Here is a 45,119-nt window from a genome sequence, read left to right on the forward strand (position 1 = left end):
GTCTTTTGCCAGGACTTGATACTGATAGGTTCCGTTCGGCATCGGTTGACCGTTCTGGTTGCGTCCGTCCCACTGCACTTCCTGCTTGCCCGCACTCTGTGTGCCCAAGTCCAAGATGCGAATGGCCTTCCCTTGTGCGTCCTGAATGGTCACCCGCACGGTGGTCGCTTCACGCTCCAACGCGTAGGTGAGTTTTGCCGGTCCGTTGTTCAAGTCGATGAGCGAGCCTTCGACCTGCACGTTGCGCCCAATCATCGGCAACAGGGTGTACTGCATCGCATCCGTTTGTTGGGCGATACTCTTTTCCAACAGTTGGACTTGCTTGGTGCTCTGGTCCAACTGACTGAATTGGGCCAACTCCGCAACAAACGCAGTATTGTCCATCGGCTTCAGTGGGTCCTGATTCTTCAGCTGCGTGACCAGAAGCTTGAGGAAGTCGTTCTGGCCCATTTGCTGGTTCCCGCTCAAGGCGCCGGCGATCCCGCCGCTCGTTGGAGCCGTGACACCGGGGGTCGTTTGTGATGTTGCTGGGCTAATGGTTGCCATAATCCGATTTCCTTATCGCTATGCCACAAGATTCAACATGCCGCGGCGCGGGGTGGTGTCGCGCGCCGCCTCTTCGCGCCCCGGTCCTGAGTTCCGCCCTTCTCCCTGTGGCGTATCGCCACGAGACTGTCCTTGGGATGTCGGCTCTTGGAAGGACCGTCCGGCGCTCTGGCGATCAATGTCGACCTGGAATCGCCCTAGATCCAATCCTGACGCGTTCAACGCTGACTGCAGTCGGTCTTGCCCATTCATCAGATACTGTCCTAACTCGTTCCGCTCTGATACGAAATGCGTGTGCACGGTATCCTGATTGACCGCGACGCGGATATTCACCCGACCCAGATCGGCTTGAGAAAGCTCTAGCATCATCGATTTGGTCTGGTTCGTTGAAGGCCCTGGCATCCAATCGGTCGGCTGAAGAGGAGGAGTTGCTGCAGTAGGCTGGGTGTCGGCAGAAAGCTTGGCCGAAGGCGCGGAAGAAAACGCCCGGTGATCCATCCCGTTGGTCATCAGCGAGGAGTGTGATGGCGTCGCCGGCGCAGAGAGCTCCGGCATGGCGGACTGTGCCATGGCCTGATCTGCCGCGTGGCGTTCGCGATGGTCGCGGCCGGACCATTCCATCCCGCGTTCATCATCCTGCTGTGTGGGCTCCTGCCAACCGGTCGAGGGAACCGCCAGCCGACGCGGCGCGACGTCTTCTTGAGGTTCAGGGGCCTGTTCTGCCGGAATCGGGCGCTCCGTAGCAACCGGCCGGTTGTCTTCCGGCCCCTGGATCTGTCGGGCTGCGAGCGCGGTGCCGGCATTGAGATCCTCCCCCACTTGAGTGCGCAGATCATTTGGCAGGGCCATCGACTCACTCATTCCCTCACTTTGCGATGACGCATGGGGCTGTTCCTCAGGGGCTGGCTGGAATGCCGGTTTCTCCTGCTGAAGATTGCGAAGCTCGTCGGGAGTCGGCTGAACCGCACTCCTCAACGTGGCATCGTGGTCCGTCGAAGCACTCTGCAGCATGGTCGTATCGTCAGCAGCGGGAAGGCCTGTCCCTGCTTGAATGGTTGTCGTGGGGTCTGCGGGCTTCCCCGTCATCTCCTTCTTCTCGATCTGTGGAAATGTGGAGGAGTCCGCCGCCGTGACCGGCAACGATGTCCCGTCCTCCATGACAGAAGGCATCACGGACTCCACGGCGCTGTTCGTCTGTTCACCCGATAAGGTCTGCATCAGGGCCGGACCCTCGGTTGTGGCAATGGGCTGAGCGATCAGCGCGAGTAAGACGCTTTGGGTCGTCACATCGGGCAGCGGCGATGCGGTGACGGCGTCGGAGTCGTGCCGGGAAGGTTCGGACGACCTGTCGCCCGCCTGTTCATCCCTGGCTGCGCCGGAGGCCGTCGATGCCGTTGTTGTGGGCGCAGACTCGTCCGAAGACATGGGGACATCGGTCTCGTCACTCTCTGTTTGGCTGCGCCCCATCTCGTGACGCGGCTCCTTAGCCGTACGAACCTCACGCAATTCAGACGAGAACGATTTGCCGGATCCGGCTGATTCTCGTTTACCTCCTCCTTGTCCTGGGCGAGGAGCGCTCTGGGTGCCGGAGGCGCCGGATGTACCGGGAGTGGTGACAGAGGCGATCTGAGGTAGTTGAAGATCCATCATGGCTTCAGGTTTCCCTATGATTCTCAGATGACACGCACCGGCATAGTTCAAGCCTCGTGCCAGTTCACCTCACCACAAACTCTGCGCCAATTGATGGAAATGAACGAGGCGTGCTCAGCAGGTTTTAAGAAGGGGGAAAGAACTTCCTATCCCGTAGGCAAGATGCATCCACCTGCACGGCGGACAGGCTTAGGGGGCTTGAACGAGCAACTGTTCGGTGAGCTTTGCGGCCCGTTCCACACGGACCTGAGAAAGAATCGCTCCGGCGGTTTTTGGCTTGACGATGCGGAGAATTTCGATCGCCTTGTGTTCCGGCATCTTTTCGAGTCTGGCTGCGGCTTCTTCGGACGGCATGGATTCGTACATCTTGGCGAGCTGCGCCTGGCTTTGCGTCTTCTGATCCTGGGCATGCTTGGAGTACAGAGCTTTTCGATCGGCGATAAACTGGTCCTGCTGGGCTTTCTGTTCTGTCGTTTGCTTCTGATGCAGTCGCCGAGACTCCTCAAGCTTCTTCTGCATCGCTTCATTCCTGGTGAGAATCCCCTCGAGTTCTGTCTTGAGAGCGAGGAGACGCTCTTCTTCTTGCCTGACGGCCACTTCGCGGCGATCGAGATCCTTCTTACGCTGATCTAACATCTCGATGATTTCTCTGGGCGTCTCGATTGCCGGTCCTTGCGTGGCAGGTGCGGCGGTTGTGTCAGCAGCCGTTTCAGCTCCCCCGGTAGGTGCAGGCGAGACAGACGTCGCTGCCGCAACAGCAGGTTTGGCCGACTTAGGCTGCGGCTCTGATGAGGCCTGGCCCAGCTGCACCATCACCCACAACAGAAAGACCGATCCTGTGACGCCTCCAGCTAGCGTCCAGAGATGGGAGCGCCGCGCTGATCGTGTAAGGACTGGTTGAGACTTCACGGCATGCCGCAATGTGATGCGATCGGAGACTGCACTCGCGTGTCTATTCTTCATGACAACGCATCTCCCTGGCCGGCGAATCGATGATGGGCGGACTCATCCGTCGCCAGTTGCTCGCGGCGGCGTATTTCCGTTTGCGCCGCCTCCCGGTACCGCGCGATCAGGCGATCCAATGTGCGGCGATCCTGGCTCGCGGCCACCAGCTTGGTGCGGGCCTCGTCCCATTGCAGTTGCCGATGCGCCATGGTTCGACGGGCCTGCTCCGTTGCGGCTGCTTGCGCTTCAAAGTGGGATTGCCACTGCAGCAATTGCTCAATGGTCAATCCTCGGCGGGTCTCCTCACGGTACCGTTCCTCCTGCTGCCGCTGGTCGTCCGCCAAGCGTGCAATCGATTGTTCCGCCTGGAGGAGTTGCTGGGTGACCTCAGCGAGCTCCATTTTGAGCTGCTCCTCGACTTGGACACGATAGTGCTGCAACGATTGGACGCTCATGTCTGTTGTGCCAAGGTCAGAAGGTCCTGTCTCGACGAAGCGAAATCAGCCGGTTGTTCAACCGCCTGACGGAGAAACCCGTTGATGGCGTCTTGTCCGCGTACGGCCCGATCCAGTGCCGCATTCATCCCCTGCTTATAGGCGCCGAGAAGAATAAGATCTTCAGATTGCCGATACCTCGCCATCAACTCGATCGTTTGGCGCGCCGCGGCCTCATGCTCACGCGTCACAATATCGCGCATGACGCGGCTGGTGCTTTGGAGCAGGTCGATGGCCGGGAAGTGGTTTTGCGCCGCGAGGGCGCGCGACAGCACGATATGTCCATCCAAGATAGAGCGCACCGTATCCGCAATCGGGTCGGATAGATCATCGCCGTCCACGAGGACCGTATACAGCCCTGTAATCGTGCCGACTCCGGGTCCCGTCCCCACCCGTTCTAATAGCTTGGGCAGCATGGCGAATACCGACGGCGTATAGCCTTTCGTCGTCGGGGGTTCGCCGATCGCCAACCCCACTTCTCGTTGGCTGTAGGCCAACCGAGTCAGTGAGTCCATCATCAGAAGGACCTGACGCCCTTGGTCGCGAAAGTATTCCGCAATGCAGGTGGCCACCAGGGAGGCTCGCAACCGAACCATCGGCGGTTGGTCCGATGTGGCCACAATGACGACCGATCGCTTCAGCGCCTCCGCTCCCAGATCGCGTTCAAGAAACTCGTTCACCTCACGCCCGCGTTCGCCGATCAGGGCGATGACATTGACATCCGCTTGCGTATAGCGGCTGATCATGCCGAGCAAGACGCTCTTCCCGACGCCTGATCCGGCGAAAATCCCGACTTTCTGTCCGCGGCCGCAGGTCAAGAAGCCATTGATCGCCCGCACACCCAGATCCAAGGGGGTCGTGATCCGGTTCCGAGACAGCGGATTCGGCGGACTCGTCCGGAGTGGGTAATGCGTCTGTGCGATAAGAGGGCCTTTGCCGTCTAACGGCTCCCCCAATCCATTCAAGACCCGTCCGAGCAGGGCCGGCCCCACCGCGAGTCCGGCCGCTTGACCGGTCATCGCGATGCGGCTCGAAGGTCCGATCCCTTGCATTTCCCCAAGCGGCATCAGCAAGACACGATCCCCTCGGAAGCCCACCACCTCCGCCGGAATCACTCCTTTGCCGTCTTCTCTCGTAATGTGACAGATATCACCAACGGTCGAGCGGGCGCCGGTTCCTTCAATGACCAGACCGACGGCCTGAGCCACGCGGCCCGTAATATCCAATGGTTCAACCTGATCAAGCAGATCACTGAGCGACATGTGATCCTCGTGCGCGAAGCGCTTCGCCCAGTCGAGTCAGTTGCGTATCGAGCGACGCGTCCACCACGCGGTTGGCCGTCTGCACGATACACCCCCCCCTGGACAGTGTGATATCCGGCTCAATATGAAGCGAGAGCGTGAGATCGCCGACCTGGCTCAATTCGCCCCGCAGCGCTTCGAGCGTTGCGGCGTCGGCGGGATGCACCGTGATCGTCACTCGGCCGGACTCTTTCAACGCCGCCAGCGCCGTCTTGGCCTGCGCCACCACTTGGTCTTTGACCTGGTCGGCGCGGTCGTGAAGGACTTTTGTCGCGATTTGAAAGGCCAGGCTCACCACTTCTTCTTCCACCGTTTGATGCAAGGCCAGCCAGGCTTGATCGAACTTTCTCACGGCATTCGCGAGTACCGTCCGTTCATGGCGCCGGCGCTCCTCGTCCCGGGCGCAGGCGCGGCGTTCGCCTTCGGCAATGCCGCGTTCAAATTCAGTCAGTCCGTCTTGGCCCCGTGTCACACCGTCTTCGCCGAATGATTGCAACACCATACTTTGCACGCGCAACCCGCCGGCTCGCACGACGGCGTGTTTCAAGACCGTGTTTTCCGCGCGCAATGCATGCAGTTCGAGCAACCGTCGAGCGGTCATCAGCACGACATCATTCTGAATCGGCTTCATGAAGAATTCGGCGGCGCCGGCTTTCATCGCCCGTACGGCCAGCTCGACGCTCGGCGCCCCGGTCATCACGACGCTGATGACTCGCTGGTCACAGGCCTGGATCTGCTCCAATAGCTGAATCCCATCCAGATCGGGTAATGTCACATCGACCATCACGAGAGCCGGCGGGGCTTGTTTCACCATTGCCAGCGCTTCTCCGGCGGTCCCGGCGACACGAATGGCCACTCCTTCCGATCGAAAGAGCTCGACAAAGAGATTCCGTATGATCTCATCGTCATCGACGACGAGAATGGAACCATGTAGTTTCGGAGATCCCATCGCCGACGGCGCCGACGCTCTCGCGGGAAGTGAGACGCTCGTAGCCATTTACAGCATCTCCTCGCCGGCTCCGGCGACCACGATGCGGCCTTCTTCTTCCAGCTTGCGGCAGACTTTGAGGATGTTCTGCTGAGATTTCTCCACATCCGTAATCTTGACCGGCCCCTTGGACTCCATGTCGTCCTTGAGCATCTCAGCCGCCCGGCTCGACATGTTCTTGAAGAATTTCTCTTTAATATTCGGGTTGGCGCCACGAAGTGCCATCGGCAGATCTTCTTTACTGATTTCCTTCATCAATTCCTGCATGCCGCGATCATCGAGCTTGATCAGATCGTCGAAGACGAACATCAGGGCTCGGATGGCATCGGCCAGCGGCTGACTCTTCTCCGCAATTTTGGCCATGATGTTGCCTTCGGTATTCTTGTCGAGCCGGGTCATGATGTCGGCCATCATCTCCGTCCCACCCAGCGATTGAGCCCGCATCCCGGTGTTCGACAACAGCGCTTCCTGCATCGTGTTGCTGAGTTCCTCCAAGACGTCGGGTTGGACCTCATCCATGGTCGCCAGCCGCAAGGCGACATCGCCTCGCAGGAACTCCGGCAGTTGGACGAGCAACTGACTGGCTTGCTCACTCTCCAGATGCGCCAGAATGACGGCGATGGTTTGGGGATGCTCGATTTTGATCATGCTGGCTAACGATTTGGCTTCGACCCACTTCAACGCTTCCAGGCCGGGATAGGATTTCCGCGTCATCGATTCGATGATGGCTTTGGCTTTGTCCGGTCCCAGCGCCTTGATTAAGACACTGCGGATATATTCGTTCCCCTTGAATTGCACCTCTCCCGTCGCACTCGCACTTTCGAATTCAGAAATCACCACAGCTTCGTCTTCTTTTGAGATGTTCGCGGTCCCATTCATGTAATGTCCGAGCTTCTTGATCTCTTTGGGATCGAGTTGCTTCATGACCTGGGCAGCCGCTTCTTCTCCGATGGCTCGAAGCAGAATGGCCGCCTTCTGTTCGCCGGACATCTGTTTGGGTTCACCGGCCATGGCTAGGCATTGCCTTTCAACCACTGTTTCACGACCACCGCAGTGCCATCAGGATTCTTCCTGGCCATATCGACGATTTGAGCGCGACTGGCACTCGATTCCAGCGAGGCTTCCACGGCGCTGACGGGAGCGGGCAAGGCCGGCGAAGCGGCTTCCGCCGTCGTCGCATCCACCGCCGAGCCCCCCAGCATCGCAATGAGGGGCCGAACGACAAAGAAGAGAATGAGCAGGAATAACAAAGCTCCGACGCCATATCGCATATACGGCATCCAGGGTTGGGTGGTCTCTGCGACCGCCTCGACCGTCGCCGTCGCCGGTTCTTCAGGACCAAACCCGAATTGGACATTCACGACCTGAACCTGGTCCTGGCGTTCGGTCGAATAGCCCATCGCCTTTTTGACGATGTCTTCGATGCGCTTGAGGTCTTCTTCAGTTCTGGGAATATACTTCTTGACGACCTCCCCGGTCGGCTTGTCGGCCGTCTCCCCTTCCCCGGCTTTAGGCGTTTCGTAGGTGCCATCCACCAGGACCGCCACCGAAAGTTTCTTGATGGCCCCGATCGGCTCGACGATGCGGGAGACGGTACGGCTGATTTCGTAATTGACCGTTTCATTCTTCGTTTGCGTCGCATTGGAGCTCGTCTGCGTCGGCTCCGCTTCCGTCCCCGGAGGCACGTTGGATTGCACGCCCGGCACGCCGCCGGACAAGCCATTGACGCCGTTGGCCTTCTCTTGGCCGCGCTGTTCGCTCCGGACGACCTGCCCGTTGGGATCGTACCGCTCTTCCGTCGTTTCAACTTTCCGGAAATCGATCAGGCTGGAAACCCGGACCTCTGCCTTATTCACTCCGACGATTCGTTCGAGCATCGACTGAATCCGGCCTTCGATATCCTTTTCAATCGTGCGCTGATATTCGAGCTGTGTATTGGTCAGGCCGGCCGTTTCGTCCTGGGCCGTTGATGAGAGGAGATGGCCGTGGCCGTCGACGACGGTGATATCACGAGCCTGCAATCCTTCCACGCTGCTGGCCACCAGATGCACGACGCCCTGCACTTGCCCCTTGCTCAACGTTTGAGCATTTCTGAGTGAGACAACCACGGAGGCTCTGGGTCGCTCTTGCTCCGCGGCAAACAGCCGCCGTTCTGGAATCGCCAAATGGACGCGAGCGCGTTCCACTTCAGGCATCTGCGCAATCGTGCGCGCTAACTCTCCCTGGAGTGCGCGCCGGTAATTCAGCTTTTGAACGAATTCAGACATCCCGATGTTCGTGCGATCGAAAATCTCGTAGCCGACGCCGCCGCCTTTGGGGATCCCCTGGCTCGCCAACGTCAACCGCAGGTCATGGACTTGCGCGGTAGGAACAAGAATCGTGGCCCCTCCGCCCGTCGTGTCGTAGGGCGTCTTCGATTCCTTCAACTTATCGATTATCGACGAGGCATCTTCGCTGTTGAGATTCGTGAAGAGCACCTGCATATCCGGCTGTTGCGTCCACAGCGCGAGCGCAATCAAACCGGCGACTGAGCCCGCCAGCGCAACCAGGATGATCATGCGTTGATTGATCGAGAATTTCGAAAACATACAGCTGGTTTACCTCATCCGCCTCAACAGGCTTAGGTCACACTTGCATCCGCTGAATTTCTTCATAGGCCGTCACGAGCTTGTTGCGAATCTGCATCATCAGTTGGAACGAGACGTCGGCCTGCTGCAACGCGACCATCGTGCCATGGACATCCTGTGTTTGGCCGGTGACCAGGGCGTCGACGGCCTGATTGGCTTGCATCTGCACGTCATTCGCCTTGCCGATGGCGTTCTTGAGCGTATCCATGAACCCGCCTGGTCCGGAAGCTTCCGGAGCTCCGACCGGGGCGATTCTGTCCGTGATTGATGGAATAACCGGCGAGATGCCTTGAATAGGTGTCATGGTCTACCTCCCGATCTCCAGCGCCTTCGTCTTCATCGTCCGCATCGCATTAATCGCTTGCACGTTCGCTTCGTAGGCCCGCGAGGCGCCGATCATATTGACCATCTCCTCCATCACATTGACGTTGGGAAGACGGACAAACCCTTTCGGATCCGCATCAGGATGATGCGGATCATAGATCAACTGGCCCGGCTTCTGATCCTCGACGACGCGCGCCACCGCCACGCCTTCCAAGGCATGAGCCGTCGTGCCCATGGCGACCTGTCGAAACGCTTTTTGGAACGCACTGGGCACCGGAGCGGAGTGAAACACCACATCCCGGCGCTTGTAGGGTCCACCGCCGGGTGTCCGCGTGGACTGGGCGTTGGCCAGATTGCTCGCAATGACGTTGAGCCGACGCCGTTGAGCGTCCAACCCGGATACCGAAACCGCCATCGAATCAGACATATCCATCGTTGCGTCTCCTTTCTCAGTTAGCGGGCGTCGCGAATCGCGCTGAGCAGCTGGCGGAACCGTTGAGCGGCAATGGTTGCCGCCGTATTGTATTGCCCCGCGTTATCAGAGGACTTCGCCATCTCTAATTCCAGATTGACGGAATTCGCATCCATAGGAAGATCGCCGGCCGGCACTTCCGTCAGCTTCCCCGTGACGGTCTGATATCCCTGCCCGCGCAATCCGATATGGTGTCCTTGTGTCACCGCCATCGTGAGGGGGAATCGACCCTTGTGGGCCGCTTGCAGTTGTTGGGCGAACTGCAGATCGGAGGCGCGATACCCCGGCGTTTCCTCGTTGGCCAGGTTGGATGCAATTACCCGCTGCCTGGCGCTACGCAAATCGAGACTCCGATGTAGCAACTGCATGGTCTTATCGAGCAGTTCCATGGCCGCCTCCTCCTGTGTGAATACCCATCTCACGTTCCATAGCAACGTCGATGCCTAAGAATGCCCCGTCTATCGCCCGATCATTTCGCCGGCCTCGGCAAGGATTGCCGGGGCACAAGATGCCGATGGGAAGATCTGGCACCGGTCAGTGCTCCAACATCGTCAGCGGCTGTTCCGTCTCACGATATTCCCGAAGTTTATTCCTCAAGGTGCGGATGCTGATTCCCAGCTCTTTCGCCGCATGGGTCCGATTATCTTTTACCCGCGATAATGTCTTGAAAATGAGCTCCCGCTCCATTTCCCAGAGCGATCCGTTCACCGGAGTAGGCGCGCCGGCTGGAGCCGGGCTCGTGGATGCCACCTGATCCTGACGGGCCTCGGGAAGGTGCATCGGGAGAATGGTTCCCTGTCCGGCGAGCAAGACGGCGCGTTCCATCACATTTTCGAGTTCCCGTACGTTCCCTTTCCACGGCAGAGTTTGGAGATGCGCCACGGCTGCCTCGGACAAAGCCGGTTGAGCGACGCCATTTCTGACGGCGGAGGCGCCAGTAAAATGACGCGCCAGCAAGGCAATGTCGGCCGGCCGTTCTCTCAGCGGCGGGACGGTGATGGGAAATACGTTGAGCCGGTAATACAAGTCTTCTCGGAAGCGCCCTTGTTCCACTTCGCGATACAGGGTGCGATTCGTGGTTGCGATGACCCGAATGTTGACGGCGACGGGGTCCCGTCCGCCGATACGGTCGACTTCCCGTTCCTGCAAGACCCGCAGGAGCTTGGCCTGCAAGCCTAAGTTCATTTCGCTGATTTCATCCAAGAGAATGGTGCCGGTGTGCGCCATTTCAAACTTGCCGATCTTCTTCATCATGGCACCGGTAAACGCGCCTCGCTCATGCCCGAAGAGCTCGCTTTCCAGCAAACCATCCGGCAGGGCGGCGCAATTCACGGCAATGAACGGCCGGTGGGCGCGGGGGCTGCGTGTATGGATGAACCGGGCCAGCAATTCCTTTCCGGTGCCGCTCTCTCCATTGATCAAGACGGTCGCTTGACTGGCGGCCACGCCCTCTACGGTGCTGAGCAACCGGATCATGCCGGGGTCTTGAGTCAAAATCGCGCGCCCTTCCACGGCCGTCGACGTCCCGGGCGATTCGAGATCCCGTCCTTCCTTGAGGTTCGTGATGACCCGTTCAAGTAAATCCATGGAGAACGGCTTCAGTATGTAGTCACTCGCCCCGAACTTCATCGCATCAACGGCCGTCTCCACGGTCCCATAGGCCGTCATGAGGACAATCACCGTCTGCGGGGCGCGCGCCTTAATGTCTTTGATAAGATCCAATCCGGTGATGCGCGGCATCTTTAGATCGGTAATGACCAGCCAGGGACGGAAGCGTGTGACGCGTTCCAGCGCATCGGCCCCATCGATCGCCCCTTGCACCTCATATCCCAGTCGTCGCACGGACTCCATGAGCGCCGTACGCATCGAGGGTTCATCGTCGACGATCAGAATGCGGTCATGGCTCTCAGAGCCTTCCATTGCGGTCTCACGGTCATTCATGGGCGCGTTCCTCCATCATCTCAACATGGGCGACAGACTCCGGATCGGGAGACGGTCTCTCCTCCTCACCATTCCATCCATGAGATCCTTCATCTGCCATGGAGGGTTCCATCGGATGAGGCAGCAGGATCGTAAAGGTCGTGCCTTCCCCAAGCCGGCTCTCGACATCGATCCGCCCATGATGGGCATCGATGATCGCATGCACAATCGCCAGGCCGAGCCCGGTTCCCTCATCCTTTGTCGTAAAAAACGGATCGAATATTCTGGACCGATGGGCCGGATCGATCCCGGGGCCGTTATCGGTGATCGTCATGCAGATTGCATCCGCACCAAGAGCCTGATCGTCCGCCTTCACGAGCTTGAGCGTCAGAATGCCTCCGGTGGGCATGGCTTGAATGGCGTTCAAGATCAGATTCAACACCGCTTGCTTGAACTGCCCTTCGTTGCACCAGATCGCCGGAATACGGGGATCGAGATCCAGCCGAATATCCACAGGGGTCTTGGTAATAGCGTGGGCCGCGAGGGTCAAGGCATCCAACACCAGCGTTTCAACGGTCTGCCACCCGCGCGCGGTCCGTTCGGGTTGGGTATAGATCAACAAATTCGACAGCAAACGATCCAGGCCATGGACCGCCTGAGAAATCTGTTCAGCATAGGTCAGGCTGGCAGGCTGCTCTTGCAGATCGCGCCGCAACATGGACGCGAACAGCTCGATGCTGCCCAGCGGGTTGCGAATCTCATGGGCGATGCGGCCGACCATTTCACCCATGGCGACGAGGCGGTGCTGGCGCTGCAGGCGTTCCTCCAATTGACACATCTTGGTGACATCGTGAATGAGGATCAGTTGACCGGACGACTGTCCCGCAGAGGTCTCCAATGAACGTTGGGCAATGGTCAGTACATGAGACTCATGCCGCTGAGGCTGTTCGCTCACGGTGAGCTGGAGGTCAGCCAATAGCTCGCTGGCGGATTGCCCCCGAAGCGCATCGGCGTGGCGACCGAGCAGCAGACTGGCCGCCGCGTTCACTCGCGTCACACGACCGCCGAGATCCAGCACCAGGACGCCCGTCGTCAGGGAGTCCAGAATTCCGCTCAGGTGTGTCCGCATCGCTTCATTGTCCTGAAGCTGCAGCCGCAAGGCGGCATTGCTCTGCGAGAGTTCCGCATCCATCTGCTCAATGCGATCCGTCAGCGTGGAGTAGGACTGTTGCAGCGTATGCGCCGCTTGGTCAAACGTGTGAAAGGCCTCCTGAAGCAGGTCTCGCTCAGCGGGATGTAATGCGGTTGACATGGTCATAGTCCCTCCTGCGGCAACTGCCGCTCCTGTTTAATGCTTTCATGGAATGAGCTGGAAAACCTGGTCACGAGCGAGTCGTCGGTCTGTCCGAGTTCCGCGAGCGCCACCGTGGCGCGATCGTGTTGCTTCAAGGCCTGCCAGCCACGGACAATCTGCAGGCGAGCCCATTGGAGCTGAGACTGATCGGGCTTCTTATCGACGACGGCGTGGTAGACGTCGATGGCCTCTTGATATCGCTTCATCTGTGCCAGCAGATCGGCATAGTTGAGCAGAGCGACGATGGTCTTCGGTGCACCTGCTTTAAACGCCTCTTCCGTCGCAATCACCGCTTCCTCATGCTTGTTGAGACGCAGGAACACTGTGGCCATCTGCTGATACATCCAGGGCCGCTCCGGGTGCTTGGGATGGTGGAGCATCCAGGCCCGACAGAAATGCAGCAGCCCGGCCAAATCCCCTTCTTCCGCCATGGTCTGGACAAGCAGATGGAGCGCTTCCTGCTCAAATCGGCCGGCAGGATACTCCAAACGATAGCGTTCCAAGACTTTTCTGGCCGCCGCGGTATCGCGTTGCGCGAGATACACCTTTGCCAGCCCCAGGAGCGCCTGTTCAGTGACCAGAGGGCGCTTGGTCCCTTTCGCCATCAGTTGATAGAGACGACCGGCTTCTGTCGTAAATCCTAGACGATCGTGCGCTTCGGCAATTTCGAGCAAGAGCGGTGAAGACAGATAGTGCCGTTCAGCAGCGGGCCCATGGCGATGAAAAAGCGTGGTCAGCGTCAAATCGTCGTGCGATTTCACCGCGGCTTCCATCCAGGGATGCAAGATGATGGCGAGCCGGTCGCCGGCTCTGACCGGCCAGGGATCGTCGGGTCCCGCACTGCTCCGATTGGCGACCTGCTGATAGGCAATCAACGCCGGTGCAATCTCGTCAGACTGTTCAAGACGCGCGGCCACATGAAACAGCGCTTCACTGCCGATGGCATCATGATCATGTTCTGCGGCAATCACCTGCATGCGTTTGATATAGTCGGCCACGTTCTGATCCGGAGAGGGGGTGTCATACATGAGCCCCGCGGTATTCCGCTTCACCGGATTGTTACCGGCTGCGACCTTCTGCTCCACTCTCAGGGTGGCCAGGCGGACAGTAGCTAACGCCGCTTGTGGGCTGTCCGCGTAGTGGGTCGAAATATATCCGTAAAATAATTCTGCGCTTGGCAGGTGCTTCGAGGACTGAAGACTATCCGCCAATCGCAAGAGCATGGTTGACGCATCCTGGTGAGCGGGATAGAGATTGTAAAACTGCAGCAGCAAGCCCCGGCCGATCACCTCATGGTGCAAATCCAGTTGAATCCAGGCATAGCGTCCCAGGGCGAGCGGATTCATTCGCAGGGCCTTTGGCCAGCGTCGATACGCCAAGTCATACATGGCCGACGCATCGTGAACCCGTCGTTGATGGAAAAAAGAAGCGGCGAGTCCCACGGTGGCATGCAGTAGAATTTGATCGTGACTGCTTCGCTTCCGCAAATCCTCGAACGTGAGCTCAGCATCCCTCCATTTACCCAGAGCCAACGCGGTATAGCCGATGCCTAACAACGCCCGCTCCCCGTCGGGCGTTTGAGCATTATGCGACAGCGCCCGTTCGTATAAGGATTGCGCTTCCTGATGCCATCCTTGCGAGAGATACACATCGGCCATGCGCCATTCCGCACGTTTCGCGTTTAGGGATTGAGGGTAATCGCGTAACAGCGTCTTGTATCGGTCAAGCGCTTCCAGCCGGTTGCCATTCGACGTGCTTTCCTTCAAAGCGGTCTCGGCAAGGAAAGTCATCGCCGTGGGAGTCAGCGCGCTTTCCGGTTGTTGGGAAACCACTTTTTCGAATAGCCGGCGCGCTTGAGCCCACTCCCCCCTGCCATAGGCGTTGATGCCTTCCTGCAAGGCCAGCGCATCCATTCCTTGCGATTGCCCTTCGAGCCGCGGTCCGTCATCCGGCAAGATCGAGAAAGCGAGTTCAGTCGATTCGGATGCCTGAGTCGGAGTGGATGTCGCTGCTGCCGGAGGACCAGCATGGACCAGCGCGATGTTTCCGGGCGCCAGCGGTCGCAGGCAAAACCAGGCCAGAAGAAACAGGGTCAGTTGTGTCCAAGATCGGTGTGATGAGTACACGGCAAGGCTACTTCAGCAAAGACCGTGCCTTTAGCCTCGCGGGGCGGATTTGTTTGAATATCCGGCAGGACGGAGGGGATTCAGCTGATAGGACGAGTCGACCGTCAATTTGGTCGACAAGTATTTATGAGGGTCGTCAACGATTTGACGGCAGCGAACGGATTAATTCGGCAGCGCTTCGACGCGGGATTTCGAGTCGATCCCTCTGCGCTTCAACTTCTCAACGAGTGTCGTGCGATTGACGTGGAGCAGCTGCGCCGCGCGTGCGGTGACGCCATTCGCCTTCCGCATGGCTTCGCCGATCAATTGATTCTCGTATTGCTCAACTTCATTGGACAGATGAATTCCGTCTTCGGTAAAGCGGATGAACTGGTCCTTCATCTCGGGCTGACTTGCCGTTTTCTTGTGCAGCTTCTCGGGCAAGTCGGCAACGGTCAAGAGCCCCTGTTTCTTGAGCACGACCAAACGCTCGATCATATTTTCCAGCTCGCGAATATTCCCGGGCCAATGAAACGCCGTCAACACCTCCAGCGCCTCAGGGGCAAACCCCGTGATGGCGGTTTGTTTCATATGATTGAAGCGTTTCAGGAAATGTTCGATCAGCAAGGGAATATCGCTTTGCCGATCGCGCAATGGCGGGGTAACGATCGGAATGACGTTGAGGCGATAAAAGAGATCTTGCCGGAACCGCTTCTCTTCGACCATTTTCTCCAGGTCCTGGTTGGTGGCCGCGACAATCCGGACATCGACTTGAATCGTCCGACTTCCTCCTACCCGCTCAAAGGATCGTTCTTGTATCACCCTCAGCAATTTGACCTGGAGCGAGAGACTCATTTCGCCGACTTCGTCGAGGAAGATCGTTCCGCCATTGGCCAGTTCGAATCGGCCCATTCGCGTCTGGGCGGCACCGGTAAAGGCGCCTTTTTCATGCCCGAACAGTTCAGATTCGAGCAACGTTTCCGGAATGGCGCCGCAGTTGACCGGAACCATCGGGCGATCTTTGCGGGAACTGTTGAAGTGGAGCATCCGTGCCACCAACTCTTTTCCCGTTCCGCTTTCTCCCTGAATCAAGACGGTGCTGTCGCTGTCAGCGACTTTTTGGACAAAGTCCAAGACCTGCTGCATCGGTTCGCTGACGCCGATCAATTGCTCGAGGCGGTACTGCTCGCGCACGGCTTTCCGGAGAAATTGGTTTTCCTGGCGAAGACGTTGGAACTCGATGGCTTTTTTCACCACCACCACGACGGTATCGGGATCGAAGGGCTTCGTCACAAAATCGAATGCGCCCGCTTTCATGGCCTGGACCGCACACTCAACGGTTCCAAATCCGGTCATGACGATAGGAATGATTTTCGAGTCAATCCTGGTCACTCGCTCAATGACTTCGAGGCCGTTAAAGTCGGGCAGCTGGAAGTCCGTGACCAGGATCTGAACAGGATGCTCTTTGACGACTTGCATGCCGGTCGTGGCATCGGCGGCGACTGAGACGGTATATCCTTCAGAAGACAGGGTCTCCTGCAGCACATCACGCACCGCTTGGTCGTCGTCAATGATTAAAACATGAGGAGCAGTCATCAGGTGTTTATTCCGACGTGAGGGTAAAATGAATGCGCTTAGGATAAAGATCCTGCGTTATCAATGCAAGCATGACGAAGCATCAAAAGCTGAACGCCAGCCACATGTTTCTTGCCCTATTCCTTGACAGAATATTTGGTGAGTTGCTAGGGTGCGCGAAGTGGCTGGCGTAGCTCAATGGCAGAGCAGCGGTTTTGTAAACCGCAGGTTGGAGGTTCAATTCCTCTCGCCAGCTCCATAAAATCCGCTGACGATTCAACCTCTTTGCAGTTTACAGAACCGCTGCTCTCCCCACTCAATTCAGCCATTGTAACCGCGATTGTAACCGTCTGTTTTTCGAAATAGGCTGACAGCGACCGTGCAGCCTGTTCGAGGTCTTTCTCGTTCACGATGTTGTACCGATCAAAGACACTCCTGGTCTTATGACCGGAGATCGCCATCGCCACCTTTTCGGGCACTCCGGCACGTACCATGTTCCGTACGGCGGTCCGTCTGAAATCATGGGGAATCTTGCCCTTCCAGACCTTCCGGCCTTTCTGGCATCCTTCTCCATCTGTCCAAGTCCCACTGCCTCACAAGCCTTTCGCCACGAGTGCAGGAGAGTTTGGAGTCGAATCCCGCCCCGATGACAGATCCAGGGACAAGCCGGTCATTTCAGGTCACAGCGGCTTTTCCATCTCTGTAGGACACGATACAGATCACCGGTCAGAAAGAGAACGCGGGGGTATTGGTCTTGGTATCCTGCGCTTGAAGGAAGAGTTTGCCTTCCGTCCAATTAATCTGACGCCACTGAAGAGAGCAGACTTCGCCCATCCTCATACCGCTGTAATAGGCAAGACTGACGGCAACCTGTGCGTAATCGGGTAACGCGCCTCTGAGCGCTAGGAAATCTTCATGTTCTAAGAACCCCGATCGTGTGTTGTGCTCTTTCAACTGTGGGATATGGGGAATTCGAGCCACCAGTTGCGGAGTCTGCTCAAACCCCAACTTGAATATTCGCTTGAGGTATCCAAGTTCGCGATTAATCGTACCGTTTGCGGCACCCTGACTCTGGCGCTTGACGATGTACGCTTTCACTCGCTCAGTCGTGATTCTGACTGCACGCATCTTCCCGAAAAATGGCTTGAGATGGAGCATATATTCGCCGATGCGGCGCAGCGTCTTTCGTTTATTCAGTTGGTAGTCCTGCTTCACTAAATCTGCAAGGTCTTCGAACTTGGTTCGCTCAACTCTTGGTCCACGATACAGCCCTTTTGCAACGTCCCCCTCCTTCTCCTTGAGGAGCCTCTTGGCTTCTTCTCTGTCGATTGTCTTCGTACTCTCCTGAATCGGCCTGCCTTCAATGTAGTACTTGATCCAGTACGGGCCGGCCTCGATCAACTTATGCGATGCAGGATCTCTCTGCTTCCTGCGGTAGATCATGCCCATCCCCAACCTCCATTTTGCAACATCGTTGGGTGGGGTCATTGCTTGACTTTGCACTGCTCCATCGCCTGTCGCTGTTGCAGCGTGAGGGGCGTGGATTCGATCGCGGCTTGAATTTTCGAGATTCGCGACACGGACACGCCAAATCGCACCGCCACCGTATTCAGTGGTTCATTCGCTGCACGTCGCAACAACCAAACAGCGGTTTGATAGGCTTCTCGATGCGTCCGCGCCACCACAGCCGTTGTTGGAATCCCATACACATCTGCCACGCGGGTCATGATCTCGTCCGCTTTCAGCCGTGTAGGATCGGTTTGGGTCCGAGGCACATTCGCCGGTCGCCGCTCCGGCACGAGTGCGGCCATCCGTTCGCGAAAGGCTGGGCTGCCGAGAAAGATCTGGCCGGTGATCTGAGACCACGGTGACGGACGACCGATGCCGCCAACCACGAAGCGCTCGTACGCATGCCGAGCCGTGTCCAGGTCCACATCAAAAAGGCTGAGCACGCCCGCAACATCAAGCCATGGCAGCGCGATTCTCAGGCCTGCCGTCGCCTGATAACTACTCCAGCTCCAGTCCTGTGGCGCAGGCACTATCCCCGCACGGATCGGATTCAAGACGACATACCGACAGAGCTCCAACAGATAGCTTTCCCGCTCGACCACTCTTGAATCGGCCTTGGAGTAGATGGCCGACCCGCTGATGACGCCAATTGAAACGCTGGGTATAGCTCCCATTTAAGCACCGCATTCCGCGACTCAAGTTCGCTTCCTGGGTTTCGATCAAGAGGTGATAGTGATTGTCCATCAGGCAATAGGCATAGCACCGCCAGCGCTGCTGGAGAATTTCTTGACCAAACAATTTCACGAAATGCTGCCGGTCGGCCTCGTCATGAAAGATTGTTTGCTGGTCATTCCCGCGAGCCGTGACGTGATAGAGGGCACCAGGATATTCAAGCCGCAGTTGGCGAGCCATGACCGCGGAGCCTAGGTGGGGCGAGGTGCAAAGTCAAGCAATGACCCCATATCTTTTCACATATCTTTTCTGCGGCTTTTTTTAAGATATCGCGCTCCGCCTTCAACTTGATGACTTCACGGCGAAGCCGGGCGAGTTCCGCCTGCTCAGGTTTCATCTGCCCCTGGCCCGGAAAGGCCTGTGCCGCGTCGGCGGCAGACTCCTGCACCCATCGGCGCAACACCGAGCCCTGCACGCCCAAATCCCGTGCAGCTTGCGCCACCGTCACTCCGCGCTCCTGGATTAACTTCACCGCCTCAATTTTGAACTCTCGCGTAAACTTCCGTCGCTCCATGACCTACCTCCGATTTCATTCATACACCTAACTCGGTGTCTTTGAAACCGGCAGCAGCCCACTCTGGCGGGTCACTCTGCAAGGTCGATTCAATGTTGGGATGATTGAAATAGTTATCTAGATTTGTCGGATCTTCACAATACACCTCATGAAGGCGTGGAAATGTACTTGCCCACGTGTTTGGATTAATCATGATCCCGTCACCGTGCCTTTCGATATACCCATGGTGGCATGAGGGAAGGATCAGCCTACAAGCCCCGCTGGGCCTCTTGCGCTTTGTTCTCTAGCCCTTCCAGCACCGTATCCCCCGACGCATATTTTCTGTACCATCAGCACCAACTCTGCTTCACAAGTTCCTGATTGAGGTTCATGCCCCTGGAAGGATTACATCCCCAATGGTGCGTTTGTACTTGTCGTGACCGTGAGTCTGGATGGTAACTTCTTTCCCAAAGGCAAGGTCAGAGGCGGTGTGCTTGGCCTTCTGCCCAAAAGCTTGGCCTTTCTCCGGGCAGTCGATCCCGCTGAGGCGGATACGTTCCGAGTGTCGGTTGTGCAGGACTTCAATGGTGTCGCCGTCGAGGACAGAGATGACATGCCAGGACAGTTCGCCGGCATAGAGACATAAAGACAGCAACAGAAGGAATAAGATGATATGAGCCGTTTCGACTCCTGCAGATTTCACATAAGCCGCCTTCCTCGCTATACTGATCCTGGCATTCAAGAAGGAATGTGTAGTTCGGGTGCCCATTGCGGACTGCACGGAGTCATGTAGGAGCCTGTACGGAAACCTCTATCTTCGTACTCTGGAACACGTGTGATCATGTATTTGATTTGATACGTATTCTGCTCGACCAGCACTTGGCCGAGTATCACTAATGCTCCTCTCTGGTACGATGGGCGGTCTCCGGCCCCTAGCGCGAACAAATAAACTGTATGCTCGCCAGGTTTTGTCTTGTTAGGTCGCACTATCATTACTGCCTCTTCATTAACTTCTCCATTCGCCAACTTTGGACATAGCTTGGTGCCAACGGACAGATAGACCGGCACGGTACTAACTGAGCCGCAGGATGCTGTGACAAAAAGAAACGCCATTAGCACATTACGACTGGAACACATAGAATATTCCTCTACGCACTGGCCAGTGCGTCCTTTCTATCTCGGAGATTGAAAACATGGAAAGATCCATTTCAATTGCGGCAATACTGTTTGGGGCTTTACTGACCTCGGAAATTGCCGTAGCAGAAGATGAAATATGTAAAGATGATGGAGGCAAGATTGTAACGTCGTCTCGAAATCCCAAGCAAGAAATCGTCTTGGGGCTTGTTAACATGGAGGCCATTATGGATGCTCCGCTGGAGAGCTGCATACAAATGAGCGGCCCAATTAAAATAGAAGGAATCCAATTCAGCGAAAGCGGCAAAACGCTAGAAACTTTTTGGTTTACAGATAAGCGTAGTACTCGCTGGGTGGTCCCAACAAATATCGACCAAATGAAACTAGCATCTGAACGAAGTAAAGCGAGCGACTTTATTAAAACGGGAAAGCAGTATTTTGTTCACATCCAAGTATGCGGAAGCGGGGGCTTCCCTAGCCTTGTCAATATTTACGACATGTCTCCATTTGGCAGTAAATGATAGATTCGCGGCAAACCCGCCCTCTCTGTAATAGCACTTATGGAGCCGATGGCGGTTTTGGCTCCCCGCTTGCGTGATACCAACCGAGTGCTTCGCCTACCGCTCCGATTAGTCCAGCTATTCCTGCAACAATGTACTGAAGCATTTCGCTAGGAGGATTTGAAACATTTTCTCTCAATAATTTGATCACGAACCAACATATTGCGCCGAAAATGGCTGAAAAGGCGATTCCTCGTGCGAGGCGGCCGACAACCTGATTGAAAGCTACGGCTAGTGCCGCTACTAAAAGTGTGGCAGCTGCCCAGGAAACCCAAAACGCGTCACCTGAAAGTCGTTCGTTAAAGTGCTGGTAAAGGAGAAAGACAATGCCACCAGCAACTAGAAGACTCCAGCCTATAAGACTTAATCCCTCCGCAGATCTGTGGGCCTCCCCTTTCTCTGTGTCTGAGAGCGCATTCCAACGCGCTAGTGCTTCCTGATATTTAATCAAGTCGGCTTCGTACTTAAGCTTACGTCTTTGAAACTCCAAATACTTGTCTTCCATGACGTCAACTCTTTTTGAGGCCCGGACGCGCCGCACTCTGTGAAAATAGTGGTTGAATCGATGCAATAGAGAATTTCAAGACATGACCATATTGGATAAATGGCTTTTCCATCAGTGTATGAAGCAGGCTTGGTTCAATAACTCCCTTGAGGAATAAGTTCGTTAGCGAAGTCTACACAGTCTGTCTTTGTCCGGTTTGTCTTACCGCTCTTCGCATCAATCATGCAATTATCAAATACATTTGCTCTCTCTCTTTCTTCATTTTTGTGCTGCTTTAGATGCTTCTGTCCTTCATCACTTGCGTAGTATTGCTGGCACAGAAATACCTGTGCATAGGGCGATTCTGTCGTTCGGCACATTCTCGAGTATTGTTCAGAAGAGCACCCACCAACTATTGCAGCGGTTGCTACCACAAGCGTGAAAGAGGTCAAGCGGAGTTTGTTATCCAGAGTGACCAGCCCCCAGTTGTTAGGCCACCGTCCAAGTTCCTTCACGCCGACACGCTGATCGGTGCGAAGGAACGAGCGATTGGGGCGCATTGTAAGAGGATGCCGAGGGAGGCGCAAGATCCTTTTGGCAGAAATGGTGGTAATTCACCTCCTGTAGTGAGGCATCGAGGCCTTGAGTTTGATGATGGGGGGAGTCTAACGACATCCCCTCCCCCCACAAGAAACGCCCGCGTGGTCACCGGTGGAGAAGGAGGAAAACGCGCTTCGGTGGTCATCCACTCGGGAAACTTCCTGCTATGCGATCACAAATCCCCTATGTGGACCCACGGAATGCGGGCAAAGTGCTTCCGATCGTAGGTGAGAATCTCTGTGAGTCCTTGCTCTTTCATGTGGAAGGCATTGTACGCGTCTACGAAATCGATGTTCGCATGGACATAGAGATCGAGGGCCATAAAGAGCAGCGGGGTTTCGGGACAATGCAGATTAGGCGTATTCAGGATCTTCTCGACTTTCTCGGCGATATCCGACTTCTCCAGCTTGTAAAAGGATTCCAGTGTCCAGATGATCTCGGCGATGACCAGTAGACTTGTTGCCAATTTGATCTTGCCGCGTAACGCATCGCGAAACAGTGTCTCGGCACGCTTGGCTTTAGCCGGGTCGTCGTTGGTCAGAAACCGGAGAAACACATTAGTATCGACGAAGAGACTAGCCATGCCCGACCACCTTCTTGGCAACAGCCTGTTTCACAGACTGACGAATCTTCTCAAAATCTTCGGGGTGCGCTGACGGCTGGACTGAGCCTCTCAGATCAAGAATCGTCCCCTTGACGACCTTCAAGACCACTTCCTCGCCTCGCATCACAAAAAGAACTTTTTCCCCCTCTTTCACGCCCAAGCGGTCACGAATCGCCTTGGGAATCGTGACCTGGCCCTTCCGGGTTATCGTAGATTCCAACATGCATACCTCCTCGCTATTGTAGTACTTTTTAAGCTTAGTGCTACATAACGATCGAGTCAACCTCTATCCCGAGAAGAGGTGAACTACAGGGGGGAGTCTGACGACACCCCCCATTCCCCCCACAAGCAGCGCCCGCGTGGCCGCCGGCGGGAAAAGAGGGAAAACCCGTTGCGGTGGCTTTCTCGGAGGAAGCAATCGCGCCAGGGAAAAACAACCTGGCACGACTGCAGCCCCGTCGTTCGCAACTAGGAAATGGTCTCCTGCCCTGGCTGGGGTGGGGGCAGGAGACTTGATGTATTGATCGTCCAGCGACAACCCGGATCTTCGAAGCCCGATATCCATCCGAACGTTCCTGCCCCGCCGATCCAGTGTTTGACCGTGGCGCATTCCCCTATTCGACGCAACAGGTCGTAGTGCATGAGACAGAAGAGTTTTCCCTCTGCCTGTCTGGCATGCCGCTGCAGGACAATCTGATACTGCTCTGTCGGTACTGCGATCCCCAAAGAGCAGAAGTATCGGTGCTCCTCAAACTCCCGTGGCTGATTGTCGATATCTTTGCTGATGTACTTTGAGAGCTCTCCCCTTCTGACATTCCAACACCGCCACGTAGGGCATCGAATAGCCACTGCGGGACAGCATGCGCCGTAGCTGTTCGAGATCGGTTAATACCCTGTCTCGATCTTCAATGTTGTCTCTGTACGTGAGCGTGACGAGGTGATCGGCTTGGATCGACAGGCATTTTCTTCTGATCTCTCCCTTCGCCCCTGCTTGTGCCCGTTTCTCGTTTTGCTCTTTGTTCTTCGACGTTCCCTTGAAACCCTTCTTACCGGGATGCGGATCGACCTTTCCCCATGAAGCCTCGACCCACTGCTTGCCGAAGTCATGAATCTTAACTGACCAGGTTGAACCTCCCGATGAATGTGTGGGGATGTTGGATTGCGTGTGATCAACGAGAAATGTCTTTCTGACAAGTTTAGAGGCCGCCGGCGGACCGGCGGCCGTGCGACATCTTCTTGTGTTCGAGAGAGTCGTTCGTTGTGTTCGTGCTCCATAAATGGCCTCCCAAAATCGTAACCGAAATTGTAACCACAAACGCCCTTTTTGCCCGTTCAGCGCGCAAGAGAGCGCAACATGGCCCGGTCATCTAACCGGGCCATTCTTCATGTGATTCTGTTGCTTTTGGTGTGATTGAGGAGGGTGCAGAAAACGGGTCTGGAGCTATTTGTAAACCGCAGGTTGGAGGTTCAATTCCTCTCGCCAGATCCATAAAATCCGCTGACGATTCAACCTCTTTGCAACCTACAGAATTGCTGCGCTCCCCTTCCACTTTGGTCGGTGTAACTGCCTTTGCTTTTTCGCGCTCGAAGCAGGCCGTCAGGGACTGAACCGCCCATTCAGGGTCTGTCTTATTCACGATGAAATAGCGGTCACAGGCCAGTTTAGGCACCACAGTCCGAACTATATACAACACCGCCGTTAATACTTGGCGTCTATTGGTTTCAACGTGAGACCACGTCGGGACAGTGAGAAACACAAGAACCCAACGTGAACACTACAATCTTTCGGTCATCTGATTCAGATTTGTTTAGGAAAACATTCAAGATTATCGAATTCCGCGCCATGCCATATCCACTGAACAGTCGTAGCTTTGATCCATACATAGCCTTCACTTGCAGGAAAATGCAGAGTACACTTGGCTTCGGCTACCAGCTCTTTCATGAGAGGACCCTCTTTTGGGAGCACTCCTAAGTTGCCCACACTGTTCCTCAGTGGAATGCCGCCGGTCCATTCGGCGTAGCTGGCGAGATTTTTTCTTCCGACTGTTAGGCATGTTTCCATGGCACTGCCATGTGTGTAAGAAGCGCTTTTATCGGTGGGAGCGGTCCCTGATCTGATAGCAGACATGATCGAATACCATAGTCTCTGCGGCTGTTAATGCCTCTAATCTTGCCCGCTACACCACATTCTGTTGAGCAATCGGCACTGTAAAGGCTTTAGCCTTGGTGAGGGACCCATTGCGCACAGGGGGGGATGGACGCAAGCTGGGGTATGAACTTAGGCGATGTCTCCTCTCCCAGTATAAAAAGAAAAGGGCTGCGCCATTGAAGGCGCAGCCCCCCTCGCCGGTGTAACCGTTTCGCAGTTACAGCCACACACATAAAGCAATCAAATAGAATAGCCGGAAGTAGCCATTCTCATGATGACGCGAGCATGCTATCGGTCCGCTTCCATCAGAGTCGACTCATCCTCCATCTCTTCGATGTCAGCCTCAATCTTCCCCTTCGTGGTCGACGGATGCAGTCCGTATTTTCGCAACATCTTATAAAAGTCTGCCCGATACCGGCCGGCGAATTGGGCGGCGCGGGAGATATTTCCGCCGGTCAGCTGAAGTACATTCTTGAGATATGTCCGCTCGAATTCTTCTTTCGCCTCTGTCAGGGGCTTCAGCGGGGTATCCGGAGACACTCCGACGGACGGCAGAAGGTCAGGCGTGATCATATCCTGCCTGGTCATCACCACGGCTTTCTCGATGGCATTTTCCAGTTCGCGCACATTGCCCGGCCACGGATTCACCATCAAACGATGCAATGCCGTTGGCGTGAAACCACGGACGTCTTTATTCGCCCGCTGGTTGCTGATCTTGAGGAAATGTTGCGCGAGTAACGGAATATCGTCGCGACGGTCGCGCAGCGGCGGAATGAAGAGAGGCACCACGGAAATTCGATAATAGAGATCGTTGCGGAAGCTGCCGTTCTTGACCGCTTCGCCGAGATCTTTGTTCGTCGCAGCAATGATGCGCACATCGATCTTGGTCGAGAGTTCAGAACCGACTTCGCGGACTTCCCGCTCCTGAACCGCACGCAACAACTTTACTTGCATCGACAGCGGCATTTCTCCGATTTCATCGAGGAAAATCGTCCCACCATTGGCGCTCTGAAAGAGTCCTTTTTTAGCCCCATGCGCGCTGGTGAAGGCCCCGCGCACATGCCCGAAGAGTTCGCTCTCGAACAGGGCTTCAGGAATGGCGGCGCAGTTTAACGCGACAAAGGGACCTTTGCTCCGGCGGCTGTTGGTATGCGCCACCCTCGCCATCACTTCTTTGCCGGTTCCGGTCTCGCCGAACAGAAGAATGGTGGCATCGGAATCAGCCACTTGGGCAATCTGCTGAAAGAGCCGCTGCATCGCCGGGCTACGCGCGACGACGTTTTCAAGGCCGTAGAGTTCCTTGACCAAAGACTTGAGCCGCTGAATTTCCTTGCTCATGCGCTGTTGCGACAGAGCTTTTTCGATCGTGGCTTTCAGCTCTTTGTCGTCGAACGGCTTCGTCAAATACCCGAATGCTCCGCGCTGCATCGCTTCGACGGCATTCGGAATGCTGCCGTGCGCAGTCAGGATAATCACCGGCAACTGCGGATGAATCCGCAGCAGTTCCTCCGTCACATCCAGACCATCCTCCCCGCGCAGGCGCAAGTCCGTAATGGCCAGATCGAACATCTTCTTTTTCGCCTCCACCAGAGCCTCGTGCCCGGTGGTGCAAGATGTGACGGCAAATCCCTCTGCGGAGAGTCGCATCTTCAAGAGATGCAGCAATCCTTCATCATCATCGACGACTAAAATTTGTTCCTTGTCCATAGGCTCCTTACTGCGCAGGTGCGGGTTCCGGCACAGGAACAGGCGCACTCGCTGATGGCGGACGAATCGGTCGAACCTTCTCTCGCATTTCTTGATCGATCCGCTTCAACGCCTCCAATTGGCTAGAAAGTTCTTCGATCTTTTTATCCCGTTCCATGACTTGTTTCTGAAATGTTTGGACTGAGCCTTGCTCGGAAGCCGTTTTCGGACCGTCCTTGTCCTTCTTCGAGGTCAACGTCTCGATCTTGCGTTCCTGGTCGGCAATCTGCCGTTGTAGCGCTTCAATCGCTTGCGCATCGGCATCCTTCATCCCACGAAGTTGCTGCATAATCACTTCACGATCAAGCAAGTCCCGCACCAGGCGGTCTATCGTTTGATTCAAAGCGCTATTGGCATCCGCCATGGCAGGAGCCGCTAACACTGCTTGCATCCAGGAGGGGTCTTTCGAGCTATTTCCATCCTGCAGCAGTTTAAGCCAGGCTTTGCTGGAGGCGGCTACCTGGCTCTTGGGCGCAACGGCGAGGACCTTTCCAAAGTATTTTTCAGCAACTTCGCGGCTTTCGTACAATCCTAAGAGGCCACGGGTAAAATACGCATGATCGCACGAACTCGTTTCGTTGCATTTCTGGACTATGGAGTCCTGCTTCTTTGCAAGTGCCTGATAGAGCTTGGATTCTCCTGAATCAACATGAAAAAAAGGCTGATTCAACGGCAATGGAGAAGTCCAGCTCGCACAGCCGCTTACCGCGATAGGAATGATCCACAATATGGCACTCTTCATAGTCACCCTCAGCTTGTCCCGCCTGGTTTGGTCAACCGTAGGATAAACCGTACAGTCGTTCCCTTTCCAGCCTCACCTTCAATCCAGATCCGCCCGCTATGGGCTTCCACAATTTTCTTTGCCAGCGCCAATCCAAGCCCGCTCCCTGCGGAGGCATTCTTGGCCTTATTTCGTCCCTGATAAAACCGTTCGAAGATATGGGGAAGATCTTCGGAATCGATACCTGGTCCGGCATCGGATACAGATATCTCCAAGACCCCCGCCTTAGGATCGGGAGCCATGTGCAGCTTGACGATGCCTCCTTCAGGACTGAATTTCAAGGCGTTTGACAAGAGATTATCCAGCACCTGTTCAATGCGCAGCGCATCGGCCTTCACCCACAGACGTTCTTTCGGGTGTTCCGTCAGGAGCTGAACGTGTTTGGAATCAGCCAAAAGTCTGACTTTGTTGACTGAAATATCCGCAATGCGATTCAGATCGATCGGGACAATCCGATACTCCATCATTCCGGCTTCCATCTTTGAAAGATCGAGAATAGTCGAGATCAGATGAATCAACCGTCGACTGCTATCGGCCATGATCCGAAGCGTGGTTCGCTGTTCTGCTAGGAGCGGTCCGGGAATTTCATCGAGGAGCAGATGCGTCCCTTCCTGAATTGAAGCCATCGGCGTGCGTAGTTCATGCGACACGTGGGCGAGAAATTCCGACTTCATGTCGTCCAGCTCCTGGAGCTTTCCCCCCATCCAGTTCACGGTATCGACCAGATCGCGAAGCTCCGAAGGTGCGGTAATCTCCAAGGGTGTGCCGAATTTTCCTTGCCCAATCAGCTTGATATGTCCCTGCAACTGACGAAGCGGACGCAGAATACTATAACTGGCAATCCCCGCGAGTCCAAGCCCGAATACCAAGGCAACCAGCACTAACTGCTCCGTGACGGCTTCCGCCCGCGCGGCGCTGGCACGTGATTCGCTGACCCCCACACTCACCCGTGCTTCATGTACGTCGATATAACTTTGAATCGTCGCAGACATCCGATCCATGATGGCATCTCGACGGTTCTCGTATCCTACCTCATGCCCGCCCACCCGATCGCCGGGTTGCTCGAATTCGTCATGAAAAAGGACTAGGCGCTCTTGCAGTAGCTGCCCGGCCTCCTGAAGCAACGTGATTGCATGAGGTGCGATTTCTTGATCACGAAGATGCTGAAGATTTCGCTGGAATTCTTCAACCTCTTCATTGAAATTCGTGAGAAACGTTCCATCTTTCGTCGCCAGATATTTTTTTTCACTATTGAGTTGGGCAAACAAGGACTCCTGAAGTCTCTTGGCCGCCTCAACGGCCGGATAGTGAAACGAAGCCATTTCTGTACTGAGCGCCGTGAGCTGGCGAAGCTGGAATAAGGCATAGAGATTCACCCCTGCCATGACCGCAATAATCACCAGGCAGGTGAGAACTAAGCGCCAAAATATGGAAAGTCTCATGATCCGAGATGCCTTCGTCTGATGAGCTGGAATCACTCAAAAAGCTAGTGTAGGTAAAACCATACATTATTTCACTCTCTGCCACAACTGTTGCAGTACTGTTTCCCGTGAATTCCAGAATATGTTGTGAAATTTAAACCTCTCGCACGGTCTCGACCATGGAATCGGCGCGAGTTCCGCGCTGGCAGTCGCAATCCGACTAACTATCGCCCGTCATCAAATCGACGGGCGAACGCGCGCTGCCGGTGAGATGAGCCATGGAGTAATGCAAAGAGATGGCCGCGGAACAGGAGGATGCTCATGGCCACGGGAGGAGTCAAAATAATCGCCAAAATCCAGTAGGCGTCGGACGGGATTCCCAGATAGCCGAACCACCCGCCAAGGACGGTGAATGGGAGAATCAAGAGTTGGAAAAAGTCGAGTCCGGCTCCTCGACCCAGACGACTGGCCAACCGGACAAACTGTTCAAGCCCGGAGGGCGATAGCACGACTGGAAGTATCAACAGTCCGAACGGCAAGAACCATTCGATCCAATTTTCCAACACAAACTCATAGCAGGTCTTCAACACATCCAGCGGAGAATCCTGCCGTACCTGATAAATCACCTCAGGCGCCGGATTCAGTAAAATGAAGAGCAGCAGGAGCGCCGCCGACGAGAGAAATTGCCCATAGGGGTTCGCCTGAGTGCCAAGATCGAGCGCCATGATGGGGAGCCACAAGACAAACCCTACCCCGATCACTTCCCAAAAGTAGCAACCCAGACTTTCCTGGATATCCTGCAGTTGAAGGGAACGCGCGCCGCCGAGCGAGTGCTCGATCAACGAAAGCGTCGCCCCCACCAACAACGCATTGAGAGCCCCGAGCAGAAAACCGCCGGCGATCCCTAATGAGCCTGCCACCTGCGATACCCCGACAAACAGCAGCGCAAACCCCACCAACGCGAGCATGGCAATCCAGCCATGACGGAGCGAACGTGCGGTGGACCGAATCGCTTGCCGATAGAGCTCAAACAATGAGGACATCTGGCTGGGCATCTCAACCTCTTACCATTTCTTGTTGCTTCTACCTTGCGTACGGGCTGGTTTTACCACCTGCATCAAGGATTCCAGGCGCATCAGATTGCACGGGTCCGCACCTTAATCCTGAACGGCTGGCCGGTCAAGAACCGATAAGCGAAAGGAGAATCTCCCTGCTCATGGCTTGACACGTGCTGACCGATGATTATTAGAGATCCATCAGCAACTCGCGCACCTGTCGAGGAGGAATTCCCGTGGATATGAACACAATGACGATGAAACTCCAGGAAGCCCTGCAAACGGCTTCATCGCATGCCATGCGCCGCAGCCACCAGGGCATCGACGTTGAGCATTTATTGCTCGCGCTCCTCGATCAGGAAGGCGGAACAACGTCCACGTTGCTGGAACAAGCCGGCGTGGCACTCTCCGCCGTTCGTCAGGCCACCGATCAGGCGCTTGGCAAATTGCCTCAGGTACAGGGTGCGAGCGGTGGTCCAGGACAGGTGCATGTCACGAATCGCTTAAGCCAGGTGCTCAGCAAAGCCGAAGATGAAAAGGCCGCGCTGAAAGATGACTATCTCAGCGTCGAGCACGTATTGCTCGCCATGGTTCAAGAAGGCGGTATTTTCAAAAAGCTGGGGGTGACGCGCGATCGTCTCCTGTCCGGCTTGCAACAAGTACGGGGCAATCAACGGGTGACCACGCAAGATCCCGAAAGCACCTATCAATCGCTCGAAAAATACGGCCGTGACCTGACGCGGGCAGCGGGGCAGGGAAAGCTCGATCCCGTCATTGGACGCGACGATGAAATTCGCCGGGTGATTCAAATTCTTTCCCGGCGCACCAAGAACAATCCCGTCCTGATCGGCGAGCCCGGCGTGGGCAAGACCGCCATCGTCGAGGGATTAGCCATCCGGATTATCAAGGGAGATGTCCCGGAAGGGCTGAAACAGAAACGAGTCATCACCTTAGATATGGGATCGCTGGTCGCCGGCGCGAAATTTCGCGGCGAATTCGAAGAGCGGCTCAAGGCGGTGCTCAAGGAAATTCAATCCTCGCAGGGACAAATTCTGCTGTTCATCGACGAGTTACACACCGTCGTCGGAGCCGGCGCGGCCGAGGGTTCGATGGATGCGGCGAACTTGCTCAAGCCTATGCTTGCGCGGGGCGAGTTGCACCTCATCGGAGCCACCACGCTCGATGAATACCGGAAACATATCGAAAAAGATGCCGCGCTCGAACGGCGGTTCCAAACCGTCCTGGTCGATCAACCGTCGGTCGAGGATACGATCTCGATCCTGCGCGGCCTGAAGGAGCGCTACGAAGTTCACCACGGCGTGCGTATTAAAGATGGCGCCCTGGTGGCAGCGGCAAAGTTATCGAACCGCTACATCGCGGATCGTTTCCTGCCCGACAAAGCCATCGACCTCGTCGATGAGGCAGCGGCACGTTTGAGGACGGAGATCGATAGTCTGCCGGCTGAGCTGGATGAAGTCTCCCGCAAAGTCCTCCAACTGGAGATCGAGCGCGAAGCGCTCCGGAAAGAAAAGGATCAGGCGAGTGCCGCTCGATTGAGCACGCTCGAAACGGAACTAGCCGAAAAACAGAGCGCCGCTCAGGTCCTCAAGACGCAGTGGGATTCAGAAAAGGCTTCGGTCGGACGTCTCCGGAAGACCAGAGAAGCCATTGAAGAAGTGAAACTGAAAATTGAACAGGCCGAGCGGGCCTACGATCTCAATCGCGTGGCGGAACTCCGCTACGGAGACCTCCCCCGTCTGGAACGGGAACTCGCTATCGAACAAACGTCCTTGGGGAAAAAGCAGGATCAGAACCGGCTGCTCAAGGAAGAAGTCGATGAGGATGAGATTGCCGCAGTCGTGAGTCGATGGACCGGGATCCCTGTCTCGCGCTTAATGGAAGGCGAGTCCGACAAACTGCTCAAGCTGGAGGATCTGCTGCATCAACGGGTCATCGGTCAAGACGAAGGCGTGCGCGCGGTGGCCGATGCGGTACTGCGGGCGAGGTCCGGCATCAAAGATCCCAACCGGCCGATCGGATCGTTCCTCTTTCTCGGCCCGACCGGTGTGGGGAAAACCGAGTTGGCGAGAGCGCTGGCGACCGTGCTCTTCGATGATGAGAGCAACCTCATTCGCATCGACATGTCGGAGTATATGGAAAAGCACACGGTTGCCCGTCTGATCGGAGCGCCGCCGGGATACGTAGGCTTCGAGGAAGGCGGGCAGTTGACCGAAGCGGTGCGCCGTCACCCCTTCTCCGTCGTGCTCTTCGATGAAATCGAAAAGGCACACCACGACGTCTTCAATGTGTTTTTGCAAATCCTGGATGATGGGCGGCTGACGGATTCCCAAGGCCGGACGGTCGACTTCAAAAATACCGTCCTAATCATGACCTCGAATATCGGCAGTCCCCAAATTCTTGAGTCGCAACAGACCGGGGCCTCGTATGATGAGATGCGATCGGTCGTCATGGGAGAGCTCCGGCAACATTTCCGCCCGGAATTTCTCAATCGCGTGGACGAAACCGTCGTATTCCACCCGCTGGCGACCGAGCAACTCGTGAAGATTGTGGAGATTCAGCTGGAACGGTTGCGGGGACGACTGGCCGAACGGCGCATTCAGCTGGCCATTACCCCGGCAGCTCTCGCCTATCTGGGAGAACGCGGCTACGATCCGGTCTACGGCGCGCGCCCGCTCAAGCGGCTCATTCAGCAGGAGTTGGAAACGCCCCTCGCACGACTCCTCGTGAAGGGTGAATTGCGCGACGGGGACACCGCCTCAATCGATCGGAAGGAACAGGCGCTGGTGATTGTTCCGACCGTGACAGCGGAGGGCTGATCGCTGATTGGCCGTCGGACTTGCGCTATCCGAGTCTGACGGCTCCGCCCGAGGCGTCCTGTGTCGTGCCGCTGGCTCGAAGTTTGTCGATTTTCCATTCCTTCGAAGACACTTCCAGGAGGTGACCCTTCATCGTGGGGAATTCACCCTTGGAAAATACCACCACGTTCGGCGCTTTCACGTCGAACTGGAGCAAGACTTTCCCAGAGGTTGATTCCTTCAACGTCACCGTCTTGGGTGTTTTCGTCACATCATAGGCACGACGCTCGTTGAACATGATGGTGCTGTCGACTAACTTGACGAGCATTTTCCCCGTCTGGTCGAACAGCGCGAAATTCAGCAGGATCGCTCCCGTCGAGCGGTGTTGCGCGACCTGGATGAGCGGCACCCCCTCAACTTCTATGGTGCCATCTGTATTGCGATAGAGATTCGATCCGACTTCAAGATCCATGTTTCCCCTCGTGTGACCAACTGTCAGTAAAAAGACAGACCGCGTTACGACTTCTTGATGCGATCGAGAATCAAGGCGATGCAGCCGCCGAGCAGGCCCCCACCGATGATGGTCGTCAGCAGTTCCGCCAGTTTGAGCGTCCAGACCGACCCTTGCGCCTGCATGACATCGCGTATGCCGCCTTGCAGCATCAGCACTGAGAGCGCCATCGTCGCCCCGACGACGAACCACCAGAGAAAGACTTTCATGGTCGTCAGCACAACCCGTCACACCTCAATCGCCCGATCGAGCGCCCGATACTGAATCGCTTCCGCGACATGGACGGTCTCAATCTTATCAGAGTCCGCTAAATCAGCAATGGTCCTCGCGACACGCAAAATGCGTCCATGGGCGCGGGCTGACAGATTGAGCCTGGCCATGGCCTGCTCCAGCAATTCTTGGGGCCCGGCCGCAAGCCCACAATACCGCTTCACGAGTCTGGGCTTCAACTGGGCATTGGTGTAAATGCCGTCGCCCCGATACCGTACCTGCTGCCGCCCGCGCGCTGCGAGCACACGGGCACGAATCGCGGCAGAGCTTTCGGTCGGAGGCTGTTCATGGCGCAACTCGCGAATCGGCACCGGCGGTACTTCCAAGTGCAGATCCAGCCGGTCGAGCAGGGGGCCGGAGAGCTTGGCGCGATAGCGACGAATCTGCGGCACCGTGCACACACAAGGCCGGGACCGGTCACCATAGTATCCACAGGGACAGGGATTCATGGCCGCGATCAGCATGAAGCGGGCCGGATACCGTATCGTGCCGCTGGCTCTCGTCAGCGTCACATGACCATCTTCGAGCGGTTGGCGCAATCCCTCCAGCACCGGGCGCTTGAACTCCGGAGATTCATCCAGAAACAGCACGCCGTTGTGCGCGAGCGACACCTCGCCCGGTTTCGGAACGGCTCCTCCGCCCACAAGCCCGGCGTCCGAAATACTATGATGCGGGGATCGAAACGGCCGCACCATGAGCAACGGACGATCCGGCGGCAGCTGGCCGGCCACACTATGGACTCTGGTCGTTTCAATCGCTTCGTCCAGCTCCATAATCGGGAGAATCGATGGGAGGCGGCGCGCCAGCATCGTCTTTCCTGATCCCGGCGGCCCCACCATCAGAAGATTGTGGCCGCCGGCCGCGGCGACCTCCAGCGCCCGCTTGGCGTGATCCTGCCCGCGTACATCGGCATAGTCCTCATCATCCGCCGGCCGTAAGGACTCGAGATGGTTCAAATTCGATGGGCAGGCATTGAGCGGCTGGCTTCCTTTTAGGAACTCGACGGCTTCCGGCAAGGTATGGAGCGGATAGGCATTCACCCCGTCAACGAGCGCCGCTTCGGTCCCATTGGCGGCAGGCAACAGGAGGTCATAACCTTTGCGGCAGGCCAGTCCGAACGATAACGCACCGGTGATCGGTTTGATTCGTCCGTCCAGAGAAAGCTCGCCCAATAAGACCCGCCGGTCCAAGGCCTCTTGCGGGATCACCTCTTCCGCGACGAGGATCCCGATGGCAATGGCCAAATCGAGGCCGGAGCCTTCTTTCTTGATGCCTGCAGGGGCCAGATTGACGGTAATGCGCTTGGCAGGAAAATGAAAACCCGTGTTCTTCAGAGCGGCGCGGACGCGATCACGACTTTCGCGCACGGTCGCATCCGGCAATCCCACCACAGAGAATTGTGGAAGCCCTCCGGAAATGTCGACTTCGACGTCGACAAGATGAGCATCCAGCCCCACGAGTGCAGCACTCGCGACCTTGGCCAGCATGGAGCATCACACCTTTCTGTGCCCGACGAACGCGGGATTATAGAAACTCCTCAATGGTGTTGCAAGCGAATGATCGACCGGCATGACGCCGGTAGCTGCCCGCCGCGTAAGACTGTATAATGCCCGCCATGCGTCTCTCTCTTCGATGCCTCTCCCCGGTGCCGCAATCTTCCGCGTCCATCATGACGCTATTCCTTCCGCCCTTCATGCTCGGCGGACTCCTGGCGATCGGTGAGCTTCGGCAGGCGTGGGCTGACCCTGCCCAGAAACCGGACCTGACCCAAGCACAACGATCCACCAAGACCGCTTCGCCACACATCGGTTCAGCCATGGCCGTGCTGGCCACGCTGCAAGACGCGGAGGTCTTACCCCCAGAAGGCACTCCTGAGGCCAATCACATTATCCGGTTCGTGATTCAGTTCCAGTCGGTCTTTACCAAAAGCGGTGATGCTGCGGTCCTAGAGTTTGCTCGACAGGCGCTTGCGCAGAAGTATGGCGACCAGGCTGAGGACATCGTCAAAGGCCTCCGGACAACCGGATGGACAGCGGACGTTTTAGAGCGGCTCTCCGATGAAGAAGCGCGACGCTCGCCTGAAGACTTACACGTTCTCGCGCAAGGGTTCGCACCGTTTAATCTGTCGGTCGAAGAGTTTCACCGGTTCATGCAGCTGGTGCGAGATGCCCGGCAGGCTCTTCACGCACGCGGGCTCGAGTTTCAGCATATATTTTCATCACGCAGAAAGGAGATGCCTGGGGCTGGATCAAGTTAGTATCCGATGCGACCTTTGAGACGAATCATTGCAGCACACCAAGGAGGAAGCTATGGCAACACGCGCGTACATCCTGATTAAGGTCAAGGCCGGCAAGACCAAGGACGTCGTCCAGGCACTCAAAAAGATTACCGGGGTTGAACAGGCCCATTCCTGCTTCGGTCGGCCGGATATTTTCGTCTTCATCAGCGTGCAAGACGAGCGAACCCTGTCAGACGTCGTCATTACCAAGGTGCATGCGATTGAAGGAGTCGAGGAAACCGACACTCATATCGTGGCGGACGCCTAAGCAGGGCGCGAAGAGCGACACAGGCGGAACGGGTGAGACAGGCACGCGGCACACGATGGACCCTATGCCCGAAGAGGCAGTGTGATGGCCGTGCCGCCGGCCGCGGCGGAACGGTAGCAGGCTTCGGCGATCTCGACAGCGCGGCAACCGTCGTCCCCGGTAATCGGCATCGATGTGTGTTGCTGCAGCGCACGCAAAAACTCCCGCAGCGCGGTGAGGATGGTTGGACTCAATGCGGTCGACCACTCCTCGCTGCGGGAGGCGCTGTCTGTATACCGAATATTCCGGTTCGTCCAATCGGCTAGAAATTGGCCGTCTGAGCCGATCCATTCGGCCCGCCCTACTCGCCCTGCCTCCACACGCGCGACTTCTATGCTGCACGGTATCCCGCTTTTCGTTCGGAGCTGGGCCTTCGCGAATGTCTCCGGGTGACCCGGCGGCATGTGATCCAAGACACATTGCACCGTTTCAATTTCCTCCCCGGTGAGCACGCGAACCAGATCCAGCAGATGCACCCCGAACTCCAGGAGCGCTCCACGCCGGCCATAGCCATCCGCATGGTCCGCACTCCGCCCTTTCGTCTCGATATGGCTCGTCAAGACGAGCTGTCGGGACTGGCCGATACGCGAGCGAGACGCGAGCAACGATTGAATCGTCGCATCGAATCGGAGGGTGTGAGCCGTCATCAACGGCACCCCCGCCCGTGCAGCCGCCTCAACCATGACGCATGCATCAGAGTAGGTCGTTGCCAGAGGTTTCTCGATAAGCACCGGCTTCCGCGCTGAAACCACGGCCAGGCATAGATCTTTATGGAGTACCGGCGGAACAACGAGAATGACCGCATCGACCAGGGGATCCGCGATCAGCTCCTCGGGCCGTCCATATATTCTGACGGCCTCGCTTCCGGGAACGTCCAGCCCCTGCTCCGGGTGTTGCCGACAGACCGCGTGCAATCGAGCTTGAGGCATGTCCTGAATCAGATGGCGGGCATAGCGAGTGCCATGGCGCCCGGCGCCTATGAGCCCCAGGCCGATTTTGGGCGGTACCGTCATATGAGCTTCTCCTGTTTGGCACTGTAGAGTGGATGTCCTTACGGGTCAATGAGTTCACGTCATGACACTCCGTTGACATTCCCGCAAACGGTTCCCTATAGTCGGAACCCAGGTTCGATACGGATCAGCTTTCTGAAATACGCGCGGGGAAAGGGTTGAGCACCATGACCACGACACATTCGGCACCGTATACCTTGGATCAGATCGGCACGGGAATCGCCCGATTCCCGAGCGGGGTGCCCATCCCAACCCATAGCGATGCCATGGTGGATCCCTACATCAAGACACGCATGCCGAAAGAAGTGCAGGTTGAAACGATCTTGTTTTGGCCGCAGACAAAAATGCTCTACCCGAGTCTCGTGCTGCTGCACGACCGATGGGGATTGACCGGGCAAATCAAGGATCTCGGCGCTCGTCTGGCCTGTGAAGGGTATGTGGTCGTCATCCCCAATCTCTATGGACGGATCGGCGGCATGGTCACCGCCAATGATGAGGTCGGCGAAGCGCTGATGGCAAAAATCGACGAATCTCTGGTGCTTCGGGACATCAACTCCTGTTGCGAATATCTGAACACGAAAGATTTCACCAAGCGGAATATCCACGGAGTGGTGGGCTATGGGATGGGGGCCTCGCTGGCACTCCGTTTCGCCGCTCAGCGAAAGCGATTGCGCGCGACGGTCGCCTACTACGGGAAAATGTTCCAGCCTCGCGAGCTGATGAAAGAGGTGATCTCCCCGATTCTCTACCATCAAGCCGGGCGAGATACCTGGGCGACCGCAGACGATGCCGAACAATTACGCGCCGCCGCCGCTGAATATGGCAAGAAGGTCGAGATCGCGATGCACCCCGATGCGCCGCATGCCTTCAGCAATGAAATGAAGACCGACTCCTATCGCGCGGATATCACCGCCACAGCCTGGGAACGATCGGCCGTCTTCCTCAAGGCCTGCTTTCAAGGAACCTAGCGAACATCTCCATCACCCTCGAATTCATCCCTATCCTGGTGACCTATGAGTCGATCCCTGAACATCGCAGGTTGTTTTGTCAGTCTGCTCCTCCTCGTCTCCTCTGGCCACGCAGCAGACCCTAGTTCCGGACCTGCTGAACTGTATCCATTAGTCCAAGCTCAGTCGGAAGCGCTGGGGACCCTGTCGGACAATGCGGCTGCATTGTCCCTCTTCACAACGAAAGTGGGACCGGCGCTGGGCCTCCAAGACGTCGCGAGTACCGTCGCCGCAAAGAACATCCCCGCCAAAGTTGCCAAAGAGCTGGGTGTCCAAGAACTGACGGCGTCTGCCCAACGGCTCATTGCCAACTTGGCTGCCTGGCAGACAGCCGACCGCGTCACGCAATCCTTGAGTCAGCATGCGGACCTCGTTGCCGCTCCGTCGGCCACAGTTGTGAACTGGATCCAGACGACGGCAGCCATTCCCAGTCTCGCTCAGACGATGAAAGAATTGACGCAACTGGCCGACGTGAAACCGGATACCACCGCAGCCGACCGCGTGCCTCTCGCCCTTACAGCGGGACGCTTGGCCCTCGACGCGCAACAGCGGGCGATCGCGGAATGGTGGCAACTCAGGACCTGGAAAGATCGGGTACGAACGGTGCGGGGACGCAACAAACTCTGCGGAACCTGGCAATGGATCATTCACAATCACCAGCAGCATCATCAAGAACAGAAGCTGGCCATGCTGTTCCCTCCCCCGGGGTCTGAATATCCCCAGGTCTCCGGGCTGGTCGAAACCGTCGTGCTTGGAGAAAACGTCTATCTTCGTTGGGAAAGCAACGGCCAAGTCCAGGAAGACAGCCTGCAATTCACCAAAGAAGGAAAAGGCTTGGAAGGCACCTTCGTGAACTCACAAGGCGGATGGGGATCGATCAGCGGAAAACGGACCAGCGACTGCAAGCCGTAACCCTCCGACCCGGGACATTCTTACTCTCGCGTGACAACCTGTTCGCGCCAGACATACCAGCCGAGCAAGCTCCAACCCGTCATAAACGCCAGCCCCCCGATCGGTGTCATGGCTCCTAACCAGCGAATACCCAGCAACGAGACACCGTAGAGACTCCCGCAAAAGAGGAAGATCCCGGCTGCAAAACACCAGCCGGCGCGCGCCACCAGAGGGCAACCAAAGACCTGCCCCGCCAATCCAACCGCGATCATGCCCAGAGCATGATACATCTGATAGCGGGCCGCAGTTTCAAACACGGCCAGCATCGGCGGATCCAATATCGACTTCAACATATGGGCGCCGAACGCCCCCGCGGCAACGGCCAGCGCGGCAAAAAGGCTCCCCAGAGCAATGAGCGTTTGACAGGATCTACGTGACTGCATCGAGGTCTCGCGGTATGGTGGCGGTGGAGAGAAGCTTCGTTCGAATGCATTCTAGCAGACTGCGGATATCGTCACATGTCGATTGAATGCCCACGCTGCCTTCAAATGAACGCCGACTCGTCGTTATCGTGTGATTGCGGGTACGATCTCACTGCGCTCGTCCGACGTCGCTTGATGTCCCGCACGGATCTGCCTCCCTCCTCCAGCAACCAGGATCCTGAAAAGCCGCTGACTCACTGGCATTTCTCGATCGGCGTGGCCATTGTCGGCCTTCTCCTCATTGTGGGGGAAGGCATCCGTCTCAAACTCGATCTCGGTTCCCGCGCCACCTCGCGACTCATCGTCGACAGTGTCCTGATCGGGCTCACCGATTTGGCGGGAGCGCTGGGAATCGGCGCCTTGGCCTGGATGATTGTGTGGGTGCTGCGCTCATACGACGAGGGCCGCTTTCGTCCTTGTCCCAAACGCACCACCTTAGGAGCCACGATCAGTGCAGCCGCCCTTATCTTCCTTGGCCGGTTGACTCCGCCGGATATCGCCAGCCACTACTTTGTTCAGGGGCTGGTCTTTCTCGCCATTGGCATCCCAGCCTACCTGGCCGGATCGCGCCACTGGTTAGGAAAGTGGTAACCGTCACACGGCCCCAACCCATGTAGACCGAGAACCGAATGACACAGCGTCCGGCTGCCTAGTCAGCAAACTGGGAGCACGCGTGACGCACGAACACCTGCGGCCCAGTCAACTAGGGAGCAGCTCTCTTACCACTGAGTCCTAACCGCATATTGCGCAATCAGAGGATCGGGAGTGAGCAGCAAACAATCGTGCTCAATAGCCTGGCAAATCAACATCCGGTCGAATGGATCGCGATGCAACGCAGGCAGCTTATGAAGATGGAGTACCGCCTGTTCATCGAGCGGCAGCGTCACGATCCCATGCTGCTCCCGTTGCTCCACGAGAAACCGCTCGATCGGACCTGGCAAGGACAACTTGCCCAGCGCATGTTTCACGGAAAGCTCCCAGACCGACACCGCACTGAGCAACACATCGTTGGCGGGGTCCACAAACAACGCTCTCGCCCTGGGAGAGAGTTCGTCAGAACCGGAAATGATCCATAAGAACGTACATGTATCGAGCAGACACTTCATCCGCGCGAATGTTCAAAGGCTTGAAGCACGTCGTCTGGCAGCGGTTCGAAGAATGACCGAGGGACGGTAAATCGGTCCTTGGCCAAACCGATCGGGCGGGGCCGAGCCTCCGTCTGAGGCAAGGGGGTAATCTCTGCAATAGGGTGATTATGCCGGCACAAGAGAATACGATCCCCCACTTTCAGCTTCGCCAAATATCGGGAGAGATGTGTTTTCGCTTCGTGGATATTTAATTTAATCATAGACTAACAATAAACTCGAAAGTGAACTAAGTCAAGTGTGGTGAATTCACGATATGCCCATGGACAGTGGCGCTGAACCCAATGCCGGTGATCGTCACCAATCTCGTGACCGGACCGGAGATGGGAGACAGGGCCGAGACGACGGGAGCGGAAGCATTCACTGAAAATGACGTCGTCGCCGAGCCGGTTGTCGTCGTCACGGTCACAGCCGTGGCGCCGGTGCGGGCGGCGAAGGAAATCTGGAACGTGGCGGTGAGGGAGGTCGGGGTGGTGAGGACGTTGCGGACGAGGATGCCGGGGTTGTCCATGGCCAGCGCCGCGCCGGTGAGATTGGTGCCGGTGATCGAAATGTTCACCCAGACGCCCGCATTGCCGGTATTCGGCGTAAGCGCCGCGATCGTCGGTGCGCCGACGCCGCCGGTGTTGCGCGTGATGGAGAGCAGATTGCCCACGGCATCGTACGTATACGTCGCGACATTCCCCTGCCCGTCGATCACCTGGGAGAGCCGGCCCAGGTCGTCGTAGATATATTGGGCCTGGTCAGCAACGGCCTGCGTCGGTACAACGGCACCGAGCCTCAGCACACAGACCACAGTCGTCAGAAGTTTGGATAGTGTCATCGGCTTCACCACCGGTCTTTCATCGCCACTCACCACTCACTCGCACATCCCGCCAGAGCCACATTGCACTCAGACTCCCACAGAAAAGTAGTGTTGCCCCATTTCTTCTTCCTGTTTTCATGAGCGCATAGTTATTGCCGCTCGGCCGCCTTTAGCCAATCGTTGATGGAATTCACTCCCAATGACAACAGCAAATCTTGCACCGATACCACGCGTCGAAGCATCGCGCCATGGTCGGATTCTTCCCGTTCCTCGGCTTCGGAAAAAAGCCGGGTCATTAGCTGGACAAGTCGATTTTCATGGTCGTAAAAGTACGGCTTGGCATGACTGACATAAGCCAAGTAAATCTCGGTTGCGGCTAAGGCGAGCTCTGGATCGCGCTGCGAAATGACGTTGAGCCATTCATCAAATCCGAACAGTCGGTGATGTTTGTGTTCTCTATCGTTTTCAAACACTCTAAAGCAGAGACGTATCAATTCTATTGGGATAGAGATGGCCTGCGCATTGTCCCGAAAGATGTTGTCTACTTGTCGAGCGACTGCCACTGCATGAGGGCCGTCTGCTTTCAGGCCCGCCTCGATACCTGCAAGGCATTGCTCGCGATGACGTTTGATATTTACAGGGTGGCTCCAAACGCGAGCTGCCCCTTGCCAAGCTTCGGCAATCTCTAGAGTGTTCAATTCACTAAGCAATTCGGCAGAGTCGATATGCCCCGTCAGAGCGGCCAAGGCCGAAATGCGCCCCCAAGTTTCCATGTCTTCCTTGCTGCCCTCACGACAGATGCGCTCAAGTAAGGGGGCAACTTTCTGAAAGTGATCGTGATAGGCGTAATAAAGACAACGTTCGGCGGATTGCCAAAGTCCCATAGCATCCTGCATGGCAAGATGAAATAATTCCCAGCCCAACTCGGGGTTCCGGCTTTGGAGGTATGGCAAACGTTGCAGCATCAGGGCGCGGATTGCAGGGTGTTTGTTGCTGGCAAATCGACGTAGCGCGTGCGGCAACAACTCGGGCAGTGCAATGCCACGCTCTTCAAGATTGTTGGCCGAAATCATCAAGGCTTCAGCAACATTTCCGCTCATCATATTGATACCGGTGGTAAGCAAATCGACCGAATCTCCATGGATGGTGCTTTCTTCCCTAAGCTCTTCAAAGCCGGTTGCCAAGTACGCCAGCCGTGCAGCAGTGTGTGTATCCTGGATGACATGTGCGCAGGCTTCCAGAGCCTTGGCTGTGGAGCGATTGAGTTGCCAGTGGATGAGGTGTCTTTCCAGCTCGTCAAGGATTTGACTCCCCAAGGCAGGAGCATCGGGCTCTTCACGCGGTATCCAAGTGCCGTTGGATTGCAAGTTGCCATAGCGATGCGCCAGGTAGGTGGCGATGCCGTCCATGATGTCGTCCCGAAAACCTGCTGAAATATCGGCCCAATGCGCGATCATCAATCCCAAGAATCGCGATGGGTGTCGAGACGACGCCTCGCGCAGTTGCAGACCAACCTCTCGCTTTCCTCCGATTAAGAAATTATCGAAATCGCGGTCGTAGTCAGCGTAATGCGCCAGCAAACGAATTACGCCGTCATCGCTGATATCCAGAAATACCTCAAATGAAAATGGAGCGGAGACCATGCCGCCCCGCACGTCGATGGACGGCTGTCGAACCAATGGCCCATTTGTTTTCTCGTATGCATCTAGCATTGCTTGCGCTTCCGCCGAGCGTAGGTGGCATGGGATGGCGGATATGTATTCTGCTCGCTTCTTCAACATCCACGAACATGTGGCCGCATCTGTTGCGGATTCCTCCCATACGGCTTGTATTGCCGCCATCACTGCATCTTGTGTGGCGTCATCAAGGCATATGTATGCTGACCGGATAAGTGTGCACAATTCGAAAGAAAGCTCGAATTCCAGTAAGTTTTCGTCACACAGCAGGCGTCCTATCAAATCTAGATTGTGTTCCGGTGAATTTGTGACAGCAAGGACAGCGAAATAACACAATGCACCTTCGTGGTTAAAGCACAGGCGCTCCCGGTTCTTCTGCCACCAGTCGGAGTGTTTTTTGGCGTGATCGAGAATGGCCGCCTCAATCGCATCCAGCAGAATCCGTTCACTGTCTATGTATGAATCATCGGTCTGTGTGTGGGTATCACCATATGAGGTATTGCGCAGGTACCCACTGCGATAGCCTATTTGGGTCTTGCCATAGTGCGATGACTGGATTTGGCTCCACTGCTCGAGTGCTTCCAACGCTAAATCAAGGAGGACGGTGGATTGCACCATCCGTTGTTTCAGGAAGTTGTCGTTCTTATCTCTAAATTCATGGGGCTGGCAATGTAGTTTGTTGTCAAAGTGAAACTTTATTACGTCGTCTTTGCTGATGTCGCCAGCGATATAGCGCCATAGCAATTTGTCATCAACAGCGTCAGTGGCTACACAGCGCGCGACAGCATGACCCAAGAGACTATGCTCTGACTTCGGCATGCTGAGTAGATGCTCTAGCAAGGGCACAACCAACGGCAAATTCTCTGCTTGGAATTCGGATAGAGAAATCTCTAATTGCGCGGCGATTCCATTGGCATCCAGCCAGGCCAGAGCCAAGGCATCCATCCAGAAACTCAGCACTCCTGCGGCATCGCCATTTTTCCACTGCGCTACCCGATGCACATGCGCTGTAAACCCCTCGGCATCCCGCGTATCTTTCAAAACAGGAACTAGGTGGGCGAACCAGAAACGGTGCCACTCAATCGCTGCTGCTTGGGTGTAAATCACTTGAAACACTTCACGGTGTGTATTTCGCAAGTCACGGATCAAGGACCAGTCGTCATCCTGTGGTATTTGCTGGGCAAACGATTCAGCAACCAAACGCCGGATATGAAAGGCGGCGCTACCAGTTAATACCGCACGTATTTGTTTCCTGAGCTCGCGGCGATCCCCAGTTGCCAACTGAGCAACGAAGCTGCGGATGCTTGGGCGCACGAATGGTACAGGCGGTAAGTCGTTTATGAACTCATTGAGCGTACAGCCCTTGCGCACGGCTCCACTTATTACCAGTACGTCCAGCAGGGTTTGATGACCGAAGGTCACGTTTCCATCGTGGGTTTTTTGCAGTACGTTGAGGCTGTTCAGCCGCCGCAGGATGTCCTGCGACGCGCCGAGGCGCTGATGAGGAATCGACAGGCTACGTGCTTTCAGCATTACATCAGCGATGGCTTCAATCGATTGCATCGCTGCGTCCCCCAGCGCGGGATCGGCCCGCACGATGGTATCGAGGTAGCGTTGTGCCAGCGCTTGGCTGGTCACCACGTTGAAGCTGCCTTCATGCTGGGCCAGTTCGACAAATAGAGCCAGTTCTCGGGGATTCCGGATCAGTTCACGGGTGATGGTATCAATATTGGTTGAATCGATTCTGAAGTTGTCGAGTAACGGCGCAATTTCAGTCTCCCAGTCAAGCGGCGGGCACTGCAATTCGCAATCCCATTGCCGTGCGGCAATGCGCCGGTCGTATTTGCGGTCAAAGTTGCGGCAAGCTGTGATAACAGTGACATTGGGAATCAGCAGCAGCCGGTCAATTTGTGCCAGGAAGTACGTCAATATGTCGTGTTCGCGGGCGATGGATAAGACGTCCAGTGAGTCGATGACCACAACCACATGCGTGTTTTCCGCCAAGCGGGCGACCTGTTCTACCCATTGTTCTGGCAGGCCCTGTGCCTGGCGTTCCCGCGCCGTCGCCAGGTCAGCGAATTCGCGTGACTGGATGAAGAGCGGCACAAGGTCCGTTCGAGTTTGCATGCACTGCTCTAGTGTCCTGTCTCTGAAGTCCGTGGAATAAGTTGTGCCTCGCTGGTGTCCTCAGGTATCGAAGGGAGGACGCCCTGCGAACGGGACGACCGACAGCTCCGCTGACCTTGACGACAACTGAACGAGAGACCTTGCAGCAGTGGACGCGCCGCCCGAAACCCGCTCAGGCGTTGGCGCAACGGGCCCGGATTATTCTGACCTGTGCCGAGGGGCAGA

General features: G+C 56.3%; 45 protein-coding genes, 1 tRNA gene and 1 pseudogene (1 of these 47 only partly in view). 9 read left to right on the plus strand and 38 right to left on the minus strand.

Going from position 1 to position 45,119, the window contains the following annotated elements; translation table 11 throughout:
• From Q8N04_06520 to Q8N04_06590, 15 genes are all read right to left on the minus strand, one after another.
• A protein-coding gene (locus Q8N04_06520; GenBank protein ID MDP3090315.1) for a flagellar hook assembly protein FlgD crosses the window boundary here: on the minus strand, nt 1–546 show its 5' portion. The gene continues 135 nt to the left of window position 1, outside the view; 546 of the gene's 681 nt are visible here — the first part of the coding sequence; the start codon lies at nt 544–546; the stop codon falls past the left edge of the window.
• 18 nt (nt 547–564) lie between these two features.
• Entirely contained in the window at nt 565–2,013 is a 1,449-nt protein-coding gene (locus Q8N04_06525; protein MDP3090316.1) for a flagellar hook-length control protein FliK, read from the minus strand.
• Between the two features lie 372 nt (nt 2,014–2,385).
• A complete protein-coding gene (locus Q8N04_06530; protein MDP3090317.1) occupies nt 2,386–3,159 on the minus strand; it encodes a hypothetical protein in 774 nt (257 codons plus the stop codon).
• Complete coding sequence (fliJ, locus tag Q8N04_06535) at nt 3,156–3,596, minus strand: flagellar export protein FliJ (protein MDP3090318.1); 441 nt, start codon at nt 3,594–3,596, stop codon at nt 3,156–3,158. Before fliJ ends, Q8N04_06530 begins: the two co-directional genes overlap by 4 nt.
• Entirely contained in the window at nt 3,593–4,897 is a 1,305-nt protein-coding gene (locus Q8N04_06540; GenBank protein ID MDP3090319.1) for a FliI/YscN family ATPase, read from the minus strand. The genes fliJ and Q8N04_06540 overlap by 4 nt, the downstream gene beginning before the upstream one ends.
• Nucleotides 4,884–5,933 (minus strand): F0F1 ATP synthase subunit delta, encoded by a 1,050-nt coding sequence (locus Q8N04_06545; protein MDP3090320.1) that lies wholly within the window; start codon nt 5,931–5,933, stop codon nt 4,884–4,886. The genes Q8N04_06540 and Q8N04_06545 overlap by 14 nt, the downstream gene beginning before the upstream one ends.
• A complete protein-coding gene (gene fliG / locus Q8N04_06550; protein MDP3090321.1) occupies nt 5,934–6,935 on the minus strand; it encodes a flagellar motor switch protein FliG in 1,002 nt (333 codons plus the stop codon). It abuts the gene before it with no gap.
• 2 nt (nt 6,936–6,937) lie between these two features.
• On the minus strand, nt 6,938–8,512 hold the full coding sequence (fliF, locus tag Q8N04_06555) for a flagellar basal-body MS-ring/collar protein FliF (GenBank protein MDP3090322.1): 1,575 nt from the start codon (nt 8,510–8,512) through the stop codon (nt 6,938–6,940).
• Nucleotides 8,513–8,549: 37 nt separating this feature from the next.
• A complete protein-coding gene (fliE, locus tag Q8N04_06560; GenBank protein MDP3090323.1) occupies nt 8,550–8,855 on the minus strand; it encodes a flagellar hook-basal body complex protein FliE in 306 nt (101 codons plus the stop codon).
• A gap of 3 nt (nt 8,856–8,858) precedes the next feature.
• A complete protein-coding gene (gene flgC, locus Q8N04_06565; protein ID MDP3090324.1) occupies nt 8,859–9,308 on the minus strand; it encodes a flagellar basal body rod protein FlgC in 450 nt (149 codons plus the stop codon).
• A 20-nt stretch (nt 9,309–9,328) separates the two neighbouring features.
• Entirely contained in the window at nt 9,329–9,736 is a 408-nt protein-coding gene (flgB, locus tag Q8N04_06570; GenBank protein ID MDP3090325.1) for a flagellar basal body rod protein FlgB, read from the minus strand.
• A gap of 145 nt (nt 9,737–9,881) precedes the next feature.
• Nucleotides 9,882–11,288, minus strand: a complete 1,407-nt coding sequence (locus Q8N04_06575) for a sigma-54 dependent transcriptional regulator (GenBank protein ID MDP3090326.1) — start codon at nt 11,286–11,288, stop codon at nt 9,882–9,884.
• Nucleotides 11,281–12,585, minus strand: coding sequence for an ATP-binding protein (locus tag Q8N04_06580; GenBank protein ID MDP3090327.1), 1,305 nt, complete (start codon nt 12,583–12,585; stop codon nt 11,281–11,283). The genes Q8N04_06575 and Q8N04_06580 overlap by 8 nt, the downstream gene beginning before the upstream one ends.
• Entirely contained in the window at nt 12,582–14,747 is a 2,166-nt protein-coding gene (locus tag Q8N04_06585) for a tetratricopeptide repeat protein (GenBank protein MDP3090328.1), read from the minus strand. The genes Q8N04_06580 and Q8N04_06585 overlap by 4 nt, the downstream gene beginning before the upstream one ends.
• A 162-nt stretch (nt 14,748–14,909) precedes the next feature.
• A complete protein-coding gene (locus Q8N04_06590; GenBank protein MDP3090329.1) occupies nt 14,910–16,322 on the minus strand; it encodes a sigma-54 dependent transcriptional regulator in 1,413 nt (470 codons plus the stop codon).
• A 163-nt stretch (nt 16,323–16,485) separates the two neighbouring features.
• On the opposite strand from Q8N04_06590, the gene Q8N04_06595 reads away from it, so the two are divergent.
• Nucleotides 16,486–16,560, plus strand: a tRNA-Thr gene (locus tag Q8N04_06595).
• Between the two features lie 467 nt (nt 16,561–17,027).
• Here Q8N04_06595 and Q8N04_06600 read toward each other — a convergent pair.
• The 5 genes and pseudogenes from Q8N04_06600 to Q8N04_06620 form a co-directional block, all read right to left on the minus strand.
• Nucleotides 17,028–17,750 carry a tyrosine-type recombinase/integrase gene (locus Q8N04_06600; protein MDP3090330.1) on the minus strand — a complete coding sequence of 241 codons (723 nt, stop codon included), beginning with the start codon at nt 17,748–17,750 and terminating at the stop codon, nt 17,028–17,030.
• Nucleotides 17,751–17,785: 35 nt separating this feature from the next.
• The gene (locus tag Q8N04_06605; protein ID MDP3090331.1) at nt 17,786–18,253 is read right to left on the minus strand and encodes a hypothetical protein; all 468 of its coding nucleotides are present in this window, start codon (nt 18,251–18,253) and stop codon (nt 17,786–17,788) included.
• Nucleotides 18,254–18,308: 55 nt separating this feature from the next.
• Nucleotides 18,309–18,722, minus strand: coding sequence for a transposase (locus Q8N04_06610; GenBank protein MDP3090332.1), 414 nt, complete (start codon nt 18,720–18,722; stop codon nt 18,309–18,311).
• A gap of 76 nt (nt 18,723–18,798) precedes the next feature.
• Nucleotides 18,799–19,056, minus strand: a pseudogene (locus Q8N04_06615) (transposase).
• A 367-nt stretch (nt 19,057–19,423) separates the two neighbouring features.
• Nucleotides 19,424–19,738, minus strand: coding sequence for a thermonuclease family protein (locus Q8N04_06620; GenBank protein MDP3090333.1), 315 nt, complete (start codon nt 19,736–19,738; stop codon nt 19,424–19,426).
• A gap of 490 nt (nt 19,739–20,228) precedes the next feature.
• Here Q8N04_06620 and Q8N04_06625 point away from each other — a divergent pair, with 490 nt between their 5' ends.
• The gene (locus Q8N04_06625; GenBank protein ID MDP3090334.1) at nt 20,229–20,690 is read left to right on the plus strand and encodes a hypothetical protein; all 462 of its coding nucleotides are present in this window, start codon (nt 20,229–20,231) and stop codon (nt 20,688–20,690) included.
• A gap of 37 nt (nt 20,691–20,727) precedes the next feature.
• Here the strand turns inward: Q8N04_06625 and Q8N04_06630 are convergent, their stop codons facing one another.
• From Q8N04_06630 to Q8N04_06675, 10 genes are all read right to left on the minus strand, one after another.
• The gene (locus tag Q8N04_06630) at nt 20,728–21,234 is read right to left on the minus strand and encodes a hypothetical protein (protein ID MDP3090335.1); all 507 of its coding nucleotides are present in this window, start codon (nt 21,232–21,234) and stop codon (nt 20,728–20,730) included.
• A 751-nt stretch (nt 21,235–21,985) separates the two neighbouring features.
• Entirely contained in the window at nt 21,986–22,396 is a 411-nt protein-coding gene (locus Q8N04_06635) for a type II toxin-antitoxin system VapC family toxin (protein ID MDP3090336.1), read from the minus strand.
• Entirely contained in the window at nt 22,389–22,640 is a 252-nt protein-coding gene (locus Q8N04_06640; protein ID MDP3090337.1) for an AbrB/MazE/SpoVT family DNA-binding domain-containing protein, read from the minus strand. Before Q8N04_06640 ends, Q8N04_06635 begins: the two co-directional genes overlap by 8 nt.
• 245 nt (nt 22,641–22,885) lie before the next feature.
• Complete coding sequence (locus tag Q8N04_06645) at nt 22,886–23,143, minus strand: hypothetical protein (GenBank protein ID MDP3090338.1); 258 nt, start codon at nt 23,141–23,143, stop codon at nt 22,886–22,888.
• A 641-nt stretch (nt 23,144–23,784) separates the two neighbouring features.
• Nucleotides 23,785–24,087 carry a hypothetical protein gene (locus tag Q8N04_06650; protein MDP3090339.1) on the minus strand — a complete coding sequence of 101 codons (303 nt, stop codon included), beginning with the start codon at nt 24,085–24,087 and terminating at the stop codon, nt 23,785–23,787.
• A 128-nt stretch (nt 24,088–24,215) separates the two neighbouring features.
• Entirely contained in the window at nt 24,216–24,359 is a 144-nt protein-coding gene (locus Q8N04_06655) for a hypothetical protein (protein MDP3090340.1), read from the minus strand.
• 495 nt (nt 24,360–24,854) lie between these two features.
• Entirely contained in the window at nt 24,855–26,273 is a 1,419-nt protein-coding gene (locus Q8N04_06660; protein ID MDP3090341.1) for a sigma-54 dependent transcriptional regulator, read from the minus strand.
• Nucleotides 26,274–26,280: 7 nt separating this feature from the next.
• Entirely contained in the window at nt 26,281–27,054 is a 774-nt protein-coding gene (locus Q8N04_06665; protein ID MDP3090342.1) for a hypothetical protein, read from the minus strand.
• An 8-nt stretch (nt 27,055–27,062) separates the two neighbouring features.
• Nucleotides 27,063–28,535 (minus strand): HAMP domain-containing sensor histidine kinase, encoded by a 1,473-nt coding sequence (locus tag Q8N04_06670; protein ID MDP3090343.1) that lies wholly within the window; start codon nt 28,533–28,535, stop codon nt 27,063–27,065.
• 203 nt (nt 28,536–28,738) lie between these two features.
• The gene (locus tag Q8N04_06675; protein MDP3090344.1) at nt 28,739–29,569 is read right to left on the minus strand and encodes a hypothetical protein; all 831 of its coding nucleotides are present in this window, start codon (nt 29,567–29,569) and stop codon (nt 28,739–28,741) included.
• Between the two features lie 242 nt (nt 29,570–29,811).
• On the opposite strand from Q8N04_06675, the gene clpB reads away from it, so the two are divergent.
• Complete coding sequence (clpB, locus tag Q8N04_06680; protein ID MDP3090345.1) at nt 29,812–32,406, plus strand: ATP-dependent chaperone ClpB; 2,595 nt, start codon at nt 29,812–29,814, stop codon at nt 32,404–32,406.
• Nucleotides 32,407–32,431: 25 nt separating this feature from the next.
• On the opposite strand, the gene Q8N04_06685 is transcribed toward clpB, so the two are convergent.
• Genes Q8N04_06685 through Q8N04_06695 form a run of 3 tightly spaced genes read right to left on the minus strand, consistent with a single transcriptional unit; the run spans nt 32,432 to nt 34,653 of the window.
• Entirely contained in the window at nt 32,432–32,857 is a 426-nt protein-coding gene (locus Q8N04_06685; GenBank protein ID MDP3090346.1) for a hypothetical protein, read from the minus strand.
• Between the two features lie 44 nt (nt 32,858–32,901).
• Entirely contained in the window at nt 32,902–33,117 is a 216-nt protein-coding gene (locus Q8N04_06690) for a hypothetical protein (protein ID MDP3090347.1), read from the minus strand.
• A 6-nt stretch (nt 33,118–33,123) separates the two neighbouring features.
• A complete protein-coding gene (locus Q8N04_06695; GenBank protein ID MDP3090348.1) occupies nt 33,124–34,653 on the minus strand; it encodes a YifB family Mg chelatase-like AAA ATPase in 1,530 nt (509 codons plus the stop codon).
• A 182-nt stretch (nt 34,654–34,835) separates the two neighbouring features.
• Here Q8N04_06695 and Q8N04_06700 point away from each other — a divergent pair, with 182 nt between their 5' ends.
• Together Q8N04_06700 and Q8N04_06705 are read left to right on the plus strand one after the other, a co-directional pair.
• Entirely contained in the window at nt 34,836–35,423 is a 588-nt protein-coding gene (locus Q8N04_06700) for a hypothetical protein (GenBank protein MDP3090349.1), read from the plus strand.
• A 52-nt stretch (nt 35,424–35,475) separates the two neighbouring features.
• On the plus strand, nt 35,476–35,712 hold the full coding sequence (locus tag Q8N04_06705; GenBank protein MDP3090350.1) for an Lrp/AsnC ligand binding domain-containing protein: 237 nt from the start codon (nt 35,476–35,478) through the stop codon (nt 35,710–35,712).
• Nucleotides 35,713–35,774: 62 nt separating this feature from the next.
• On the opposite strand, the gene Q8N04_06710 is transcribed toward Q8N04_06705, so the two are convergent.
• Complete coding sequence (locus Q8N04_06710) at nt 35,775–36,764, minus strand: Gfo/Idh/MocA family oxidoreductase (protein ID MDP3090351.1); 990 nt, start codon at nt 36,762–36,764, stop codon at nt 35,775–35,777.
• Nucleotides 36,765–36,928: 164 nt separating this feature from the next.
• Here Q8N04_06710 and Q8N04_06715 point away from each other — a divergent pair, with 164 nt between their 5' ends.
• Together Q8N04_06715 and Q8N04_06720 are read left to right on the plus strand one after the other, a co-directional pair.
• Entirely contained in the window at nt 36,929–37,729 is an 801-nt protein-coding gene (locus Q8N04_06715; GenBank protein MDP3090352.1) for a dienelactone hydrolase family protein, read from the plus strand.
• 45 nt (nt 37,730–37,774) lie between these two features.
• A complete protein-coding gene (locus Q8N04_06720) occupies nt 37,775–38,680 on the plus strand; it encodes a hypothetical protein (protein MDP3090353.1) in 906 nt (301 codons plus the stop codon).
• A gap of 20 nt (nt 38,681–38,700) precedes the next feature.
• On the opposite strand, the gene Q8N04_06725 is transcribed toward Q8N04_06720, so the two are convergent.
• A complete protein-coding gene (locus tag Q8N04_06725) occupies nt 38,701–39,102 on the minus strand; it encodes a DUF423 domain-containing protein (GenBank protein ID MDP3090354.1) in 402 nt (133 codons plus the stop codon).
• A 75-nt stretch (nt 39,103–39,177) separates the two neighbouring features.
• On the opposite strand from Q8N04_06725, the gene Q8N04_06730 reads away from it, so the two are divergent.
• The gene (locus tag Q8N04_06730) at nt 39,178–39,732 is read left to right on the plus strand and encodes a hypothetical protein (protein ID MDP3090355.1); all 555 of its coding nucleotides are present in this window, start codon (nt 39,178–39,180) and stop codon (nt 39,730–39,732) included.
• 128 nt (nt 39,733–39,860) lie between these two features.
• Here the strand turns inward: Q8N04_06730 and Q8N04_06735 are convergent, their stop codons facing one another.
• From Q8N04_06735 to Q8N04_06745, 3 genes are all read right to left on the minus strand, one after another.
• A complete protein-coding gene (locus tag Q8N04_06735; protein MDP3090356.1) occupies nt 39,861–40,247 on the minus strand; it encodes a type II toxin-antitoxin system VapC family toxin in 387 nt (128 codons plus the stop codon).
• 268 nt (nt 40,248–40,515) lie between these two features.
• Nucleotides 40,516–41,109: an RHS repeat domain-containing protein gene (locus tag Q8N04_06740; protein MDP3090357.1), complete on the minus strand. Its 594-nt coding sequence runs from the start codon at nt 41,107–41,109 to the stop codon at nt 40,516–40,518.
• 131 nt (nt 41,110–41,240) lie between these two features.
• A complete protein-coding gene (locus Q8N04_06745; protein MDP3090358.1) occupies nt 41,241–44,894 on the minus strand; it encodes a hypothetical protein in 3,654 nt (1,217 codons plus the stop codon).
• 83 nt (nt 44,895–44,977) lie between these two features.
• Between Q8N04_06745 and Q8N04_06750 the strand changes: the two genes are divergently transcribed.
• Nucleotides 44,978–45,119, plus strand: a 142-nt coding sequence (locus tag Q8N04_06750) for an IS630 family transposase (protein MDP3090359.1), incomplete at its 3' end; no start/stop codon positions are given.

Source organism: Nitrospira sp., from assembly GCA_030692565.1.
Classification (GTDB): Bacteria; Nitrospirota; Nitrospiria; order Nitrospirales; family Nitrospiraceae; genus Nitrospira_D.

Excerpts from the sequence above, each read along its gene's own strand:
- Q8N04_06525 (MDP3090316.1), bottom strand. The coding sequence starts at position 2,013 with ATGGGGCGCAGCCAAACAGAGAGTGACGAGACCGATGTCCCCATGTCT.
- Q8N04_06530 (MDP3090317.1), bottom strand. The coding sequence starts at position 3,159 with ATGAAGAATAGACACGCGAGTGCAGTCTCCGATCGCATCACATTGCGG.
- fliJ (MDP3090318.1), bottom strand. The coding sequence starts at position 3,596 with ATGAGCGTCCAATCGTTGCAGCACTATCGTGTCCAAGTCGAGGAGCAG.
- Q8N04_06540 (MDP3090319.1), bottom strand. The coding sequence starts at position 4,897 with ATGTCGCTCAGTGATCTGCTTGATCAGGTTGAACCATTGGATATTACG.
- Q8N04_06545 (MDP3090320.1), bottom strand. The coding sequence starts at position 5,933 with ATGGCTACGAGCGTCTCACTTCCCGCGAGAGCGTCGGCGCCGTCGGCG.
- fliG (MDP3090321.1), bottom strand. The coding sequence starts at position 6,935 with ATGGCCGGTGAACCCAAACAGATGTCCGGCGAACAGAAGGCGGCCATT.
- fliF (MDP3090322.1), bottom strand. The coding sequence starts at position 8,512 with ATGTTTTCGAAATTCTCGATCAATCAACGCATGATCATCCTGGTTGCG.
- fliE (MDP3090323.1), bottom strand. The coding sequence starts at position 8,855 with ATGACACCTATTCAAGGCATCTCGCCGGTTATTCCATCAATCACGGAC.
- flgC (MDP3090324.1), bottom strand. The coding sequence starts at position 9,308 with ATGGATATGTCTGATTCGATGGCGGTTTCGGTATCCGGGTTGGACGCT.
- flgB (MDP3090325.1), bottom strand. The coding sequence starts at position 9,736 with ATGGAACTGCTCGATAAGACCATGCAGTTGCTACATCGGAGTCTCGAT.
- Q8N04_06575 (MDP3090326.1), bottom strand. The coding sequence starts at position 11,288 with ATGAATGACCGTGAGACCGCAATGGAAGGCTCTGAGAGCCATGACCGC.
- Q8N04_06580 (MDP3090327.1), bottom strand. The coding sequence starts at position 12,585 with ATGACCATGTCAACCGCATTACATCCCGCTGAGCGAGACCTGCTTCAG.
- Q8N04_06590 (MDP3090329.1), bottom strand. The coding sequence starts at position 16,322 with ATGACTGCTCCTCATGTTTTAATCATTGACGACGACCAAGCGGTGCGT.
- Q8N04_06600 (MDP3090330.1), bottom strand. The coding sequence starts at position 17,750 with ATGGGCATGATCTACCGCAGGAAGCAGAGAGATCCTGCATCGCATAAG.
- Q8N04_06610 (MDP3090332.1), bottom strand. The coding sequence starts at position 18,722 with ATGGCTCGCCAACTGCGGCTTGAATATCCTGGTGCCCTCTATCACGTC.
- Q8N04_06625 (MDP3090334.1), top strand. The coding sequence starts at position 20,229 with ATGGAAAGATCCATTTCAATTGCGGCAATACTGTTTGGGGCTTTACTG.
- Q8N04_06630 (MDP3090335.1), bottom strand. The coding sequence starts at position 21,234 with ATGGAAGACAAGTATTTGGAGTTTCAAAGACGTAAGCTTAAGTACGAA.
- Q8N04_06635 (MDP3090336.1), bottom strand. The coding sequence starts at position 22,396 with ATGGCTAGTCTCTTCGTCGATACTAATGTGTTTCTCCGGTTTCTGACC.
- Q8N04_06640 (MDP3090337.1), bottom strand. The coding sequence starts at position 22,640 with ATGTTGGAATCTACGATAACCCGGAAGGGCCAGGTCACGATTCCCAAG.
- Q8N04_06655 (MDP3090340.1), bottom strand. The coding sequence starts at position 24,359 with ATGAAAGAGCTGGTAGCCGAAGCCAAGTGTACTCTGCATTTTCCTGCA.
- Q8N04_06660 (MDP3090341.1), bottom strand. The coding sequence starts at position 26,273 with ATGGACAAGGAACAAATTTTAGTCGTCGATGATGATGAAGGATTGCTG.
- Q8N04_06665 (MDP3090342.1), bottom strand. The coding sequence starts at position 27,054 with ATGAAGAGTGCCATATTGTGGATCATTCCTATCGCGGTAAGCGGCTGT.
- Q8N04_06670 (MDP3090343.1), bottom strand. The coding sequence starts at position 28,535 with ATGAGACTTTCCATATTTTGGCGCTTAGTTCTCACCTGCCTGGTGATT.
- Q8N04_06675 (MDP3090344.1), bottom strand. The coding sequence starts at position 29,569 with ATGCCCAGCCAGATGTCCTCATTGTTTGAGCTCTATCGGCAAGCGATT.
- clpB (MDP3090345.1), top strand. The coding sequence starts at position 29,812 with ATGAACACAATGACGATGAAACTCCAGGAAGCCCTGCAAACGGCTTCA.
- Q8N04_06685 (MDP3090346.1), bottom strand. The coding sequence starts at position 32,857 with ATGGATCTTGAAGTCGGATCGAATCTCTATCGCAATACAGATGGCACC.
- Q8N04_06695 (MDP3090348.1), bottom strand. The coding sequence starts at position 34,653 with ATGCTGGCCAAGGTCGCGAGTGCTGCACTCGTGGGGCTGGATGCTCAT.
- Q8N04_06700 (MDP3090349.1), top strand. The coding sequence starts at position 34,836 with ATGACGCTATTCCTTCCGCCCTTCATGCTCGGCGGACTCCTGGCGATC.
- Q8N04_06705 (MDP3090350.1), top strand. The coding sequence starts at position 35,476 with ATGGCAACACGCGCGTACATCCTGATTAAGGTCAAGGCCGGCAAGACC.
- Q8N04_06710 (MDP3090351.1), bottom strand. The coding sequence starts at position 36,764 with ATGACGGTACCGCCCAAAATCGGCCTGGGGCTCATAGGCGCCGGGCGC.
- Q8N04_06715 (MDP3090352.1), top strand. The coding sequence starts at position 36,929 with ATGACCACGACACATTCGGCACCGTATACCTTGGATCAGATCGGCACG.
- Q8N04_06720 (MDP3090353.1), top strand. The coding sequence starts at position 37,775 with ATGAGTCGATCCCTGAACATCGCAGGTTGTTTTGTCAGTCTGCTCCTC.
- Q8N04_06725 (MDP3090354.1), bottom strand. The coding sequence starts at position 39,102 with ATGCAGTCACGTAGATCCTGTCAAACGCTCATTGCTCTGGGGAGCCTT.
- Q8N04_06730 (MDP3090355.1), top strand. The coding sequence starts at position 39,178 with ATGTCGATTGAATGCCCACGCTGCCTTCAAATGAACGCCGACTCGTCG.
- Q8N04_06735 (MDP3090356.1), bottom strand. The coding sequence starts at position 40,247 with ATGAAGTGTCTGCTCGATACATGTACGTTCTTATGGATCATTTCCGGT.
- Q8N04_06740 (MDP3090357.1), bottom strand. The coding sequence starts at position 41,109 with ATGACACTATCCAAACTTCTGACGACTGTGGTCTGTGTGCTGAGGCTC.
- Q8N04_06745 (MDP3090358.1), bottom strand. The coding sequence starts at position 44,894 with ATGCAAACTCGAACGGACCTTGTGCCGCTCTTCATCCAGTCACGCGAA.